General features: G+C 63.1%; 52 protein-coding genes and 1 pseudogene (2 of these 53 running past the window's edge). 25 read left to right on the top strand and 28 right to left on the bottom strand.

Annotated features, from left to right (window positions below; all coding sequences use genetic code 11):
- From ctaD to LOY22_RS00280, 3 genes and pseudogenes are all read left to right on the top strand, one after another.
- Window positions 1-586: the end of a cytochrome c oxidase subunit I gene (gene ctaD, locus LOY22_RS00270; protein WP_045200704.1), read on the top strand. The gene continues 1,004 nt to the left of window position 1, outside the view; 586 of the gene's 1,590 nt are visible here — the last part of the coding sequence; its start codon lies off the left edge, out of view; the stop codon is at window positions 584-586.
- A gap of 25 nt (window positions 587-611) precedes the next feature.
- A pseudogene (locus LOY22_RS00275) lies at window positions 612-1,180 on the top strand (cytochrome c oxidase assembly protein).
- Window positions 1,181-1,193: 13 nt separating this feature from the next.
- Complete coding sequence (locus LOY22_RS00280) at window positions 1,194-2,081, top strand: cytochrome c oxidase subunit 3 (protein ID WP_045200702.1); 888 nt, start codon at window positions 1,194-1,196, stop codon at window positions 2,079-2,081.
- A 6-nt stretch (window positions 2,082-2,087) separates the two neighbouring features.
- Here the strand turns inward: LOY22_RS00280 and LOY22_RS00285 are convergent, their stop codons facing one another.
- Window positions 2,088-2,291: a twin transmembrane helix small protein gene (locus LOY22_RS00285; protein WP_045200700.1), complete on the bottom strand. Its 204-nt coding sequence runs from the start codon at window positions 2,289-2,291 to the stop codon at window positions 2,088-2,090.
- Between the two features lie 63 nt (window positions 2,292-2,354).
- Between LOY22_RS00285 and LOY22_RS00290 the strand changes: the two genes are divergently transcribed.
- Genes LOY22_RS00290 through LOY22_RS00310 form a run of 5 tightly spaced genes read left to right on the top strand, consistent with a single transcriptional unit; the run spans window position 2,355 to window position 6,259 of the window.
- The gene (locus tag LOY22_RS00290) at window positions 2,355-3,095 is read left to right on the top strand and encodes an SURF1 family protein (RefSeq protein ID WP_093377631.1); all 741 of its coding nucleotides are present in this window, start codon (window positions 2,355-2,357) and stop codon (window positions 3,093-3,095) included.
- Window positions 3,061-3,654 carry a hypothetical protein gene (locus LOY22_RS00295; protein ID WP_093377627.1) on the top strand — a complete coding sequence of 198 codons (594 nt, stop codon included), beginning with the start codon at window positions 3,061-3,063 and terminating at the stop codon, window positions 3,652-3,654. Before LOY22_RS00290 ends, LOY22_RS00295 begins: the two co-directional genes overlap by 35 nt.
- A 9-nt stretch (window positions 3,655-3,663) precedes the next feature.
- A complete protein-coding gene (locus LOY22_RS00300; protein ID WP_045200695.1) occupies window positions 3,664-4,746 on the top strand; it encodes a heme A synthase in 1,083 nt (360 codons plus the stop codon).
- The gene (cyoE, locus tag LOY22_RS00305) at window positions 4,731-5,630 is read left to right on the top strand and encodes a heme o synthase (protein ID WP_195885379.1); all 900 of its coding nucleotides are present in this window, start codon (window positions 4,731-4,733) and stop codon (window positions 5,628-5,630) included. The genes LOY22_RS00300 and cyoE overlap by 16 nt, the downstream gene beginning before the upstream one ends.
- A complete protein-coding gene (locus LOY22_RS00310) occupies window positions 5,627-6,259 on the top strand; it encodes an SCO family protein (RefSeq protein WP_093377622.1) in 633 nt (210 codons plus the stop codon). Before cyoE ends, LOY22_RS00310 begins: the two co-directional genes overlap by 4 nt.
- A 79-nt stretch (window positions 6,260-6,338) precedes the next feature.
- Here the strand turns inward: LOY22_RS00310 and LOY22_RS00315 are convergent, their stop codons facing one another.
- The 3 genes from LOY22_RS00315 to LOY22_RS00325 form a co-directional block, all read right to left on the bottom strand.
- Window positions 6,339-7,109, bottom strand: a complete 771-nt coding sequence (locus LOY22_RS00315) for a MetQ/NlpA family ABC transporter substrate-binding protein (protein WP_258595694.1) — start codon at window positions 7,107-7,109, stop codon at window positions 6,339-6,341.
- A 62-nt stretch (window positions 7,110-7,171) separates the two neighbouring features.
- The gene (locus tag LOY22_RS00320) at window positions 7,172-7,843 is read right to left on the bottom strand and encodes a methionine ABC transporter permease (RefSeq protein ID WP_045200686.1); all 672 of its coding nucleotides are present in this window, start codon (window positions 7,841-7,843) and stop codon (window positions 7,172-7,174) included.
- Window positions 7,843-8,850: a methionine ABC transporter ATP-binding protein gene (locus LOY22_RS00325; RefSeq protein WP_045200684.1), complete on the bottom strand. Its 1,008-nt coding sequence runs from the start codon at window positions 8,848-8,850 to the stop codon at window positions 7,843-7,845. The genes LOY22_RS00320 and LOY22_RS00325 overlap by 1 nt, the downstream gene beginning before the upstream one ends.
- Before the next feature lie 231 nt (window positions 8,851-9,081).
- Between LOY22_RS00325 and katE the strand changes: the two genes are divergently transcribed.
- Entirely contained in the window at window positions 9,082-11,220 is a 2,139-nt protein-coding gene (gene katE, locus LOY22_RS00330; protein WP_258595696.1) for a catalase HPII, read from the top strand.
- Between the two features lie 37 nt (window positions 11,221-11,257).
- On the opposite strand, the gene LOY22_RS00335 is transcribed toward katE, so the two are convergent.
- From LOY22_RS00335 to zur, 4 genes are all read right to left on the bottom strand, one after another.
- Window positions 11,258-11,971, bottom strand: coding sequence for a PA5502 family lipoprotein (locus LOY22_RS00335; RefSeq protein WP_258595698.1), 714 nt, complete (start codon window positions 11,969-11,971; stop codon window positions 11,258-11,260).
- Between the two features lie 132 nt (window positions 11,972-12,103).
- Window positions 12,104-12,886, bottom strand: coding sequence for a zinc ABC transporter permease subunit ZnuB (gene znuB / locus LOY22_RS00340; protein WP_038997827.1), 783 nt, complete (start codon window positions 12,884-12,886; stop codon window positions 12,104-12,106).
- The gene (znuC, locus tag LOY22_RS00345; protein WP_045200677.1) at window positions 12,879-13,658 is read right to left on the bottom strand and encodes a zinc ABC transporter ATP-binding protein ZnuC; all 780 of its coding nucleotides are present in this window, start codon (window positions 13,656-13,658) and stop codon (window positions 12,879-12,881) included. Before znuC ends, znuB begins: the two co-directional genes overlap by 8 nt.
- The gene (gene zur / locus LOY22_RS00350; RefSeq protein ID WP_045200675.1) at window positions 13,658-14,140 is read right to left on the bottom strand and encodes a zinc uptake transcriptional repressor Zur; all 483 of its coding nucleotides are present in this window, start codon (window positions 14,138-14,140) and stop codon (window positions 13,658-13,660) included. Before zur ends, znuC begins: the two co-directional genes overlap by 1 nt.
- 66 nt (window positions 14,141-14,206) lie before the next feature.
- Here zur and LOY22_RS00355 point away from each other — a divergent pair, with 66 nt between their 5' ends.
- A complete protein-coding gene (locus LOY22_RS00355; protein WP_045200771.1) occupies window positions 14,207-15,124 on the top strand; it encodes a zinc ABC transporter substrate-binding protein in 918 nt (305 codons plus the stop codon).
- A gap of 64 nt (window positions 15,125-15,188) precedes the next feature.
- Here LOY22_RS00355 and LOY22_RS00360 read toward each other — a convergent pair whose 3' ends face one another.
- On the bottom strand, window positions 15,189-16,139 hold the full coding sequence (locus tag LOY22_RS00360; protein ID WP_045200673.1) for a homoserine kinase: 951 nt from the start codon (window positions 16,137-16,139) through the stop codon (window positions 15,189-15,191).
- Window positions 16,140-16,203: 64 nt separating this feature from the next.
- Window positions 16,204-16,494, bottom strand: a complete 291-nt coding sequence (locus tag LOY22_RS00365; protein ID WP_045200671.1) for a DUF2782 domain-containing protein — start codon at window positions 16,492-16,494, stop codon at window positions 16,204-16,206.
- Between the two features lie 74 nt (window positions 16,495-16,568).
- Between LOY22_RS00365 and polA the strand changes: the two genes are divergently transcribed.
- Window positions 16,569-19,331, top strand: coding sequence for a DNA polymerase I (gene polA / locus LOY22_RS00370; RefSeq protein WP_258595702.1), 2,763 nt, complete (start codon window positions 16,569-16,571; stop codon window positions 19,329-19,331).
- A 302-nt stretch (window positions 19,332-19,633) separates the two neighbouring features.
- Here polA and yihA read toward each other — a convergent pair whose 3' ends face one another.
- Window positions 19,634-20,266, bottom strand: a complete 633-nt coding sequence (gene yihA, locus LOY22_RS00375; protein ID WP_045200667.1) for a ribosome biogenesis GTP-binding protein YihA/YsxC — start codon at window positions 20,264-20,266, stop codon at window positions 19,634-19,636.
- A gap of 193 nt (window positions 20,267-20,459) precedes the next feature.
- On the opposite strand from yihA, the gene LOY22_RS00380 reads away from it, so the two are divergent.
- The 7 genes from LOY22_RS00380 to LOY22_RS00410 all read left to right on the top strand — a co-directional run bounded on the left by LOY22_RS00380 (window position 20,460) and on the right by LOY22_RS00410 (window position 27,637).
- Window positions 20,460-20,762 carry a cytochrome c5 family protein gene (locus LOY22_RS00380; RefSeq protein WP_045200664.1) on the top strand — a complete coding sequence of 101 codons (303 nt, stop codon included), beginning with the start codon at window positions 20,460-20,462 and terminating at the stop codon, window positions 20,760-20,762.
- A 33-nt stretch (window positions 20,763-20,795) separates the two neighbouring features.
- On the top strand, window positions 20,796-21,413 hold the full coding sequence (locus LOY22_RS00385; protein WP_045200661.1) for a cytochrome c: 618 nt from the start codon (window positions 20,796-20,798) through the stop codon (window positions 21,411-21,413).
- A gap of 167 nt (window positions 21,414-21,580) precedes the next feature.
- Window positions 21,581-22,210: a thiol:disulfide interchange protein DsbA gene (gene dsbA, locus LOY22_RS00390; protein WP_093377597.1), complete on the top strand. Its 630-nt coding sequence runs from the start codon at window positions 21,581-21,583 to the stop codon at window positions 22,208-22,210.
- Between the two features lie 12 nt (window positions 22,211-22,222).
- Window positions 22,223-23,077 (top strand): endonuclease/exonuclease/phosphatase family protein, encoded by an 855-nt coding sequence (locus tag LOY22_RS00395; RefSeq protein ID WP_045200657.1) that lies wholly within the window; start codon window positions 22,223-22,225, stop codon window positions 23,075-23,077.
- Between the two features lie 27 nt (window positions 23,078-23,104).
- Window positions 23,105-25,102 carry a diguanylate cyclase gene (locus LOY22_RS00400; RefSeq protein ID WP_258595712.1) on the top strand — a complete coding sequence of 666 codons (1,998 nt, stop codon included), beginning with the start codon at window positions 23,105-23,107 and terminating at the stop codon, window positions 25,100-25,102.
- A gap of 62 nt (window positions 25,103-25,164) precedes the next feature.
- On the top strand, window positions 25,165-25,941 hold the full coding sequence (locus tag LOY22_RS00405; protein WP_045200653.1) for an N-acetylmuramoyl-L-alanine amidase: 777 nt from the start codon (window positions 25,165-25,167) through the stop codon (window positions 25,939-25,941).
- 76 nt (window positions 25,942-26,017) lie between these two features.
- Entirely contained in the window at window positions 26,018-27,637 is a 1,620-nt protein-coding gene (locus LOY22_RS00410; RefSeq protein ID WP_045200651.1) for an EAL domain-containing protein, read from the top strand.
- A gap of 12 nt (window positions 27,638-27,649) precedes the next feature.
- Here LOY22_RS00410 and LOY22_RS00415 read toward each other — a convergent pair whose 3' ends face one another.
- Together LOY22_RS00415 and algB are read right to left on the bottom strand one after the other, a co-directional pair.
- The gene (locus LOY22_RS00415; protein ID WP_093377587.1) at window positions 27,650-29,437 is read right to left on the bottom strand and encodes a KinB sensor domain-containing domain; all 1,788 of its coding nucleotides are present in this window, start codon (window positions 29,435-29,437) and stop codon (window positions 27,650-27,652) included.
- Window positions 29,434-30,780: a sigma-54-dependent response regulator transcription factor AlgB gene (gene algB / locus LOY22_RS00420; protein ID WP_045200647.1), complete on the bottom strand. Its 1,347-nt coding sequence runs from the start codon at window positions 30,778-30,780 to the stop codon at window positions 29,434-29,436. The genes LOY22_RS00415 and algB overlap by 4 nt, the downstream gene beginning before the upstream one ends.
- Window positions 30,781-30,987: 207 nt before the next feature.
- Here algB and LOY22_RS00425 point away from each other — a divergent pair, with 207 nt between their 5' ends.
- From LOY22_RS00425 to LOY22_RS00450, 6 genes are all read left to right on the top strand, one after another.
- Window positions 30,988-31,824, top strand: a complete 837-nt coding sequence (locus tag LOY22_RS00425) for a BON domain-containing protein (RefSeq protein WP_045200645.1) — start codon at window positions 30,988-30,990, stop codon at window positions 31,822-31,824.
- A gap of 173 nt (window positions 31,825-31,997) precedes the next feature.
- A complete protein-coding gene (locus LOY22_RS00430) occupies window positions 31,998-32,282 on the top strand; it encodes a hypothetical protein (protein ID WP_093377582.1) in 285 nt (94 codons plus the stop codon).
- Between the two features lie 45 nt (window positions 32,283-32,327).
- Window positions 32,328-32,492 (top strand): DUF1328 domain-containing protein, encoded by a 165-nt coding sequence (locus LOY22_RS00435; RefSeq protein WP_010222609.1) that lies wholly within the window; start codon window positions 32,328-32,330, stop codon window positions 32,490-32,492.
- Window positions 32,493-32,494: 2 nt separating this feature from the next.
- Window positions 32,495-32,965: an inhibitor of vertebrate lysozyme family protein gene (locus tag LOY22_RS00440; protein WP_045200641.1), complete on the top strand. Its 471-nt coding sequence runs from the start codon at window positions 32,495-32,497 to the stop codon at window positions 32,963-32,965.
- A 748-nt stretch (window positions 32,966-33,713) separates the two neighbouring features.
- On the top strand, window positions 33,714-35,045 hold the full coding sequence (gltP, locus tag LOY22_RS00445) for a glutamate/aspartate:proton symporter GltP (protein WP_195885386.1): 1,332 nt from the start codon (window positions 33,714-33,716) through the stop codon (window positions 35,043-35,045).
- A 136-nt stretch (window positions 35,046-35,181) separates the two neighbouring features.
- Complete coding sequence (locus tag LOY22_RS00450; RefSeq protein WP_093377573.1) at window positions 35,182-36,411, top strand: nucleoside recognition domain-containing protein; 1,230 nt, start codon at window positions 35,182-35,184, stop codon at window positions 36,409-36,411.
- Here LOY22_RS00450 and LOY22_RS00455 read toward each other — a convergent pair.
- The 9 genes from LOY22_RS00455 to LOY22_RS00495 form a co-directional block, all read right to left on the bottom strand.
- Window positions 36,393-37,016 (bottom strand): ABC-type transport auxiliary lipoprotein family protein, encoded by a 624-nt coding sequence (locus tag LOY22_RS00455; protein ID WP_093377568.1) that lies wholly within the window; start codon window positions 37,014-37,016, stop codon window positions 36,393-36,395. The two genes, LOY22_RS00450 and LOY22_RS00455, sit on opposite strands and share 19 nt — an antisense overlap.
- The gene (locus tag LOY22_RS00460) at window positions 37,013-37,951 is read right to left on the bottom strand and encodes an MlaD family protein (protein ID WP_045200632.1); all 939 of its coding nucleotides are present in this window, start codon (window positions 37,949-37,951) and stop codon (window positions 37,013-37,015) included. The genes LOY22_RS00455 and LOY22_RS00460 overlap by 4 nt, the downstream gene beginning before the upstream one ends.
- Before the next feature lies 1 nt (window position 37,952).
- Window positions 37,953-38,747 (bottom strand): ABC transporter ATP-binding protein, encoded by a 795-nt coding sequence (locus LOY22_RS00465; RefSeq protein ID WP_258597853.1) that lies wholly within the window; start codon window positions 38,745-38,747, stop codon window positions 37,953-37,955.
- 5 nt (window positions 38,748-38,752) lie between these two features.
- Window positions 38,753-39,898, bottom strand: a complete 1,146-nt coding sequence (locus tag LOY22_RS00470; RefSeq protein ID WP_045200628.1) for an ABC transporter permease — start codon at window positions 39,896-39,898, stop codon at window positions 38,753-38,755.
- Between the two features lie 38 nt (window positions 39,899-39,936).
- On the bottom strand, window positions 39,937-40,956 hold the full coding sequence (locus LOY22_RS00475; RefSeq protein WP_045200627.1) for a DUF5924 family protein: 1,020 nt from the start codon (window positions 40,954-40,956) through the stop codon (window positions 39,937-39,939).
- Window positions 40,957-41,028: 72 nt separating this feature from the next.
- A complete protein-coding gene (locus LOY22_RS00480; protein ID WP_258595728.1) occupies window positions 41,029-42,405 on the bottom strand; it encodes a pitrilysin family protein in 1,377 nt (458 codons plus the stop codon).
- 37 nt (window positions 42,406-42,442) lie between these two features.
- Window positions 42,443-44,101, bottom strand: coding sequence for a Na/Pi cotransporter family protein (locus LOY22_RS00485; RefSeq protein ID WP_093377559.1), 1,659 nt, complete (start codon window positions 44,099-44,101; stop codon window positions 42,443-42,445).
- A gap of 217 nt (window positions 44,102-44,318) precedes the next feature.
- Entirely contained in the window at window positions 44,319-45,086 is a 768-nt protein-coding gene (locus LOY22_RS00490) for a TerC family protein (RefSeq protein WP_045200621.1), read from the bottom strand.
- Between the two features lie 75 nt (window positions 45,087-45,161).
- The gene (locus tag LOY22_RS00495; RefSeq protein ID WP_045200619.1) at window positions 45,162-46,469 is read right to left on the bottom strand and encodes a CitMHS family transporter; all 1,308 of its coding nucleotides are present in this window, start codon (window positions 46,467-46,469) and stop codon (window positions 45,162-45,164) included.
- Window positions 46,470-46,773: 304 nt separating this feature from the next.
- On the opposite strand from LOY22_RS00495, the gene LOY22_RS00500 reads away from it, so the two are divergent.
- The gene (locus LOY22_RS00500) at window positions 46,774-47,175 is read left to right on the top strand and encodes a GFA family protein (protein WP_093377550.1); all 402 of its coding nucleotides are present in this window, start codon (window positions 46,774-46,776) and stop codon (window positions 47,173-47,175) included.
- Between the two features lie 12 nt (window positions 47,176-47,187).
- Here LOY22_RS00500 and LOY22_RS00505 read toward each other — a convergent pair whose 3' ends face one another.
- The 6 genes from LOY22_RS00505 to LOY22_RS00530 form a co-directional block, all read right to left on the bottom strand.
- On the bottom strand, window positions 47,188-48,222 hold the full coding sequence (locus tag LOY22_RS00505) for a hypothetical protein (RefSeq protein WP_045200615.1): 1,035 nt from the start codon (window positions 48,220-48,222) through the stop codon (window positions 47,188-47,190).
- A 16-nt stretch (window positions 48,223-48,238) separates the two neighbouring features.
- Window positions 48,239-51,922 carry a tubulin-like doman-containing protein gene (locus tag LOY22_RS00510; protein WP_213602792.1) on the bottom strand — a complete coding sequence of 1,228 codons (3,684 nt, stop codon included), beginning with the start codon at window positions 51,920-51,922 and terminating at the stop codon, window positions 48,239-48,241.
- Between the two features lie 109 nt (window positions 51,923-52,031).
- The gene (locus tag LOY22_RS00515) at window positions 52,032-52,436 is read right to left on the bottom strand and encodes a hypothetical protein (protein ID WP_045200613.1); all 405 of its coding nucleotides are present in this window, start codon (window positions 52,434-52,436) and stop codon (window positions 52,032-52,034) included.
- A gap of 15 nt (window positions 52,437-52,451) precedes the next feature.
- Window positions 52,452-53,927: a hypothetical protein gene (locus LOY22_RS00520; RefSeq protein WP_195885392.1), complete on the bottom strand. Its 1,476-nt coding sequence runs from the start codon at window positions 53,925-53,927 to the stop codon at window positions 52,452-52,454.
- Window positions 53,915-55,366 carry a hypothetical protein gene (locus LOY22_RS00525; RefSeq protein WP_258595741.1) on the bottom strand — a complete coding sequence of 484 codons (1,452 nt, stop codon included), beginning with the start codon at window positions 55,364-55,366 and terminating at the stop codon, window positions 53,915-53,917. Before LOY22_RS00525 ends, LOY22_RS00520 begins: the two co-directional genes overlap by 13 nt.
- A 186-nt stretch (window positions 55,367-55,552) precedes the next feature.
- Window positions 55,553-56,284, bottom strand: the 3' portion of a protein-coding gene (locus LOY22_RS00530) for a DUF4105 domain-containing protein (RefSeq protein WP_408980933.1). It continues 1,218 nt past the right edge of the window; the window shows 732 of its 1,950 coding nt (coding positions 1,219-1,950); the start codon falls outside the window, past its right edge; it ends in the stop codon at window positions 55,553-55,555.

The raw sequence follows: 56,284 nt of genomic DNA on the forward strand, positions 1-56,284 counted from the left end.
GGTGTTCAACTGGGTGAGCACCATGTGGGAAGGCTCGCTGACCTTCGAGACCCCGATGCTGTTCGCCATCGCCTTCGTCATTCTCTTCACCATCGGCGGCTTCTCCGGATTGATGCTGGCGATTGCTCCGGCGGACTTCCAGTACCACGACACCTACTTCGTGGTGGCTCACTTCCACTACGTGCTGGTGCCCGGGGCGATCTTCGGCATCTTCGCCTCGGCCTACTACTGGCTGCCGAAGTGGACCGGGCACATGTACGACGAAACCCTGGGCAAGCTGCACTTCTGGTTGTCGTTCATCGGCATGAACATGGCCTTCTTCCCCATGCACTTCGTCGGCCTGGCCGGCATGCCGCGCAGGATCCCCGACTACAACCTGCAGTTCGCCGACTTCAACATGATCTCCTCGATTGGCGCCTTCACCTTCGGCGCCACGCAGATCTTCTTCCTGTTCATCGTCATCAAGTGCATTCGCGGCGGCGCTCCGGCGCCGGCCAAACCCTGGGATGGCGCCGAAGGGCTGGAATGGTCGGTGCCGTCACCGGCGCCTTACCACACCTTCCAGACTCCACCGGAAGTGAAATGAACCGCTTCGGCCTGAGGATGCAGCCATGAGTGAAGGGACCTCGCTCAAGCGCCTGGTGTGGCGGCTGATGCTGCTGACCGTGGTGATGTTCGCCTTCGGTTTTGCCCTGGTGCCGATCTACGACGTGATGTGCAAGGCGTTCGGCATCAACGGCAAGACCGGCGGCCAGTACGAAGGCACCCAGGTCAGCGACCTGAACCGCACGGTGAAGGTGCAGTTCATGTCGACCAACGCCAGCGACATGGTCTGGGATTTTTATTCCACCGCCGACCAGATCGACGTCAACCCGGGGGCGGTCAACCAGATGGTGTTCATCGCTCGCAACCCGACCGACAAACCCATGAGCGCCCAGGCCATCCCCAGCATTACCCCAGCCGAGGCGGCGGCGTATTTCCACAAGACCGAATGCTTCTGCTTTACCCAGCAGGTGCTGCAGCCGGGGAGCGCATCGAAATGCCGGTGCGTTTCATCGTCGACCGTGACCTGCCCAAGGATGTGAAACACCTGACGCTGGCTTACACGCTGTTCGATATCACCGCTCGCCACCCGCCGGTCGCACACCTGGCGGACCCGGTTGCACAGGGCGCCCGATAAGGAGAACACCACGATGGCTTCCCATGAGCACTATTACGTACCGGCGCAAAGCAAGTGGCCGATCATTGCCACGGTCGGCATGTTCATCACTGTGTTCGGCCTCGGCACCTGGTTCAACGACCTCAAGGCCGGGCGGCCGGAGTCCCACGGGCCGTGGATCTTTTTCTTCGGTGCCTTGTGCCTGGCCTACATGTTGTTCGGCTGGTTCGGCGCGGTGGTCAAGGAAAGCCGCGCCGGGCTCTACAGTCCGCAGTTGGACCGCTCGTTCCGCTGGGGCATGTCGTGGTTCATCTTTTCCGAGGTGATGTTTTTCATCGCCTTCTTTGGCGCGCTGTTCTACGTGCGCAACCTGGCCGGGCCCTGGCTTGGTGGTGACGGCGCCAAGGGCGTGGCGCACATGCTGTGGCCGAACTTCGAGTTCTCCTGGCCGCTACTGAACACGCCAGACCCGAAACTGTTTCCGCCGCCCAAAGACATCATCGACCCCTGGCACTTGCCGCTGATCAACACCATTTTGCTGGTCAGCTCCAGCGTCACCATCACCATCGCCCACCATGCCCTGCGCAAGAACCATCGCGGGCCACTCAAGGCCTGGCTGGCGCTGACCATCCTTCTTGGCTTGTCGTTCCTGGTGCTGCAGGCCTACGAGTATCACGAAGCCTATACCGAACTGGGGCTGACCCTGGGTTCGGGTATCTATGGCGCAACCTTCTTCATGCTCACCGGGTTCCACGGCGCCCACGTGACCATGGGCACCCTGATTCTGATCGTGATGCTGGTGCGCATCCTGCGCGGGCATTTCAACGCCGACAAACACTTCGGTTTCGAGGCGGCCAGCTGGTACTGGCACTTCGTCGATGTGGTCTGGGTGGGGCTGTTTATCTTCGTTTACGTGCTGTAGCCGGGTTCAGAACGGCGCGTGGGAAACCAACTGGCCGCTGTAGAAACCCCAGGTCACCAGGGCCAGGGTCAAGGCGGCCAGGGTGACACGAATAGTCAGGGCTTTGAGCAGGCGAGTCGACTGTCCGTCGTCCTTGACCAGAAAGAACAGGCCGCTGAACAGGCTGGCGATGGTCGCCAACAGCATCAGGACAATCGCGGCTTTGAGCATGGCGAAACTCCGGGGGGATGCAGTGATGAGTACAAGTATAGCGACTGACCTTTCGAGGGCCCGGTGAAGCGCTTTCGCCCCGGCATCGTGCCGACCCTGGTGGTGCTCCTGCTGCTGCCGGGATTGATCGCACTGGGCTGCTGGCAGCTGGCACGCGCCGAGCAGAAGCGCCAGCTGCTGCAGGTGTATGCCGAACGCAGTGCCGGCGACGCGGTGGGCAGCACGCAGTTGCTGCAGATCGCCGATCCGGCCTATCGCCGGGTGCACCTGTACGGCCAGTTCGATAGCCAGCACAGCTTGTTGCTGGATAACCGCATGCGCGATGGCCAGGTTGGCGTCGAGCTGCTGCAACCCTTTCTCGACCAGGCCAGCGGCCTGTGGCTGTTGATCAATCGCGGCTGGCTGCCGTGGCCGGACCGGCGCATCCCGGTGCAGTTCAGCACCCCTGGGCAAGCCTTGAGCCTGGACGCCTCGGTGTATGTCGCCCCGGGCACCACCTTCCAGCTACATGCCGACCCGCAAGGCGGCAGCTGGCCGCGGCTGATCACGGCGATTGACGCCGGTGCACTGTGGCCGCAACTGGGCCGCGAAGGTTTTGCCCATGAATTGCGCCTGGAACCGGGCCCGGCCAGCTACCGGCTGGACTGGCCGGTGGTCGCCTTGGGCCCGGAAAAACACCTGGGTTACGCCGTGCAGTGGTTTGCCCTGGCGTTGGCCCTGGTGCTGCTCTACCTCTACTTCGGCTGGCATAACAACAAGGAGAAACAGCATGGGAGCCGCCACAAGTCCACTCAACATGTCTGAGGGCAGGCAACCGCGCAATCGTGCGCGTGGGCGCCTGCAACTGCTGCTGATCCTGCTGGTGGTCCTCGGCCCGATGATCCTCGCCACCAGCATGTACAAACTCAAATTCTGGGTGCCCGACAGCCGCAGCTACCACGGCGAAATGATTGGCAACGGCCAGACCCTCGCCGACCTCGGCGTCAGCGCTGAGGAAGGACGCTGGCAACTGCTGGTGAGCACGCCCAAAGAGTGCGGGCTGGACTGCCAACAGTTGGTGTACCTGGCCCGGCAGATCCAGATCGGCCTGGGCCGCGATGCCAGCCGTGCCAGCCATGCCCTGGCCACCGCCCAGCCACTGACGGCGGACTACCAGGCCAAGCTCGAGCGCGAGTACCCGCAACTGCAACGCTACCCCCTGGACCTGTCGCGCTATGGCGCGCTCAGCCAGGGCAAACAGGATGCCCAGCTGTGGATCGTCGACCCGCACGGCAACCTGGTGCTGCGCTACGACGCCAGGGTCAAGGGCAAGGACTTGCTCAATGACCTGCGCCACCTGCTGAAGCTGTCCAATATCGGGTAGGACATTGCCATGGCCAGACCTGGATTTCGCCTCGCTGTCTTCGCCACCCTGCTGGCACTGGTTGTCGTGTTGCTCGGTGCCTACACCCGTCTGACCCATGCCGGCCTGGGCTGCCCTGACTGGCCCGGCTGCTATGGCTTTATCAGCGTGCCCAAGACTGAAGCACAGCTGGCCCACGCCGAGTTGCACTTTCCCGACACTCCGGTGGAAGCGCACAAAGGCCGCAACGAAATGGTCCATCGCTACTTTGCCGGCACCCTGGCCCTGGTGATCACCCTGCTCGCCCTGCAGGCCTGGCGCCGCCATGGCCGCGACGGCCAGCCCTATCGCCTGCCGCTGTTGTTGCTTGGCGTGGTGTTTGCCCAGGCGGCTTTCGGCATGTGGACGGTGACTCTCAAGCTGTGGCCGCAGGTGGTCACGGCACATCTATTGGGCGGCTTTGCCACCTTGAGCCTGTTGTTTTTGCTCAGCCTGCGCCTGTCACGGGCCTTTGCGCCGTTGCCCAAGCTGCCTTTGAGCGTGCGCCGGGTGGCGGCGCTGGGCTTGCTGGTGGTGATCGGCCAGATCGCCCTGGGCGGTTGGGTCAGCGCCAACTACGCGGCAGTGGCCTGCATCGACCTGCCGACCTGCCATGGCCAGTGGTGGCCGCAGGCAGACTTCGCCAACGGCTTTCACCTGACCCAGCATATCGGCCCCAATTACCTCGGTGGCCAGCTCGACAGTGACGCGCGCACGGCGATCCATATGAGTCACCGCCTGGGCGCTTTGCTGGTGACGGCGGTCATGCTGGTCTTGAGCTGGAAGCTGCACCGTCATGGTTTGAGCCGGCTGGCCGGGTTGGTATTGGCGGCGCTGGCGCTGCAGGTGAGCCTGGGCATCAGCAACGTGCTGTTCCATCTGCCGCTGGCCGTGGCCGTGGCCCATAACGCCGGTGGCGCGCTGCTGTTGCTGAGTATGGTGCTGGTCAATTACCGCATTCGACTGGTTGCCCAGGCAAAGGTCCGCCGGGTCAGCCAGGGCTGGCGCCTGACCCCGCTGGCGAGCGGCGGAGTCGTTCATTATCTGGGAGATAATTCATGGCGACGCTTCTGAGCGAGCGCAGGCTGCAGGCAGGCTGGCGCGATTACCTCGAGCTGACCAAACCCAAGGTGGTGGTGCTGATGCTGATCACCTCGCTGGTCGGCATGTTCCTCGCCACCCGTGCCGGGGTGCCGTGGACCATCCTGCTGTTCGGCAACCTGGGCATTGCCTGTTGCGCCGGTGGTGCGGCAGTGGTCAACCATGTGGTCGACCGGCGCATCGATGCCTTGATGGCGCGTACCCATAAACGCCCGATTGCCGAGGGCCGCGTGGCACCGGCGGCGGCGCTGACCTTTGCCCTGCTGCTGGCGACCCTGGGCATGGCATTGCTGCTGGTGTTCACCAACGCCCTGACCGCCTGGCTGACCCTGGCCTCGCTGCTCGGCTACGCGGTGATCTACACCGGCTTTCTCAAGCGCGCCACGCCGCAGAACATCGTTATCGGCGGCCTGGCCGGCGCTGCGCCGCCGTTGCTGGGCTGGGTGGCGATCAGCGGGCACATTAGCGCCGAGCCATTGCTGCTGGTGCTGATCATCTTCGCCTGGACCCCGCCGCACTTCTGGGCCCTGGCCATTCACCGCAAGCAAGAGTACGCCAAGGCTGATATTCCGATGCTGCCGGTGACCCACGGCGAGCACTACACCAAGGTGCATATCCTCCTGTACACCCTGGTGTTGCTGGCGGTCAGCCTGTTGCCCTACGCCATCCACATGAGCGGGCCGTTGTACCTGGCCTGTGCCCTGGCCCTGGGCGGGCGCTTCCTGCAGTGGGCCTGGGTGTTGTACCGTGGCAGTCGGCCGCACGCGGCGATCAAGACCTTCAAGTACTCTATCTGGTACCTGTTGCTGCTGTTCATCGCGCTGCTTGTTGACCACTACCTACTGTTGAACCTATGACTCGAACCCAGAAAACCGTCTTTATTCTCGTTGCCCTGGTCGCCGTGATCCTCGGGCTTACCGTCAACAAGGTGCTCAATGGCCGCAGCGAAGGCAACCCGACCGAGCTGATCGATGCCGGCATCATCCTGCTGCCGCAGAGCCGCACCGTGCCTGCCGTGCAAATGACCGACGAACAGGGCCAGCCTGTGGTGATGGACGAGCTCAAGGGCAAGTGGTCGCTGCTGTTCTTCGGCTACACCTTCTGCCCGGACATCTGCCCGACCACCCTCGCCCAGCTGCGCCAGGTTAAAAGCGAGCTGCCCAAAGAGGCTGTTGAGCGTTTGCAGGTGGTGTTGGTCAGCGTCGACCCGAACCGCGACACCCCGGCACAGCTGAAGCAGTACCTGGGTTATTTCGACAAGGATTTTCGCGGGGTGACCGGCTCGCTGGAAAACATCCAGAAGCTGGCCAATGCGGTGAGCATTCCGTTCATTCCGGCCGATACCAGCAAGCCGAACTACACGGTCGATCACAGCGGCAACCTGGCGTTGCTGGGGCCGGACGGCAAGCAGCGCGGGTTTATCCGCGCGCCGTTCAACAACCAGAAGCTGGTTGCGCAGTTGCCTGGGCTGGTTAAGCGCGACTAAAAGCATCGCGGGTCAAGCCCGCTCCCACAGAGATCACCTGACCTGTGAGAGTTGGCTTGACCCGCGATAGGTCTTTGAATCAGAACGCCGGCTTGACCGCGCCCTTGTACTTCTCTTCGATGAACTTCTTCACCTCAGGCGAGTGCAGCGCAGCCGCCAGCTTCTTCATGTCTTCCGAGTCCTTGTTGTCCGGGCGGGCAACAAGGATGTTCACGTAAGGCGAATCGCTGCCTTCGATGACCAGTGCGTCCGTCTCAGGGTTGAGCTTGGCTTCCAGCGCGTAGTTGGTGTTGATCAGCGCCAGGTCGACCTGGGTCAGCACGCGCGGGATGGTTGCCGCTTCCAGTTCACGGAACTTCAGGTTCTTCGGGTTCTCAACGATGTCTTTGACGCTCGAGAGGATGTTGCTGTTGTCTTTGAGCTTGATCACACCGGCCTTGTCCAGCAGCAGCAAGGCGCGACCGCCGTTGGTGGCGTCGTTGGGGATGACCACGGTAGCGGTCGATGGCAGCTCGTCGAGCTTCTTGTACTTGCTCGAGTAGGCGCCCAGCGGCTCCAGGTGCACGCCGGCAACGCTGACCAGATGGGTGCCCTTGGCCTTGTTGAACTCATCCAGGTACGGCTGGTGCTGGAAGAAGTTGGCGTCCAGGCGCTTCTCGGCCACTTGCACGTTCGGCTGGATGTAGTCGGTGAACACCTTCACCTTCAAGTCCACGCCTTCTTTGGCCAGGGCCGGTTTGACGAACTCGAGGATCTCGGCGTGCGGCACCGGGGTGGCGGCGACGGTCAGGGTCTCGGCCTGGGCCGAGAAGGCCGCGACGGCGGCGACAACAGCAAGCAGCTTTTTCATCAAATCACTCCTTGTGAGGGCCAGTCCGGCCCCCGGTGCGTCGGCAGTGCCGACCCATGGGGTTACTTACGGGAAAAATGCACAACCAGTTTGTCGCCCACGCTCTGCAGGACTTGAACCAGTACCAGCAGCAGGACCACGGTGACCACCATCACGTCGGTCTGGAAACGTTGGTAACCGAAGCGGATCGCCAGGTCACCGAGGCCGCCAGCGCCCACCACACCGGCCATCGCGGTGTACGACACCAGGGTAATGGCCGTGACGGTAATGGCCGCGAAGATGCCCGGACGGGCCTCGGGCAGCAAGGCATTGGTGATGATCTGGCGGGTGGTGGCGCCCATCGACTGGGTGGCTTCGATGATGCCGCGGTCGACTTCACGCAGCGCGGTTTCCACCAGGCGCGCGAAGAACGGCGTGGCTCCGACCACCAGGGGCGGAATGGCCCCGGCGACGCCCAGCGAGGTGCCGGTGATCAGCACGGTGAACGGAATCATCACGATCAGCAGGATGATGAACGGCAGCGAGCGCAGGACGTTTACCACCAGCGACAGCAGCGCGTACACGCCCTTCTGCTCGAACAGCTGGCGCGGGCCGCAAAGAAACAGCAACACGCCCAGCGGCAGGCCGAGCAGCACGGTGAAGAACAGCGAGCCGAACAGCATGATCATGGTGTCGATGGTAGCCAGCCAGATTTCGGCCCAGTCGACGTTGGCAAAGAAACTCAAGGCGTCCATCAACGCAGTACCTCCATATGAACATCAGCCGCAGTGAAGCGGGCGAACGCCGCTTCCATGTCGCCGCCAGTGACGGCCAGGGTCAGCTGCCCATACGGGGTGTCCTTGATGCGATCGATGCGGCCAGCGAGGATGCTGTAGTCCACACCGGTTTCCCGGGCGACGGTGCCCAGCAGCGGCGCGTAGGTCGAATCGCCCTGGAAGGTCAGGCGCACGATGCGTCCTGGCACATGGGCGAAGTCGTCGCGCTGTTCGTTTTCGTCGATCTGCTCGTCTTCCTGGACGAAGCGCTTGGTGGTCGGGTGCTGCGGGTGCAGGAATACATCGGCCACCGGGCCGTGCTCGACAATCTGCCCGGCATCCATCACCGCCACGCGGTCGCAGACCCGGCGGATCACGTCCATTTCGTGGGTGATCAGCACGATGGTCAGCTTCAGTTCGCGGTTGATCTCGGCCAGCAGTTGCAACACCGAGGCGGTGGTCTGCGGGTCGAGGGCGCTGGTGGCTTCGTCACACAGCAGGATCTTCGGCTTGGTGGCCAGGGCGCGGGCGATGCCGACGCGCTGCTTCTGGCCGCCGGAAAGCTGTGCCGGGTATTTTTTCGCGTGATCGGCCAGGCCGACGCGGGCCAGCAACTCGTTGACGCGGGTGTCGATTTCCTTGCGTGACAGCTCGCCGGCCAGGGTCAGCGGCAAGGCTACGTTATCGGCAACGGTCTTGGAGGCCAGCAGGTTGAAGTGCTGGAAGATCATCCCGACTTGCTGGCGGAATCGACGAAGATCGTTGGCGTTGAACCCAGTGACGTCTTCGCCGTCGACGATGATCTTGCCGCCGCTTGGCGCTTCAAGGCGGTTGATCAGGCGCAGCAGAGTACTTTTACCGGCGCCGGAATGGCCGATCAGCCCGAACACCTGGCCGTCTTCGACGCTCAGGTTGGTCGGGTGCAGTGCGGGGATATCCCTACCGGCTACGCGGTAGGTTTTATGAACATTTTGAAACTCGATCACGTAGCGAACCTTGTGGGGCGCATGGGAATGGGGTCAGCGGTTAGCCGGGCGCGCATTTTAGCCTGTTCGTATAGAGGTTCTTAGCATTTATTTCGCAATTGACCAATGCTACTGGAATAACGCGATCAGTGGTCAATCCGAAGGAACGCCTGCAGGGGCCATCAGTCACTACTGAATAGGGCCCGCCGTGGGGTCGAACCGTAGGACTGATTGAGTGAGGAGAGCACACTGATGCCCAGCAAGAAGAACCCACCCAAGGAAAGCCAACTCGCCGGTACCCAGACCCCGGACCGCGCCAATACCAACGCCAAGCTGCAAAGCTTGGAAACATTTCGCAGTGACGCCACCGGCCAGGCGCTGCGCACCAACCAGGGGGTCAAGGTTGCCGACAACCAGAACACACTGAAAGCCGGTGACCGTGGCCCGTCGCTGCTGGAAGACTTCATCATGCGTGAAAAGATCACGCATTTTGACCATGAGCGCATCCCCGAGCGCATCGTCCATGCCCGCGGTACCGGGGCCCATGGCTACTTCCAGGCCTATGAATCGCATGCCGCGCTGACCAAGGCCGGTTTTCTCCAGGACCCGGAGAAAATCACCCCGGTGTTCGTGCGTTTTTCCACCGTTCAGGGCCCGCGTGGCTCGGGTGATACCGTGCGCGATGTGCGCGGTTTTGCCGTGAAGTTCTTCACCGACGAAGGCAACTTCGACCTGGTCGGCAATAACATGCCAGTGTTTTTCATCCAGGATGCGATCAAGTTCCCCGACTTCGTCCATGCAGTAAAACCTGAGCCGCACAACGAAATGCCCACCGGCGGCTCGGCCCACGACACCTTCTGGGACTTCGTCTCGCTGGTGCCGGAGTCGGCGCACATGGTGATCTGGGCGATGTCCGACCGCGCCATTCCTAAAAGCCTGCGGACCATGCAGGGCTTCGGCGTGCATACCTTTCGCCTGATCAATGCCGAGGGCAAATCCAGCTTCGTCAAATTCCACTGGAAGCCCAAGGCCGGCGTGTGTTCGCTGTTGTGGGACGAAGCGCAGAAGCTGGCGGGCAAAGACACCGATTACCACCGCCGCGATCTGTGGGAAGCGATTGAAACCGGTAATTACCCGGAATGGGAGTTCGGCGTGCAGATCGTCGCCGAAGAAGACGAGCACAAGTTCGACTTCGACTTGCTCGACCCAACCAAGATCATCCCCGAAGAGCTGGTACCGGTGACGCCGCTGGGCAAGATGGTGCTTAACCGCAACCCGGACAATTTCTTTGCTGAAACCGAACAGGTTGCCTTCTGCCCTGGGCATATCGTCCCCGGCATCGACTTCTCCAACGACCCGCTGCTGCAGGGCCGGTTGTTTTCCTACACCGATACCCAAATCAGCCGGCTAGGCGGGCCGAACTTTCACGAGATCCCGATTAACCGTCCGCTAGCCCCTAACCACAACGGCCAGCGCGATGCGCAGCACCGCACCACGCTGGACAAGGGCCGTGCCTCTTACGGGCCCAACTCGATCGACGGTGGCTGGCCCAAGGAGACTGCGCCGGCAGCCAGCGATGGTGGTTTCGAGTCGTATCCGGAGCGCATCGAGGCGCACAAAGTGCGCCAGCGCAGCCCGTCGTTCGCCGACCATTTCTCCCAGGCGCGATTGTTCTTCCAGAGCATGAGCCCGACCGAGCAGGAGCACATCATCAGCGCCTACAGCTTCGAACTGGGCAAAGTTGAGCGGGAGTACATCCGCGCCCGTGAGGTCAATGAAATTCTTGCCAACATCGACCTCAAGCTGGCGGCGCGAGTGGCTGCCAATCTTGGCCTGCTGGCGCCGAAGAAAGGTACGGTGGATGTGCCCCAAACCAGCCTCAAGGAGTCACCGGCGCTGAGCCAGATGAACCTGCTCGGCGAAGGCATCAAGGGCCGCAAGGTTGCAGTGCTGGTGGCTGATGGCGTGGATGGCGACAGTGTCGATAGCCTGGTCAAGGCGCTGGAAGCCGAGAGCGCGCAGATCAAGATCCTTGGCCCGAGCTCGGCGCCGGTAAAAACCGCCCAGGGCAAGGCGCTGGCCGTGGATGCCTCGATGGAAGGCATGCCGTCGGTGATCTTCGATGCGGCCTGGGTGCCGGGCGGCAAGGCTTCGCTTCAGGCCCTGGCCGGTGACGGCGTGGCGCTGCACTTTCTGCTTGAAGCCTACAAGCACCTCAAGCCGATTGGCCTGGCCAGCGAGGCGCAAGCCGTGCTCGACAAGCTGGGGCTCAAGGCCGACAGCGGTTTGCTGCTGGGCAATGATGACAAAGCCTACAAGGCCTTCATCACGGCAATCAGCAAACATCGGGTGTGGGAGCGTGAGGCCGCGGCGAAAGCCATTCCGGCGTGATGCACAAACAGGGTGCCCATCAGGGCACCCTGTTTCGTCATGGGCGGCGTGGGATCAGCACCGCCTGGGCAGGTTGGTTGCGGTGAATCTCGTGGCTTTGCTGCAAGGCAAAATCACCGTCGAGTTTTTTAACGCGTTTGCCCAGCAAGGTTTGCAGCCAGGGTGCGTCCTGCTTGCGCGGCACCTGGAACACCACATCGCACTGGTAATTGATCACATCTCTGGCGATGTCATCGAGTTGCTTGCGCATTTCGCGAATATTGGTGGTTTTCAACGCAACCACGGTGCTTGGCGCGGTCGGGTCGATCAGCTTGGCGGCAGGGCGGGCTTCGGCGGCTTTCAGGGCGGCCTCGGCTTTGTCGAGCTCGGCCTTGCGCGCCTGGGCAATAGCACCGTTGACGCCGCCCGTCAGCGCCGGCGCCTTGGGCATCAGCGCACGGGCGCGGGCCAGGGCGGTGGCCGCCGCGTTCACATCGCCCTTTTGCAGGACGATCTGGCTGCGTTGCAGATAGGCTTCGGCCAATTGACGCTGGTACTGCTCGATCCGGCTGTCATTCGGCGCCTGGCTTTGCAGGGTGGCGAGTTGATCTTCGGCAGTGGCCAGCTCGCTGCTGGCGATGCTTTGCTCCAACTGCTGCCAGGCATCAGGCTGGGCAGGCACGGCAGCGTTGTCGGCCGGGGTGCTGGAGCACGCGGCGAGGATCAGTGAAAACGCGGCAAGGAGCAGATAACGGGAGGCGAACGGCTTCATTCCTGCGACTCTCTATTTGCGCAAAAAGCGAGCAAGTCTACACCCAGTCCGCAGACTCGAAAATAACTCTTCAGGACCCCGCGCGTTTTTAAATGTCGCAGGGTGCAACCGCTTTGGCTGCACCCCACGTCTTCAGCGCCGGGGCAGTGCCAGGCTCAGCAAGAATAGCACTGCGGCGCAGACCACGATGGACGGCCCGGCCGGCGTGTCCTTGAACCACGACAACGCCAGGCCGCCGCACACCGCGGTAACCCCCAGCAGGCTGGCGCCCAGGGCCATTTGTTCCGGCGAGCGGGCGTGACGTTGCGCCGCAGCGGCGGGAATAATCAATAGCGAGGTAATCAGCAGGACGCCGACGATCTTCATCGCCACGGCAATCACCACCGCGATCAGCAGCATCAGCGCCAGGCGCAGCGCGGCAACCGGCAAGCCTTCGACCATGGCCAGCTCTTCGTGCACGGTGACTGCCAATAGCGGGCGCCACAGCACCACCAGCAACAGCAGCACCGCAGCGCTGCCGCCGAGAATCCAGGCCAGATCCCCCGGGCTGATCGCCAGCAGGTCGCCGAACAGGTAGGCCATCAGGTCGATGCGCACATCGTGCATGAAGCTCAGCACCACCAGGCCAAGGGAAAGCGTGCTCGGTGCCAGAATCCCCAGCAGAGTGTCGGAGGCCAGCGGCTGGCGTTGTTGCAAGGTCACCAGCAAGATCGCCAGCAACAGGCAGCCGACAGTCACCGCCAGCGCCGGGCTGACATCCAGCACGAAACCCAGGGCGACGCCGAGCAACGCAGCGTGGGACAGGGTGTCGCCAAAATAGGCCATGCGCCGCCAGACCACGAAGGATCCCAGAGGGCCGGCGACCAGTGCCAGGGCCAAACCTGCGAGCAGGGCGTAAAGCAGAAAATCAGCCATGCTTGCAGTGATCTCCATGAACGTGGCCGCCTTTGGCCGGGGCAACCACCGAGCCGTGCAGGTCGTGGGCGTGGTCGTGATGGTGGTGATAGATCGCCAGGCTCGGCGCGTTGCTGCCGAACAGCTCGACGAACGCCGGGTCGCCGCTGACCTGCTCGGGGTGGCCGGAGCAGCAGACATGGCGGTTGAGGCAGACCACCTGGTCGGTGGTGCTCATGACCAGATGCAGGTCATGGGAAACCATCAGCACGCCGCAGCCATGGCGGTCGCGCAGACGGGTGATCAGGCTGTACAGCTCGGACTGGCCGGCGACGTCGACGCCCTGCACCGGCTCATCGAGCACCAGCAGCTCGGGCTCGCGCAGCAGTGCGCGGGCCAGCAGCACACGCTGCATCTCGCCGCCGGAAATCCCCTGGATCGGGCTATCGATGACCTTTTCGGCGCCGACTTCCATGAGTGCCGACAACGCTGCGGCGCGATCAACGCCGGGCACCAGGCGCAAGAAGCGCAGTACCGAAAGCGGCAAGGTGGCATCGACCTGAAGCTTTTGCGGCATGTAGCCGATGCGCAGCCGCGGCTTGCGCCAGACCGTACCGGTATGCGGCTTGAGCAGGCCGAGCACGGCGCGTACCAAGGTAGTCTTGCCGGCGCCGTTGGGGCCGATCAGGGTGACGATCTGCCCCGGTTCCACGGCCAGGTCGATGCTGTCGAGCACCGCTTGGCCGGCGAAGCTCACGCCCACCTGCTCGAGGCGAATCAGCGCATTGCTCATCAGGCGCTCCGGCAGTTGCTGCACAGGCCGACCACTTCGACCGTTTGTGCTTCGACGCTGAAGCCGACGTCTTTAGCGCTGGCGACGATGGCGTCGCTGATGCTGCGCTGCTCAAGCTCGATGGCCACGTGGCATTCGCGGCAAATCAGGAACTGGCCCTGGTGCGCGTGCTCGGGGTGGCTGCAGCCGATAAAGGCGTTGAGCGAGGCAATGCGGTGCACCAGGCTGTTTTCCAAGAGGAAATCCAGCGCCCGGTACACGGTCGGCGGCGCGGCCCGGCGACCGTCCTGCTCGCTCAGCACGGCGAGGATGTCGTAGGCGCCCAGCGGCTTGTGGCTCTGCCACACCAGCTCCAGCACGCGGCGGCGCAAAGCGGTCAGGCGCACACCCTGGCGTGCGCACAGCGCATCGGCCTCGGCCAGGGCGCTGTGTACGCAATGGGAGTGGTCGTGGGGGCGGTTGGCCAGCGGGGTTTTAGGCATGAGCGGCGACGGTTCTGATTGGAGACGTTATTATGTTACCTGTTTCAGCCCCTGTGAGTGGTCATCGTGTCCCGAATTTTTGCCCTTTTTGTCGCTTTTATCGCCACTCTGGTGATGGCCCAGGCACAGGCCGAAGTGCGTGTGCTGACCAGCATCAAGCCCCTGCAACAGATCGCTGCGGCGGTTCAGGACGGCGTCGGTACGCCTGAAGTGCTGCTGCCGCCAGGCGCCTCGCCGCACCATTACGCCCTGCGTCCTTCCGACGTACGGCGGGTGGCCGACGTCGACCTGCTGTACTGGATCGGCCCGGACATGGAGGGCTTTCTGCCGCGTGTGCTCAAAGGCCGCAGCAAGCCAAGCGTTGCCGTGCAGGAACTGCCCGGCCTGCACCTGCGCCATTTTGGCGAAGATAGCCACTCCCATGACGAAGATGGCGACGATCATGACCATGATCACCGCCCCGGCAGTCTCGATGCCCACCTCTGGCTGTCATCGGTCAACGCCCGGGTGATCGCCGCCAGGATCGCCGCAGACCTCAGCACTGCCGATCCGGCCAATGCCGCGCGCTACCAGAGCAACCTCAAGGCCTTCGGCGAGCGTCTGGATGCGCTGGACGGGCGCCTGAAAAAGCGCTTGAGCGGTGTCAGCGGCAAACCGTTCTTCGTTTTTCACGAGGCATTTGACTACTTCGAGTCGGCCTATGGTCTGAAACACACCGGGGTGTTCAGCGTGGCCGCCGAAGTGCAGCCGGGTGCCCAACACGTGGCGGCGATGCGCAAACGCCTGCAGGAAGTGGGCAAGACCTGTGTGTTCAGCGAGCCGCCACTGCGCCCACGTTTGGCTGAGACGCTGACGGCGGGGCTGCCGGTGACCCTGGCGGAGCTGGACGCGCTGGGTGGTACGGCGCCGGCCAGTGCCCAGGGCTACGAGCAGTTGCTGGAGACGCTGGGGAATGATCTGGCGGGGTGCCTGGAGAAGTTGTGACGCCCCGATCGCAGGGGCAAGCCCGCTCCAACCTATTGTAGGAGCGGGCTTGCCCCGCGATGTTTCACAGCGCGAACGGCAACGCTATCTCTACCTGCTGGCGCGCCGCCAGGCGTACTTCGAAGTCGGCCGGGTCGTGAATCAGCACGTCCATCCCGGCAAACGATTCGGCGGCAATCAGGCGCGACAGCCAGAAGCGCACGCAGGCAATGCGCAGCATCACCGGCCACAGGTTGGCCTCGGCCGAGGTGAACGGTCGCAGCGCTGCATAAGCGCCGAGCAACGCCCGCGCCCGTGGGCCGTCGATGATGCCGGCGTCGTCGCAGCACCAGTCGTTCAGGGTAATCGCCAGGTCGTAGAGCATCGGCCCCGAGCAGGCGTTGTAGAAGTCGATCAGGCCGGTCAGGTGGGTGCCTTCGAACAGCACGTTGTCGCGGAACAGGTCGGCATGCAGGTTGGCCCGCGGCAGGGCCATGATCTGCGCCTTGTGCTCGACAACTTCGTCCAGGCACGCCTGCAGCAACTGGCGTTGTTCGGCGTTCAGGCGCGGCATCAGTTCGGCGCCGGTTTCCAGCATCCAGTCCAGGCCGCGGTCGGTCTTGCGTTCCAGGACCTTGTCGCGGGTGGCCAGGTGCAGGTGCCCGAGCAGTTCGCCAACCTGTACGCAGTGCTGATTATTGGCGCTCTTGATGTGCTTGCCCGGCAGCCGTGGTTGCAGCAGCGCAGGTTTGCCGGCCAGTTCGCGCAGGGCTACGCCGTCGTTGCCACGCAAGGCGTAGGGCACCGGCAGGTCGGCCTCATGCAGTACGTCGAGCAGTTCGATGAAGAACGGCAGGTCCTGGATCGGCCCGCGTTCGACCAGCGTCAGCACGTACTCGCCCTGTTCCAGACTGACAAAGAAGTTGCTGTTCTCGGTACCGGCGGCAATGCCCTGGAAGTCCCGCAGGCGGCCCAGGCCGTACGGCGCCAGAAAGGTTTCCAGCTCAGGCCGGGTCAGGGGGGTGAAGACTGACATGATCAAAAATTGCCCATACGGGCACTTCAGCAGGGAAGTGCCAGGTTGATGTAAAGGGTACGGCCTACTTCCACTCGAAGATTTTCCACGACGGGATCAGCATGTCCGGCTGGTCGGAGCGGACGAAGTTGCCGTCCGAGCCATCGGCACGTACCAGGAAATAAGGTTTGCCGCCTTTGGGCGTCACCTTGATTGCATACAGGAAGCCATTTTGCCGGTATTCCTGGATGGTTTTGTCGCCTTCCGTGCGAATGGTTACCTCTGGATCAGCCGATGGCGCGTCATCCGCTGCCACGGCGACGACCGGAGTGACTGCCAACAGGCTGAGCAGCAACAGGCGATTTAGTGTACGCATGATAACCTTGTCCCTTTGTCGTCAATGTTCCGGACATTCTAGCGCCGGGCCCGTCGAAAAGGTTGATTCTGCACATGAGCCAAGCTCCCCTCGTCCTGGTGGACGGTTCCTCGTACCTGTACCGCGCCTTTCACGCGCTGCCACCACTGACTACCTCCAAGGGCCTGCCGACCGGCGCGGTCAAGGGCGTGCTGAACATGCTCAAGAGCCTGCGCAAGCAGTATCCGAACAGCCTGTTCGCGGTGGTCTTCGACGCCAAGGGCGGCACTTTCCGCGACGAAATGTTCGCCGAATACAAAGCCAACCGGCCGAGCATGCCCGACGACCTGCGCGTGCAGATCGAGCCGCTGCACGCCAGCGTACGCGCCCTGGGCTATCCGCTGCTGTGCGTCGAAGGCGTAGAAGCCGACGATGTGATCGGCACCCTGGCGCGCAGCAGCGCCGCGGCCGGGCGCCCGGTGATCATCTCCACCGGCGACAAGGACATGGCCCAGCTGGTCGACGGCCACATTACGCTGGTCAACACCATGACCGGTACCGTGCTCGACGTCGCTGGCGTGCACGAGAAATTCGGCGTCGGTCCTGAACACATCATCGACTTCCTCGCCCTGATGGGCGACAAGGTCGACAACATCCCAGGCGTGCCGGGCGTGGGTGAAAAGACCGCGGTGGGCCTGCTGACCGGTATCGGTGGCGGCCTGAGCGACCTGTACCAGAACCTCGACAAGGTGCCGACCCTGGCCATTCGCGGCGCCAAGACCCTGCCGGCCAAGCTGGAAGAACACCGCGACGCGGCGTTCCTGTCCTACGAGCTGGCCACCATCAAGATCGACGTGCCACTGGACGTCGAAGTCGATGCGCTGGTGTGCGGCGAGCCTGATCGTGACGCGCTGCTGGCGCTGTACACCGAGATGGAGTTCAAGAGCTGGGTCGACGAAGTTCAGCGCGACGCCAAGCGTGCCGGCCAGGAAGTGGTGGTCGAAGCGCCGCAGGAAGTGGTCGAGGCCCAGTACGAAACCATCCTCGACCAGGCCCGTTTCGATGCCTGGCTGGAGAAGCTGCGCCAGGCGCCGCTGTTTGCCTTCGACACCGAAACCACCGGCCTCGATGCCCAGCAGGCGCAACTGGTCGGTGTGTCGTTCGCGGTCCAGGCCCATGAAGGCGCTTATGTGCCGCTGACTCACTCCTACATGGGCGTGCCCGAGCAGCTTGACCGCGACAGCGTGCTGCTGGCGCTCAAGCCGCTGCTGGAAGACCCGGCCAAGGTCAAGGTGGCGCAGAACGCCAAGTACGACATGAACATCCTGGCCAACTGCGCCATCGGTGGCGACATTGCCAATGGCATCCAGATGCAGGGCGTGGCCTACGACACCATGCTCGAGTCCTACGTGCTTGACTCCACCGCCACCCGTCACGACATGGACAGCCTGGCGCTCAAGTACCTGAACCACACCACCATCGGCTTTACCGACATCGCCGGCAAAGGTGCCAAGCAACTGACCTTCGATCAGATCAGCCTGGAACAGGCCGGCCCCTATGCCGCCGAAGACGCCGACGTCACCCTGCGCCTGCATCAGACCCTGCAGCAGAAGCTGGCGAGCATTCCAAGCCTGCAGTCGGTACTGACCGACATCGAAATGCCGCTGGTGCCGGTGCTGGCCAAGATCGAGCGCCAGGGTGCGCTGGTCGATGCCAAGCTGCTGGGCGTGCAGAGCATCGAGCTGGGCGAGAAAATGGCCGAGCTGGAGCGCCAGGCCTTCGAAATCGCTGGCGAAGAATTCAACCTCGGTTCGCCCAAGCAGCTTGGTGTGATCCTCTACGACAAGCTCGGCATGCCGGTGCTCAACAAGACCGCCAAGGGCCAGGCTTCCACTGCCGAAGCGGTGCTGGCGGAACTGGCCGACATGGACTTCCCGCTGCCCAAGGTGCTGATGCAGTACCGCTCCCTGAGCAAGCTCAAGAGCACCTACACCGACCGCCTGCCGGAGCAGATCAACCCGCGCACCGGGCGTATCCACACCTCCTACCACCAGGCGGTGGCGGCCACCGGGCGCCTGTCGTCCAGCGACCCGAACCTGCAGAACATCCCGATCCGTACCGCTGAAGGCCGGCGTATTCGCCAGGCCTTCGTCGCTGCGCCGGGCTACAAACTGCTGGCGGCGGACTATTCGCAGATCGAACTGCGGATCATGGCCCACCTGGCCCAGGACGAAGGCCTGCTGCACGCGTTTCGCAACGACCTGGACGTGCACCGCGCCACCGCTGCCGAGGTTTTCGGCGTCGAGCTGGAGCAGGTCACTACTGATCAGCGCCGTAGCGCCAAGGCCATCAACTTCGGCCTGATCTACGGCATGAGCGCCTTTGGCCTGGCCAAGCAGATCGGCGTCGACCGCAAACAGTCCCAAGCCTACATCGATCGTTACTTCGCCCGTTACCCGGGCGTGCTGGCGTACATGGAACGCACCCGCGCCCAGGCTGCCGAGCAAGGCTATGTCGAAACCCTGTTTGGCCGGCGCCTGTACCTGCCGGAGATCAACGCCAAGAACCCGGCCCTGCGCAAAGGTGCCGAGCGCACGGCGATCAACGCGCCGATGCAGGGCACGGCAGCCGACATAATCAAGCGCGCGATGGTCGCTGTGGATAACTGGCTGAGCGATTCGGGGCTGGATGCCCGGGTGATCCTCCAGGTGCACGACGAATTGGTGCTAGAGGTGCGCGAAGACCTGATCGAGCAAGTGCGCGAGCAAATTCGTCCACACATGAGCGGTGCCGCGCAGTTGGACGTTCCGCTGCTGGTTGAGGTCGGTGTGGGGTCAAATTGGGACGAAGCACACTAAAAATGCGCTGAAATTCGGGGAAAAGCTGCGGCATATCGTCGCGGCTTTTTAGCTGGCCTGATGCCATTAGTGCCGGAAATTTCCCATCTATCGCAAATAGTTTTTAAACGTCAGGAACTAAACCGGTGAACTGCGACTCAGAGTAACTGAATGGCTGGTGAAGCCCTTCGATGCTCCTATGTTGTGTTAAGTGTTGGCAGATATCTGGACCCCGCCCTAGCGGTCCGGAACTTGGACCCCGAACTTCCCCCTCCCCATACGAAGTCCGGGGTTTTTTTTGCCCGGCGTTTGCCGGGCAGCCCTTATTCTGCGGGCTTGTCCGCCAGTTCCATCCAGCGTGCCAAAACGCCGTAAGCCTCTTCCAGGCCCTGGCGCTTGGGCGCCGAGAACAGCTGGATCGAGACGCTGTCGCCCCAGCCTTTGCGAATTTCCGCCTGCACCTTGAGCAGGGTGTTCTTGGCCGCGCCGAAGGTCAGTTTGTCGGCCTTGGTCAGCAGGATATGCATCGGCATGCCCGAAGCGCGCGACCAGTCGAGCATCATCATGTCGAAGTCGGTCATCGGATGGCGCACGTCCATCATCAAGATCAAGCCCTTCAAGGCCTCGCGGCTGCCCAGGTAGGCCTCCAGGTGGCGCTGCCAGTGCTGCTTGAGCGGGATCGGCACCTTGGCATAACCGTAGCCCGGCAAGTCGACCAAACGCCGTTCATCGTCCAGACTGAAGAAGTTCAACAGCTGGGTGCGCCCCGGGGTTTTCGAGGTGCGCGCCAGGCTGGCGTGGGTCAGGGTGTTCAGGGCACTGGACTTGCCAGCGTTGGAGCGGCCGGCAAAGGCCACTTCATAGCCCTGGTCGGGCGGACACTGGTCGACCTTGGCAGCACTGATGGCGAATTTGGCCTGTTGGCAGAGGCCGAGGATGGGGTTTTTGACTTGCATGGGATATCCGGTGTGGGCGTTGCCAGAGGCGGGCTCGGCAAGCGGTGTCGTTTCCGTTTCAGTAACGGGAGTATATAATGCCCCAGATTTTGTGTGCGCATTATCCCAGCGTAGGAGGATGTGCACGGGGGCATCGGATTCAAGCTTGCGCATTAGAACGCAGTGCAGCCCCCAACCCTGAAAGGTCGTTCGCATGACGAAATGGCTGCTTGTTGTCGGTGTCTTGATACCGTTATTCAGCGCTCAGGCTACACAGGATCCCGAGGCGTTGTACAACCGCACGTGTGCGGCTTGTCACGCCGGGCAGCTGCCACAGGCACCGAAAGCGGGTGATCGTGCGGCTTGGGAGCCAAGACTGGCGAAGGGTATGGAGATACTGGTGGTGCATGTCACCCAGGGTTTCAAGGCTATGCCAATGCGTGGATTGTGCATGGACTGCAGTGCCGAGGACTACCAGGCGATCATCCAGTGGATGAGCCGGAGTCCCGATACATAACTCTTTCACCCTTAGCCGTAGTTGGATTAGCTGATGAACAAACTACTCGTGAGTCTGCTGTTGACCTTGGGCATCACCGGTGCAGCCAATGCCGCAGAGCCTATCAAAGGGGATGCCGCTGCTGGTCAGGCCAAAACTGCTGTATGTGGCGCTTGTCACAATCCGGACGGCAATAGCCTGGCGCCGAACTTCCCGAAACTTGCAGGCCAGGGTGAGAAGTACCTGGAAAAACAATTGCACGACATCAAGTCGGGCAAGCGCACCGTGCTGGAAATGACCGGCATGCTGGCCGCCTTCAGCGACCAGGACCTGGCCGACATCGCCGCCTACTTCTCCAGCCAGAAAGGCAGCGTTGGCGCGGCTGATCCGAAGCTGGTCGAGCGAGGTCGCGCGCTGTTCAATGGCGGCGACGTCGAAAAAGGCCTGCCGGCCTGCACCGGCTGCCATTCGCCTAATGGCGCAGGCATCGCCCTGGCCGGTTTCCCGCACCTGGGTGGACAGCACTCCAGCTACGTAGCCAAGCAGCTGACCGACTTCCGCGAAGGCAACCGCACCAACGATGGCGATGCCACGACCATGCGCACCATTGCCGCCAAGCTGAGCAACAAGGACATCGAAGCACTGTCCAGCTACATCCAGGGTCTGCATTGATCCGTGCTTTAACGCTGGGTTAATACTGCGGCGCAAAGATGAAAAGGGTGGCTTCGGCCGCCCTTTTTTGTGCCCGCTGCCGTTACACTAACGAACTCGGGCCAGCCTCGGCCTGTCCTACGACCGGTCGCGCCAAGGCGACTCAATAGACTGCTCAGGAGTAAAGCATGCGTAATCTGATTCTCGGCGCCGCGCTGGTCACCGCCAGCCTCTTCGGCATGACTGCCCAGGCCGCCGAACCGGTAGCCTTCGACCAGTATACCGAGCTGAGCAACCCGGTTCCGGTGTCGGTCCCTGGCAAAATCGAGGTGGTCGAGCTGTTCTGGTATGGCTGCCCGCACTGCTACAGCTTCGAGCCGGTAATCAATCCGTGGGTCGAGAAGCTGCCGAAAGACGTCAACTTCAAGCGCATTCCGGCCATGTTCGGCGGCCCTTGGGATGCCCACGGGAAGATGTTCCTGACTCTCGAAGCCATGGGCGTTGAACACAAGGTTCACGCTGCCGTGTTCGAAGCGATTCAGAAGCAGCGCAAGCAACTGACCAAGTTGGACGACATGGCTGATTTCCTCGCCACTCAAGGCGTGGATCCTGACAAGTTTCGCGCGACCTTCAACTCCTTCGCCATCAATGGCCAGGCCACCAAGGCCAAAGAACTGGCCAAGAAGTACGGGATCACCGGCGTACCGAGCATGGTCGTCAACGGCAAGTACCGCTTTGACCTGGGCACCGCCAAAGGTCCGCAGGGCGTGCTGAATGTCGCTGACTACCTGATCGCCAAGGAGCGCGCCGCTAAGTAAGCGGCGCCAGCCATGCGCCGCTGGAGAACCGAGCGAGGCGTTGGCCTGTGTGATCCGCAGGTCAATGAACATCACCTGCAGGCTAACGGCCTGCCAGAGGACGGCCGGCTGCGGCTGCTCAGTTTCAACATCCAGGTCGGCATCAGCACCGAGCGTTACCGCCATTACCTGACCCGTGGCTGGCAGCATCTGCTGCCGCACACCGGGCGGGCCGGCAACCTGCAGAAAATCGGCGACCTGCTCGCCGACTTCGACCTGGTTGCCCTGCAAGAGGCCGATGGCGGCAGCCTGCGCTCAGGCTACGTCAATCAGGTCGAGCACCTGGCCCAGCTCGGCGCCTTCCCTTACTGGTACCAGCAGCTCAACCGCAACCTCGGACGCCTGGCCCAGCACAGCAACGGTGTGCTCAGCCGCCTGAAGCCGCAACTGCTTGAAGACCACCCGCTACCCGGCCCGGCTGGCCGCGGGGCGATCCTGGTGCGTTTCGGCGAGGGTGAAGACGCCCTGGTGGTGGTAATGATGCACCTGGCCCTGGGTTCCAAGACCCGCGCCCGGCAGCTTGCCTACATTCGCGAACTGATCGGCGGCTACCGCCATCAGGTTTTGATGGGCGACATGAACACCCATGCCACCGACCTGCTAGAGCACTCGCCGCTGCGCGACCTGGGCCTGATCGCGCCCCAGGTTCAAGCCACCTTCCCCAGTTGGCGGCCGCAACGCTGCCTTGATCATATTCTGCTCAGCCCGAGTCTGACCCTGGAGCGGGTCGAGGTTCTGGCCCAGCCTATTTCCGATCATCTACCGGTCGCGGTTGAGATTCGTTTGCCTGATGCCCTTGCTGTGGATACGCTGCCCGCTTTGAGCTAATTGCCATTACCCTCTGCGGACCCAGGCATGACCGACGAAGCCCAGCGCTGGAAAGAAAAATACCTCAAGAGTATCGAACAGCAAGAGAAGCTGGAGCGCCGTTGGGAGGCTCGTCTCGACCTGTTGCGCCGTGGTCTGGTGCGCAGCACGCTGGCCGCCGAAGGCAGTGACCGCGCGGTGGACCAGTGCATGAAGGAAATGCGCGAGGTGATCCGCACCGACAACATGGACGCCGCCCTCGCAGGCTTGATCCCGCGCCTGGAAAAGGCCGTGCTCGATTCCGAGCAGCGCCGGGAAACCCGAATCGCCCAGGTCACCACCGCCCTCACCTCACTGGTCAGCCAACTGCAAACCCTGCCCTTGCCCAGCGACGTCAGCCGGCCGCTGAAAAAGTTCGCCAAGCAGGTCGAGGCCCGCGCCAGCCAGTCGCGCGAGATGCCCCTGCTGCTGGGAGAGTTGAGCGGCTTGCAGGGCCAGGCGCTGTCGGCGCTGGAGCGGCCTGAAGAAGCGCAACGCCCGGGTTTGTTGCAGCGCCTGTTCGGTAATCGCGACGGCGAGCCGGAAGAAGCCCTGCAACCGGCTCTCGCCGTTGCGGTACCGGCGGCAACTGAGGTCAGAGAACAGCCCGTGGCCGTGGCGCCCGAACCCGCCGCTGTCGATGTTGATGAGCTGCAGCCCTTGCCGGTTGCTGCAGAGGTCGTTGCCGAGGCGTATGAGTCTGCAGCCGTGGAGCCCCAAGCCAGCGCGCAGCCGCAGTTTGAAGGTACATCCGAGCCTGAGCCGGTTGCCGAGCTGCCAATCGAGCCAGCAGCTGAAGCTGAACTGCCAGCGCTAGCCGAGCCGGTCACACTGGACTCCGAGCAGGATGTACTGGCCTTGCTCGAGCACAGCCCGGACGAGCCGCAGGCTGACCTGGCAGAAGCAGAGCCGGTAGATGACGAAGAGGCCCAGTTCGCCCTGCCCGACGGCACCGAGCCCACCTATAGCTCGGTCGCGGCGCATATCGAAGACACCCTGCTCGGCCTGCTCGACGACCTGACCCTGCCCGAACGCCACAAGGCCCAGGCGCAGTCGATGCGCGAGCGCCTGGAGCACGGCCTGAACTGGTACGAGCTGCTGCCGGTGCTGGATGACCTGGCGGTGCTGATGCTGGCAATCAACGACAGCGGCCAGCACGAGTTCGAAGCCTACCTGCAGCAACTCAACGAGCGCCTGGAGTCGTTCCAGAGCCACCTGCACGAAGCCAGCGCAGGCCACGCCGACAACACCTCGGCAGCCCGCGACCTCGACAGCCAGCTGCGCGAGCAGGTCGATGGCCTGCAAAGCAGTGTGCAGGGCGCGGCCGACCTGGGCAGCCTCAAGCACATCCTGGAAAGCCGCCTCGAAGGTTTGCTCGGCACCATGGACGAGCACCAGCAGCAGCGTGACCAGCGCGAGCAGGACATGGCCAGCCGTCTGCAAGGCCTGGCCGAGCGGGTGGCGAGCATGGAGCAGGAAGCCCTGGGCTACCGCGAGCACCTTGAAGAGCAGCGCCAGAAAGCCCTGATTGATCCGCTCACCGGGCTGCCCAACCGCGCCGCCTGGTCGGAGCGGGTTGATCAGGAAGTGCTGCAATGGCAGGAAAGCGGCGGCCATCTGTTGATGGCGATCCTCGACCTCGACCATTTCAAGCGTATCAACGACAGCTATGGCCACCTGGCCGGTGACAAGGTTTTGAAAATAGTCGCCAGCGTGCTGCGCAAGCGCCTGCGCAGCCAGGATTTCATCGCCCGCTTTGGTGGTGAGGAGTTTGTTTTGCTGATCCCGCAAACCTCGCTGCCAGCTGGCTGTCAGCTGGCGGAAGCTCTGCGGGCAGCCATCGAAGCCTGCCCGTTCCACTTCAAGGGCGAGCGGGTGACCATTACCCTGTCCATAGGCATCAGCGCGTTTCGCAGCGGTGAGCGCAGCGAGGTGGTGCTCAAGCGGGCAGACGAAGCGCTGTACCGGGCGAAACATCTTGGTCGAAATCGCGTCGAACAGGGCTGAGTGGCAAGGGCGAGGATACGTTAAGCTTACGCTTTGCAGACTCTCATCACAGTGCCCTCTTCATGAAAGCGTTTTTCACCGCCCTCCTGCTGCTGACGCTGGCAGGTTGCACCAGCGGTTTGCGGATCGACCGCAGCCATACTTCGGTCAACCAGGACGAACGCATCCAGTTCGTCGTCCTGCATTACACCAATGCTTCGCTGGAGCGTTCGCTGAACTTGCTCACCCACGGCGAAGTCAGCAGCCACTACCTGATCGGCGACTCGCCGGCCACTGTTTACCAACTGGTGGACGAGAGCCGTCGTGCCTGGCACGCCGGTGACAGCCAGTGGGATGGCCGCACCTGGCTCAACTCCACCTCGATCGGCATCGAGATCGTCAACCCCGGCTATACCGACACGCCGACCGGGCGGGTCTGGCACCCCTACACCGAGGCGCAGGTCCAGGCGCTGATCGTCCTGCTCAAGGACATCGTCAAGCGCAACAACATCAAGCCGCGCTACATCATCGGCCACAGCGACATCGCCCCGCTGCGCAAGCTCGACCCGGGCCCGATGTTCCCCTGGAAGCGCCTGGCGGACGCAGGCCTTGGGGTCTGGCCGAATGCCCAGGCCGTGGCCCAGCAGCAGGCGTACTTCAGCGTCAATCCACCGAGCATCAGCTGGTATCAGCAGCAGTTGAAGCGCTTCGGCTACGCCATCGAGCAAACCGGCGAGAATGATGTCAGCACCAAGCACGTGCTGGCAGCCTTCCAGATGCGCTTTCGCCCGCAGCGTTTCGATGGCGTGCCGGATGCCCAGACGGCGGCCATGTTGCAGGTGCTCAACAGCCGTCGTTGAGCCCCCACCGCCCAACGGGCAGGCTGACTTGACTGGCAGTTGCTATACCTCTTGGTATTCAACTGGATAATTATTGATGTCAGCTGCCCTCTCGGTGTTGCGCCATTTGCTCTATCGTCCCTGGTTACTGGCCACACTCGCGGCTACGGCCAGCGCGATCCTGCTGCTCATGGCCAGCGTCGGTGTGGCCATGCACCAGATGCAGCAAAGCGAAATCGAGCAGATGAACGCCAAGGGCGAGCGCTTTCTGGTGCGCCTGGAGCAGATCTTCGGTCAGCTGCGCGAAGGCGTCGATCAACTGCAGTCGCAACCCGTGCGCGGGTGCGATGCCAGCATGCTGACGGCTTTGCAGCAGGTCGCCTTCAATTATCGTTTCGTCTACGAAGCCGCTTACGTCGATGGTAATGTTGCCTGTTCCAACCGGGTTGGCGAGCGCACCATCAACCCGCTGCGGCCTGCGGATATCCAGGGCCCGACCTATAGCTACTGGCTTAACACTACCACCGAGCCGGATGACAACCTGGCGGCGCTGATGCTGGGCCGGGGCAAGTTCCTGGTCGCCACCTCACGCGGGCACATCACCGACGTGGTTGACCTGCCGCCCGAAGGCAGCCTGCTGGTGGTGCTCGACAACGGCACACGGGCGGTACCGGTGCTGGGCCCGCCGCAGGTCTGGCCGCCGTCCGCCGATTGGCCGCCGGCCTCAAGTGGTTCGCTGCTGGAGCTCCCGGATCGGCTGATCTACCGCATGCCGACCAAGTCACCGGACTATCAACTGGTGCTGATCGCGCCCAGGGCCAGCATGCCGCTGAAGATGAACGGCATTCTCTGGCTGTTGTTCCCCGGTAGCCTGGTACTGGCCTGGTGCATTGGCTGGCTGGTGTTACAGCTGATTCGCCAACGTCGCTCGATGAGTTCGGAGCTGCAGGGCGCGCTGCGCCGGGGCGAATTGCAGGTGCTTTACCAGCCTATTTTCGAGCTCAACAGCCGCCGCTGTGTCGGAGCCGAAGCACTGGTGCGCTGGCGTCGCTCGGATGGCACGCTAACCAGCCCGGACCTGTTCATCCCGTTGGCGGAGAACACCGGGCAGATCCGCCAGATCACCGATTTCGTCCTGCAGCGGGTGCTCGAGCAACTCGGCCAGTTGCTGCGCGCCAACCGCCAGCTGTACATCTCGGTCAACCTTGCCGCTTGCGATGTGATGGTGCCGAGAATCGGCCGGGTGGCGGCACGCCTGCTGGCCATGCACCACGTGGCGGCCAGCCAGATTGCCTTCGAGGTTACCGAGCGTGGGTTGATCGATGTGGTGGTGGCCCGGGACAACCTGCAAGCCTTGCGCGCGGTCGGGCACCAGGTGTTGATCGATGATTTTGGTACTGGCTACTGCAGCCTGGCCTACCTGCAAACCTTGCCGGTCGACTGCCTGAAGATCGACAAGGCCTTTATCGATGCCCTGGGCCATGACGCAGCCAGCAGCGGCGTGGCCCCGCACATCATCCGCATGGCCCATGCCCTGCAGCTACGGGTGATTGCCGAAGGCATCGAGTACGAAGACCAGGCCCTGCTGCTCAATAGCGAAGGGGTCAATTATGGCCAGGGCTGGTTGTTCGCCCATCCGCTCAATGCACGCCAGTTCATCGAGCTGATCACCCGCGGCCGGCGGCTCGGGCCCCGGCGCATCGACGACGAAGCCTGAGCCGCAGGCGATTCAGACTGGCAAGGCCATATAGAACTGAGTGCCTTGCCCGGGCCGCGAGTACACACCCATGCGCCCGCCGTGCAACTGGACAATCTCCTTGCACAGCGCCAGGCCCAGGCCGGCACCGCCCTTTTTGCGCCCGACCTGGACGAAAGGTTCGAAGATTCTGCCCTGCTGGCCGTAGGCAATGCCCTCGCCGTTGTCTTCGATGCTGATAATCACCCGCTCGGCGTGGCGGCGTGCATGCAAGCGGATGCGCCCGGCGGTTGGCGTATGGCGCACGGCGTTGTCGAGCAGGTTGTCCATGACCCGGTCCAATTGCGCCGGATCGGCCTGGATACGCGGTAGCGGCGCAGTCAGCTCGACCTGCAGCTCGATCTGTTTGTCGTTGGCCGCGGCGGCAAAGCGTTCGCAGGCCCGGCCGAGCAGTTCGTCGATGGCGCAGGGGGTCAGTTCGAGTTTTTGCAGGCCGCTCTGGTAACGGGAGAAGTTCAGCAGGTCGTTGATCAGCTGGTTCAGGCGCTGCATTTCTTCGCCGATGGTGTCGGACAGGTCCGCTTCCCGCGAGCCGGGGGCAAACTTCAGGCGTTCGCGCAGCAGGCCGAAGGCCATGTGCATGCCGGTCACTGGCGTGCGCAGTTCATGAGACGCGCGCAGGACGAACTCGCTGCGTACCCGTTCGAAGGCACGTTGCTCGGTGACATCGTGCAGCACCATCACCGCGCCGAGGATTTGCCCTTGTGGGTGGCATACCGGCGTCAGGCTGTAGGAAAGCAGCCGGGTTTCTTCATCTATTTCCAGGCTGAGGTCGTCAGGCACGCGGTCGAGGGTGCCGCCGCGCAGTACCAGGCGCAGTTGCTCGTCCAGCTCCGGGCGTTGCAGGGCATCGCCAAGGCCTGTGCCCAGACGCGCATCTTCCCAGCCCAGTTGGCGCTGGGCGACCGGGTTGAGATGCTCCAGATGACCCTGGCGATCGATGATCAGCAGGCCGTCGTCGATACTGTCGAGCACCGCCTGCAAGCGCTGCTGGCCGGCCAGCACTTCGTCGATGTTGGTTGCCTGATGCTTGCGCAAAGCCTCGGCCATCAGGCCAAAGCGGCGGGTCAGCTGGTTCAGCTCCAGGGCGTGGGACACCGGCAGGGTGACCTCGAAGTTGCCTTGGCCGATCTGGTCGGCCGCCTTGGCCAATGCTTCGATCGGCTGGCCGACCCGGCGGGCGATACCATGGGCGGTGACAAAACCGAGAATCAATACTGTCAGGCCCACCAGGCCGAGCAAACCGCCAATCAGCAGGGCGCGGTCATGGGCTTTCTGCTCGCTTTCATTAATGTGCTGCAAGGCGCGCTTGTGCGATTCGACCAGGTCGCTGCGCAACAGGTTGAAGGCATGGCCCAGGGGCTGGTCGGCGCCCAGGCTTTTCGAGGTTTCAGCGCTGTTGCGGTAAGCCTGCAAAAAGGCCTGGTAGTCGAGGTTGGCCTTGGCAAAACCCTGGTCGCCCGGGCTTTCGTCGTCATGGTTGATGCCTTCGTCCAGTAGTTGCTGGAACTGGCGTTGCAAGGTTTCGAGGGCTGGCCTGTCCGGGGCGTCATCCAGCAGCAGGGTCAACTGCTCGCCCAGGTTCTGCCGCAGCTTCAGGCCCAGGTCGAGGGTTACCGAGTTTTCCCGCACCAGCGCCTGTTGCGCGCTGGCCATCTGCAGCACGCTGACCAGGCCCAGCAGCAAGCCGAACAGGGCGACGGTGATCAGCGCCGAAATGCTGAGGAAAAGCCGCGTGCGCAGCTTCATCGCCAGTTTCATAAGTTGTACTGCTTGCGCTTGCGGTACAGGGTCGAGGCGTCGATTCCAAGGGTCTTGGCGGCCTGGTCGAGGGTTTCGCTGGTGGCCAGCACCGCACCGATGTGGGCGCGTTCCAGCTCATCCAGGCTCAGCGCCGCGCCAATGCGCGGGGCATTGCTGGCCGGTTGTTCGGCCATGCCCAGGTGGCTGATCTCGACGCGCTCCTGGGCACAGATGATGCTCGCCCGCTCGACCACGTTGCGCAGTTCGCGGATGTTGCCCGGCCAGCGGTAGTTGAGCAGCGCGGCGCGGGCCTCCTCGCTGAAGGCGCGGGCCGGGCGCGAGTATTCCTTGACGAAGCGGGCAAGGAAGCGATCGGCCAGGGTGAGGATATCTTCACTGCGCTCGCGCAGGGGCGGCAGGTGCAGGGTGATGACGTTCAGGCGGTACAGCAGGTCTTCGCGAAAGCGCCCTTCGCGGACCATGTCCTCGAGGTTGAGGTTGGTCGCGGCCAGAATCCGCACATCGGCGCGGCGGGTCACCGGGTCGCCGACGCGCTCGTATTCTTTGTCCTGGATAAAACGCAGCAGCTTGGGCTGCAGGGTCAGCGGGAAATCGCCGATTTCATCGAGGAACAAGGTCCCGCCGTCAGCCTGGTTGACCCGCCCCAGGGTGCTTTCGCTGGCACCGGTAAAGGCCCCGCGGCTGTGGCCGAACAGCTCGCTTTCCATCAGCTCGGCAGTCAGCGACGGGCAGTTGATGGTCACGCAGGCTTTGCGCGCGCGTTTGCTCCAGCCGTGAATGGCGCGGGCCAGTTCGCCCTTACCGGTGCCGGACTCACCGAGAATGAGGATGTTGGCGTCGGTGGTGGCGACCTGGCGGGCGGTTTCCAGCACCACCATCATGGCCGGGCTGTGTGAGTCGAGGCCGTCCTTGGGCTTACGCACTTCGCCTTCCAGCGCTTCGAGGCGCGCCGACAGCTGACGGACTTCCAGTTGCTTGGCCGTGGCCAGGCGCAACTGGTCCGGGCTGCAGGGCTTGACCAGGTAATCGGCGGCGCCGGCCTGGATCGCATCCACCGCCGTGTCGACCGCCGAATGCGCGGTGACGATCACCACGCGCATCCATGGCGCCTGGATACGCATCTGCGCCAGAACATCCAGGCCGTTGTCTTCGCCCAGGCGCAGGTCGAGGAAACACAAGTCGAAGACTTGCCGTTGCAGCAGGGTTTCGGCCTGCGCCGCGCTGTTGGCGGTTGCAACGCTGTAGCCTTCATCTTCAAGACAGTAACGAAAGGTTCGCAGGATGGCGGACTCATCGTCGACCAGCAGAATACGGCCTTGATGTTCCTGGGCTGACTCCATTTCCTACGCTCCTTTGAGAATGATCTAGGTTAGTGTCGGAAAAATCGGGCAAGTTGCATGGTTCATTCTGATTCATTCCGTTGCCTGCATGGTAGCCGTTCGCCCAACACTTATCTAACTCACTGAAAAATCAGCGGTTGTTTATCCGAAAGGAACTGGCACGAGTACTGCGAAGACAAAAGACTCTGAGCCCTCGGAGGTTTTCTCATGTTCGCGCCCTATCCGTTGGCAGTCGCCACTGCCCTGTTCCTGCTGCTGCCGATGGCCAGCAGCGCCGCCGAATCACCGGCTTCCAGCGTGCAGCAGGCGCGCCAGGAAGGCGCCTTGCAAACCGCCCTGGCGCTCAACCGCTTGCTCAACCCATACAAGATCGAGGTCAGGGTCGAGGGCAGTACGGCGCATTTGCGCGGCGAGGTCGAAAACCAGGTCGAGCGCCAGCTGGCCGAAGCCGTTGCTCTGGCCACCCGCGGCATCGAAGCGGTGCAGAACGACCTCAAGGTCAATGCCGAACTGGTCGAGCAACCTTTGGAGCGGCGCGCCTATGCCCAGCGCCTGGAAGACGCGACCCTCGCCTCGATCATTCGCGCGCGTCTGCTGTGGAGCACCCACACCCAGGCAGCACCTATAGAAGTCGACAGCCGTGAGGGCGTGGTGACCCTGCGCGGCCAGGTCAGTAGCGCCGAAGCCAAAGAGCTGGCGGGGGTACTGGCCAGCTCCACCGAGGGCGTTTACCTGGTCAACAACCTCATCAGCCTGAGTGCGGCCGATCTGGCCAGGCAGCGTGAAGAGCGCCAGCAACAGGTGACCGAACCGCAGCTCAGCGACGCCTGGATCAATGCCAAGGTGCAGACCAGCTTCATGTACAGCCGCAACCTCGATGGCCCGAACATCAAAGTGGCGACCCAGGATGGCGTGGTGCGGTTGTCCGGCGAGGTGGTCAGCAGCGAACAGAAGACCATCGCCATCGAGGTCGCCCGGCAGATTCGCGGCGTGCGCGGGGTGGATGCCGACATGCTCAAGGTAGCAACCAAGGTGCAGGGCTGATCATGCAAAACGCACGAACGCTTGAGCCCGATCGTGCAGGATACGTTTTAGGCTGAACCGATGTATGTACATAAGTTGTTGATTTATAAGGATAAAAAATAGTTTCAAAGGCTGGCATGCAGGCTGCAATGACTACATCAAGTCAACAATAAAAGCAGCAGGAGGAGCACGGCATGAACCGCCAAACCGCCACCCTAGTGCAGGTTTCTTCGCTTCAGCTGCGCCAGGGTCTGTTTTTCAGCCTGGCGCTGCTGCTGACCCTGATTGCCGGCCAGCTCTACAACAGCTGGGAAACCGCGCGCAGTGCCGAGCAGCTGGCTGCCCAGGCCGCGCTGGTGGCGCAGGTTCAGGCACAACGCCCGGTAGCTGCGCTGCAGGCCAGGGTCGCACTGTCTACGCCGGTGACCACTCCTGCCGTTGTCGACACTGCTGCACCACGTGATCGCTGGGTGTTTTAACCGAGCACCCAAGGACCTCTTCCAAAAACGGTAAGGAGAATCACCATGTTGAGTTGGGCCATCACCTTCCTGATTATCGCCATTGTCGCTGCCGTGCTGGGCTTCGGTGGTATCGCCGGCGCCGCTACCGGTATCGCGAAGATTCTGTTCATTATCTTCCTGGTGCTGTTCGTGGTGTCCTTCTTCTTTGGTCGCCGCGGTAGGGGCTGAGTATGAGCACAACGCTAGGCAGAGCCCTGGTTGCCGCCCTGATCATGGGCGGCAGCGCAGCGGCAATGGCGGCCAATGACGGCCAGGTCCGGGCCAACCAGATTCTTGGCTCGGACCCCGAATACCGGGAAACCTGGCAGGACGTGGTCAAAAACGAAGAACGCTTGCCCGAATGGGTCCTCAACCTGAGTGGTACTTCCGAGCAACAGATGTCGGCGGTTGAGGAAGATGGCGACAAGTATCTGGTCGGACCGTTGTGCGAATCCGAGCAGAAGTGCCTGAACAAGCGTCTGATTGTCGCCTTCAGTTGGGACAAAGACGAAGCCTACGGAATGCTGGTAGAAGTGCCCGAAGGCCTGCCGTCCGACAAGTCGCCCACACGCCACGCCGACTACCGTTGGCTGGGCAAGCCGGACGAAGGCATGCAGGCCCTGCTCAAGGAGCAGCTCAAGCGTGATCCGAACTGGTACTGAGGTGTTGCTCACACTTCTGTACATATATAGAAGCTGAACCTTTTTTCATTTCAGGCTTCTATGCTGCGCCGCCCGAGGAAGGCAGGCGCATGACCAGGGGGCCGGGCTGCTCTGATTGTTTCAGGATCGGAGGGGCCTAGGGGTACAGGGAGTACCTCCGATGAGGGCCGGGTCAGGTGAAGCGGTAGCGGAAGTTGCGGGTCGGACAACTGCCTTCAGGCAGAGGTGTCCGACCGGACTTCCGTAGCGCTCTTTACGGCGATCGCTTTTTCCCCCGCAACAAATTCGTTTTTCCTACCGAAGCTGTCGACGCATATTTTTGCCCGACCGTACATCGATATTTTTTCGCCCCGCCGTCCTGGCAAAGTCGCTGCGATTTCACCCATTCGGATTGTCGAACAAAGCCCTTTGTCACTCGGGCGCATACCTCTATATCGGCCGGATTATGGCGCTTTGGCCATCGTCGGATTTCCGAACGGTAGGCGAATAACCCATTGTGACGTACGTTTTGGCCGATAAACCTCATGCCGATTCGGCATGGGGTAGTCGTTTACGGCATTAGACGGAGCCCCCCCACGTGGGAATAGTTGCGCCTTTTTTCGCTGGCCTGAGCGTTCCTACGCTCGCTTGCGGTGACCTTTTACGGTGCCATCGGTAGATAACAAGAAACGATACGGATTGCTGGCAACAGCTCTGGGTCGCGGTTATCAGCCTGGTGGCCGTTTCCACTTGAAGAAAAGGTAACGACATGAAGAAGGCAAAGCTAAGCCTCGCCTGGCAGATCCTCATCGGTCTGGTACTGGGGATTGCAATCGGCGCTTTACTGAACCATTTCAGTGCAGAAAAGGCATGGTGGATCAGTAACGTCCTGCAACCTGCCGGTGACATCTTCATTCGCCTGATCAAGATGATCGTCATCCCGATCGTGATTTCGTCGCTGATCGTGGGTATCGCCGGGGTTGGCGATGCGAAAAAACTCGGCAGTATCGGCCTCAAGACCATTATCTACTTCGAGGTGGTGACTACCATCGCCATCGTCGTCGGCCTGGTCCTGGCCAACCTGTTCCACCCGGGCGCCGGCATCGACATGAGTACCCTGGGTACCGTCGATATCTCCAAGTACCAGGCCACGGCGGCCGAGGTTCAGCATGAGCATGCGTTCATCGAAACCATCCTCAACCTGATCCCGTCGAACATCTTCGCAGCGCTGATGCGCGGTGAGATGCTGCCGATCATCTTCTTCTCGGTGCTGTTCGGCCTGGGCCTGTCGAGCCTGCAGGCAGACATCCGCGACCCGCTGGTGAAAACCTTCCAGGGCGTCTCCGAAGCCATGTTCAAGGTCACTCACATGATCATGAACTACGCGCCAATCGGTGTGTTCGCGCTGATCGCGGTGACCGTCGCCAACTTCGGCTTCGCCTCGCTGCTGCCGCTGGCCAAGCTGGTGCTGCTGGTGTACTTCGCCATCGCCTTCTTCGCCTTCATGGTCCTTGGCCTGATCGCCCGCCTGTTCGGCTTCTCGGTGATCAAGCTGATGCGCATCTTCAAGGACGAACTGGTCCTGGCCTACTCCACCGCCAGCTCCGAGACCGTGCTGCCGCGCGTGATCGAGAAGATGGAAGCCTACGGTGCGCCGAAAGCCATCTGCAGCTTCGTGGTACCGACCGGCTACTCGTTCAACCTTGACGGTTCGACCCTGTACCAGAGCATCGCGGCGATCTTCATCGCCCAGCTGTACGGCATCGACCTGTCGCTGAGCCAGCAGCTGCTGCTGGTGCTGACCCTGATGGTTACCTCCAAAGGCATCGCCGGTGTACCGGGCGTGTCCTTCGTGGTCCTGCTGGCCACCCTGGGCAGCGTCGGTATCCCGCTGGAAGGCCTGGCCTTCATCGCCGGTGTCGACCGCATCATGGACATGGCCCGTACTGCCCTGAACGTAATCGGCAACGCCCTCGCGGTTCTGGTTATCGCTCGTTGGGAAGGCATGTACGACGATGCCAAAGGCCAGCGCTACTGGAACTCGCTGCCGCACTGGCGCAGCAAGGAAGCCGTACCGGCTGGCAAAACTGCCAGCAAGTAAGCGCTAACCTGGCTGTACGAAAAGCCCCGACCTGGTCGGGGCTTTTTTGTTGGCTACATCGGGAGTAACTCGACGTTTATGGCGCGAAGCCAACCCGGCCCGCTATCATTTGCGCCATCTTTGGGGGGAACAACGGATGCTCAACGGCCTTTGGCTTGGTTTTTTCATTGTCGCGGCCATTTCGGCCATGGCCCAATGGCTGGTGGGCGGTAACGCCGGGATCTTCGCGGCAATGGTCGAAAGCATCTTTGCCATGGCCAAGCTTTCGGTCGAGGTCATGGTCCTGCTGTTCGGCACCCTGACCCTGTGGCTGGGCTTTTTGAAGATTGCCGAAAAAGCCGGCATCGTCGAATGGCTGGCCAAGGTCCTCGGCCCGCTGTTTGCCCGGTTGATGCCGGAAGTCCCGCCCGGCCACCCGGCCCTGGGCCTGATCACCCTCAACTTCGCCGCCAACGGCCTGGGCCTGGACAACGCCGCCACGCCCATCGGCCTCAAGGCCATGCGCGCGCTGCAGGAGCTCAACCCCAGCTCGACCACGGCCAGCAACGCGCAGATCCTCTTTCTGGTGCTCAACGCCTCGTCGCTGACCCTGCTGCCGGTGACCATCTTCATGTACCGCGCCCAGCAGGGGGCGATGGACCCGACCCTGGTGTTCCTGCCGATCCTGCTCGCCACCAGCGCCTCGACCCTGGTCGGCCTGCTGTCGGTGGCGGTAATGCAGCGCCTGCGCCTGTGGGACCCGGTGGTGCTGGCGTACCTGATTCCCGGTGCGTTGCTGCTGGGCGGTTTCATGGCGTTTCTCGGCACCCTGTCGGCTACCGCGCTGGCGGGGCTGTCGTCGATTCTCGGCAACCTGACCCTGTTCGGCCTGATCATCCTGTTTTTGGTGGTCGGCGCGCTGAAGCGGGTGAAGGTCTATGAAACCTTCGTGGAAGGCGCCAAGGAGGGCTTTGACGTCGCCAAAAGCCTGTTGCCCTACCTGGTTGCCATGCTCTGCGCCGTCGGCGTGCTGCGCGCCTCAGGGGCGCTGGAGCTGGCTCTGGATGGTATCCGTCATGCAGTCGCGTGGCTGGGCTGGGACACGCGCTTTGTCGAGGGCCTGCCCACCGCGCTGGTCAAGCCGTTCTCCGGCAGTGCGGCGCGAGCAATGCTGATCGAAACCATGCAGACCCACGGCGTCGACAGCTTCGCGGCCCTGGTGGCAGCGACCATCCAGGGCAGCACCGAAACCACTTTCTATGTGCTGGCGGTGTATTTCGGCGCCGTCGGCATCCAGCGCGCCCGCCATGCGGTGGGTTGTGCGCTGCTGGCCGAGCTGTCCGGGGTGATCGCGGCGATCTTCGTCTGCTACTGGTTCTTCGCCTGAAGCTGATCGGCCTGGTTTACCGTCCAGTCGACCAGTTGCTTCATCAACTGGTCGCTGGCTGAGCCGAAGCCGCTGACTACCGCGGCTACCTGCTTGTCGCTCAACGGCTGGCGTACTTCGAAGCGCTGGCTGGCAAGGATGCGCTGGCTACGGCCCTGCACCAGGCGGGCGTCGTAGCGGATCACCACAGCCAGGCCGTCGGCGCTGTACTCGCTCTGGAAGGCCTGCAGTTCGCCGGCAATTTCATAATCGCTTTGCAGGTTGCTGTCGTCGGCGCTCAGGCGCTGCACGCGGCCGTCACGCTGGAAGGCATCGAGCATGCGGTTGCGCAGCAGGGTCGGTGCCGGGTCGCTCCAGCGCGCGCCCTTGTAGCTGCTGATCAGGTTGCCCTGCGGCACCACGGCGATGCGCGGGCTGTTCAAGGCATCACTGGCGATTGGCTTATTGATCCGCAGCGACCACGGCGCGCTCTGTGTCAGCGAGCGGGTGCTTTGCGCCGAAGGCAGGCGATAAACATCGGCAGGCTCGGCCTGCGGCAGGATCGAGCAGGCGCTGCCCAGGCTCAGTGCAGTGGCCAGGGCCAGGTAGCGACAGGTACGGCTCATGGCTCGAACTCCTTGTTTTTGTCACGGCCCAGCAGGTAGCCGCTGGGGTTGGCTTCCAGGCGCTGGGAAATGCCCTTGAGCGAGGTCAGAGTGTCGCGCAGCTCGCGGATGGCCGGCGCCAGCTGGTTGAAGCCCTGGGCGCCGCCATCGATGGCTTCGCGGTTGTCATTGAGCAGCTTGTTGATGGTTTCGGTGCTTTGCGCCAGCGACTGCATGGCTTGTTCGGCACTGCCGAACATCTGCTTGCCCTGGCTGCTGAGCAGGCCATTGGCGTTGCGCATCAGTTCGCTGGTCTGTTCGAGCATGGCGCCAGCCTGCTTGCCGACCTGGGCCAGTTGCTGGATACCCTCGCGGATGTCACCACGCTGGTCGTTGAAGGCGCCGGTGGTCTGTTCAAGGTTGCTCAGGGTGTTGCTCAGGCGGGTGACGTTGTCTTCGGAGAACAGCTGGTTGGCGTTGTGCACCAGGGCGTTGATGTTGGTCATCAGGTCGCTGCTGTCGTCCAGCAGGCGGGCAATCGGCGACGGTGAGGCGACGATCACTGGCAACTTGCCGTCCTTGCCCTTGAGCTCCGGGCTTTGCGGCGTGCCGCCACTGAGCTGGATGAACGAGGTGCCGGTGATGCCGGTCAGGGTCAGCTTGGCCAGGGTGTCTTCCTTGACCGGCGTATCGGCGCTCAGGCGCACCTGGGCCAGGACCCGGCGCGGGTCGTTGGGGTCCAGGCGCAGGCTGGTGACGTCGCCAACCTTGATACCGCTGTACTGCACCGAGCTGCCCCGGGACAAACCGGACACGGCCTCGTTGAACACTACTTGGTAGTCCTTGAAGGTGCTGTCGACACTCGACTTGGTCAGCCACAGGCCGAACAGCATGGCGCCGGCCACCACCAGCACGGTGACCAGGCCGATCAGGACATGATGTGCACGGGTTTCCATCTCAGAGCTCCTTGGGCGCTGTAGCGGCCTGATACGCCGCGCGGCCACGCGGGCCATGAAAATAATCGTGAATCCAGGCTTCGTCGGTGTCTTCGACCTCGGCGATAGGCCCGGCCACCAGCACCTTCTTCTGCGACAGCACGGCGACGCGGTCGGTGATGGTGTAAAGGGTGTCCAGGTCGTGGGTGATCAGGAACACGCTCAAGCCCAGGGCGTCGCGCAGGGTCAGGATCAACTGGTCGAAGGCCGCTGCGCCAATCGGGTCGAGGCCGGCGGTGGGTTCGTCGAGGAACAGGATGTCCGGATCCAGCGCCAGCGCCCGGGCCAGGGCCGCGCGCTTGATCATGCCGCCGGACAGCGACGAGGGGTATTTGTCTGCCGCCGAAATCGGCAAGCCGGCCAGCGCCAGCTTGACCCCGGCCAGGTGCTCGGCATCGGCGCGGCTCAGGCCTGCGTGTTCGATCAGCGGCAAGGCGACGTTCTCGGTGACAGTCAGCGACGAGAACAACGCGCCCTTCTGGAACAGCACGCCGAAACGCCGCTCGACCAGCGAGCGTTGCTCGTCGCTGGCGCTGCTCAAGTCCTGGCCGTACACTCGCACCTGGCCTTCGTTGGGTCGGCGCAGGCCGACGATGCTGCGCAGCAACACCGACTTGCCGCTGCCCGAGCCACCGACCACGGCGAGGATCTCGCCGCGGTAAAGGTCCAGGTCGAGCTGCTCGTGCACGCTCTGGGTACCGAAGCGGTTGCAGATGCCGCGGGCCTCGATCACCGCTTCACGTGGCTTTGTGTGGATCTCGCTCACCAGCCCATCTCCATGAAGAACAGCGCCGCCACGGCATCTAGGACTATGACCACGAAGATCGACTGGACCACGCTGGAGGTGGTGTGGGCGCCGACCGATTCGGCGCTGCCACTGACCTTGAAGCCCTCAAGGCAGCCGATGGCGGCGATCAGGAAGGCGAAGAACGGGGCTTTGACCAGGCCGACCAGAAAGTGCTGCACGCCGATATCGCTTTGCAGCAGCGACAGGAACATCGCCGGCGAGATACCCAGTGACAGCGCGCAGACCACCGCGCCGCCGATAATGCCGCAGAGCATGGCGACAAAGGTCAGCAACGGCAGTGCGATCAGCAGTGCAAGCACCCGCGGCACCACCAGCAATTCAACCGGGTCGAGGCCCAGGGTGCGGATGGCGTCGATCTCTTCGTTGGCCTTCATCGAGCCAATTTGCGCGGTGAAGGCACTGGCGGTGCGCCCGGCCATCAGGATGGCGGTCAGCAGCACGCCGAATTCCCGCAGGAACGAGAATGCCACCAGATCGACGGTAAAGATGCTCGCGCCAAAGCTGGCCAGCACCGTGGCGCCAAGAAAGGCCACCACCGCCCCCACCAGAAAGGTCAGCAAGGCAACAATGGGCGCGGCGTCCAGGCCAGTCTGCTCGATATGCGCAACCACCGAGGTGACCCGCCAGCGCTTGGGCTGGAACAGGCGCAGGAACAGGGTTTGCAGGATCAGGCCGACGAAGCCGAGGATCTGCAGGGTGTCTTGCCACAGGGTGTCAACTGCGCGGCCGATGCGGGTGAGCAGCTGGATCAGTACCGAGCGCTCGGGTTGTTTTTCCGGGATGCAGAAGTCTTGCACCGAGCAATACACGGTCTTGAGCAGCGCCTGGCTGGCGGCGGGCAAGTGCGTGGCGGTTTCGGTCAGCCGCGCCAGGCGTTCGGCGCCCAGCAGCTCGACCAGCAACGCCGCACCGGCGGTGTCGAGCTTGCCGAGCTGGTCGAGGTCGACCTCGGTAGAGGCGTCGTACTGGCCGGCCAGGCTGTCGCTGCTGCGCTTGAGGCTGGTGTAGTTGGCCAGGGTCCAGTCACCGACGATCCGCAGCCGTGGCGGGCTGCTTGCAGTGTCCAGGGTGGCGCTGGCGTGTGTAGTCATAGGCTCCATGCAGTCCGACCAACGGTTCGCAGCCTCAGAGCATAGCGTTACTCGGCCGCGGGTGCTTGACCATCGTCAACCACCTTGAAGCGCAGTACACCGATGACCTGGCCGTCTTCGGTGAGCACCCGCACCTGCCAGCGCCCCACCGGGTTGCCGGGGAAGTTCTGCTTGTGGGTCCAGGCGCGGTAGCCTTCCTTGCGCCCGCCATGGATGTCCAGGGCAATGCGGTCAACCTCTTTGCCCTCGAATTGCCAGACGTGGTAAATCCGCTCGTTCAGCCCGCGTGGGGCGTTGATCGCGGTGAAGGCATAGAGGCCTGCGCGTATTTCACTGGCTTTGATCTGCTCCAGGCTCTTGCCCGGGGTGCGGTTCTCGACCTGGGTGCTGACTGCCACTTCGGTCATCCACAGGGTTGCCGGCGGCACCCAGGAACGCAGCATCCAGCCGCCGGCGCCGACGGCCAGGGTCATCACCACCAGCATGATCCCCCGGCGCCAGTGGCTGATCGGGAAGCTGCTGGCAAGGCTTGGGAACGACAGCAGCATGGCGATGCCCAGGGCCAGCTTGAAGCTCTGCGAGGTGGTCAGGTGGAGGATGATCGGCAGCGCGGTGAGCAACGCGGCAAACAGCGTCAGGGTATGCAGCGCCAGGTACAGCCAGCGCCGCGGCGCCAGCCACTTGTAGTACAGCGGGTCGATGATCGAGATCAGCCCGGCGGCGGCGAGAATGCCGGTGAACACCAGTTGGCCGCTGTTCCAGGTGGTGGTGACGAAGAAAAACGGCAGGACGAAGAACAGGCTTTCCTGGTGAATCATCTGCGTCGCGTAGCGCAGCAGTGGCTGGGGGATTTCGCGTTTGAAGACCTTGGCGAAAACCTTGGTGAAGGTGTTCTCGAGCATCAGCCAGATCCAGCTGATGAGCATGACGATGGCAATCCAGCTGGCCAGGCTTTCCTGGCGATCGACCAGGATGAAGCTGCCGACACCGGAGATGAAACCGCCGAGGGCGATGACCCCGGGGTAGCGCTTGATCAGCTCGATCAAGCGCTGGAGGTAAAGAGGCATGAAGGTGTTCGCAAGGTCAGGTAAAAACCTGCACAGGATACTCTGTAGGAGCGGGCTTGCCCCGCGATGATTTCAGCGCGAACGCCGCCGCCCCCAGATAAGCACCCCGGCCAACAACACCCCCACCGCCAGCGCCACCCAGCCATATAGCTCGTCGTAGCTGAGCAGAGGCTTCTCGATCCGCACATAGCCGGGCTCGGCCAGCAACTGCTGCAGGGCCTGGTTGGCATCTTCCAGGCTGATCCGGCGCAAGGCCCGCGCCGGATCGGCAAAGCGCCCTTCGTCAAAGTCGTTCAAGGCGCCCCAGTAGTAATCGGCCAGGGCGCTGTTGCCCTGGGTCGACCAGGCTTCGCGGTCGATGGCAGCCTGCTTGATGCGCTGGAAGGTCGCCGGGTCCAGGCCGTTTTTGCGCAGGCGCTCGAGCATGGCCGCCAGGGCTTGCTCGGCGGCATCGATATCGGCGCGGTCGAGGTCGGCGTTGAGTACCATCAGCCCGGTATCGCCGAAGCTCTCGCGTTGGCTGAACGGGCCGTAGGAAAACCCGTGCTTGAGCCGCAATTCGTCGTACAGCGCCCAATCCAGGTAGCGCTGCAGCAGGTCCCAGGTCTGGCTGTGGTCGTTGTTCAGCACCGGTTCGAGAAACAGCCAGTGCAGGCGGGCGCTGTCGCCCAGCCAGCCGCGAATCAACTCCCGGCGTGCCTCGGCTTTGTGGGTGACGCCGTCCAGTACCCGGCGCTCGCCTGGTTCGACCGCTGGCAGCTCGCCATAGGTGCGTTCCAGATAAGCCGGCAGCAGGCGGTCGAGGCCGCCAACCACGATCAGGGTCATGTTGTTGGCCGCGTACCAGTGCTGGCGCAGGTCGTTGACCTGCTCCAGGGTCATGTCCTCGATCGACGAACGTTCGGCGCATTTGAGCCCCAACTCCACGGCCAGCTGGTCGCTGGCGCGATGGCCGAGGTCCTGGCGATCGAGCCAGCGCTGCAGGTGCGAGTAATGGCCGCCGTCTTCGCGCTCGACGATGCGCTTGGACAGCTGCAGGGCTTTTTCATCGATCTGGGTGTCGTTGATCACCGCCAGCAGCAGGTCGAGCACTTTGCGCTGGTTGCGTGCCGGCGCCTCGATGACGAAGGTGGTATCGGCGCTGCTGGTATAGGCGTTCCACTCCCCGCCCAGGGCTTGCATGCGCTCTTCCAGGCCGCCCTCACCGCCCTCGTCGATACCGCTGAACAACAGGTGTTCGAGCAGGTGTGGCAGCTCCTGGCGCTCGCAGGGAAAATCATCGAAGCCAACGCCGACCACCAGGCGAATCGACACATGGTTGCGTTCGTAACCTGACTTGAGCACCACCTGCAGACCGTTGGGCAGCAGGTAGCCCTCGACCTGGGAGCGGTCGAGGGCAAAGCCGGGCGCGCAGCCCAGCAGCAGGCAAATGAACATCAGGCAACGCATGGCGAGCTTCCTTGCGGGAGTTCTTGGGGTGTCGCGATCACGGTGAATGAGCGTCGTCCGGCACGCTGTCGAGCAGCAGGCCGCCAGTATCGGCGCCGCCCAATACCACATAGGCACTGCTGCAGAACAAGGAGTTCAATCGTTTCATGTCGGCGATCAGCTCCAGGTGCAACGAACTGGTCTCGATACTTTGCACCACTTTACGTTGCAACCGGCTGACATGGGCATGGGCCAGGCGCCGCTCCTGGGCGCGGAAGCGGCGTTTTTCCCGCAGCAGCTGGCGGGCGCTTTCCGGGTCGGCGCTGAGAAACACCGACAGGCCCAGGCGCAGATTGGCCAGCAACTGGCTGTGCAGGCCGGTCAGTTCTTCCAGGCCCACCTCGGAAAACTCGCGGCGCTGCGAAGTCTTCTGCTGCTGGACCTTGCGCAGCATGCGCTCGATGAGGTCGGCAGCCAGCTTGAGGTTGATCGCCAGCTCAATGATCTCGGCCCAGCGCCGGCTGTCCTGCTCGCTGAGGTCTTCGCGGGGCATTTGCGCCAGGTACAGCTTGATGGCGTTGTACAGCGCCTCGACGTCCTCGCCCAGGCCGCGCATCTGCTGGGTCATGGCGGTCTGGGTACCGCGCAGCACGTTGAGCATGGCATCGAGCATGCTGTCGACCAGGTCGCCCATGCGCAGGGTTTCGCGCACCGCGTTGGCCAGGGCCAGGCTTGGCGTGGTCAGTGCGGTCGCGTCGAGGTGACGCGGACGGGCGCGGCCGTTGGCTTCTTCGCGCTCGGGCAGCAACCATCTGCACAGGCGGCCCATGGGCGTCACCGTCGGCAACAGGATCAGGCAGCGCAGGGTGTTGTAGAGCAGGTGAAAGCCGATCACCAGCTCCTGGGGGCTGAAACTCAGGCTGTCCATCCACGCCACCAGCGGATGCAGCACGGGAATGATCAGCACCAGGCCGATCAGCTTGTACAGCAAGCTGCCCAGTGCCACCTGGCGCCCGGCGGCGTTTTGCATGCTGGTGCTGAGAAAGGCCAGCAGGCCGCTGCCGATGTTGGCGCCAATGACCAGGCCGATGGCCACCGGCAGGCTGATCAGCTCGGCGCCGGCCAGGGTGGCGGTGAGCAGCACGGCGGCAAGGCTGGAGTAGGAAATCAATGCGAACAGGGCGCCGACCAGGGCATCGAGGAGGATATCGCCGGTCAGCGAGGCGAACAGTACCTTCACCCCCTGGGCATGGGTGATCGGCGCCGCCGCTTCGACGATCAGCTGCAGGGCGAGGATGATCAGGCCCAGGCCGATACCGACGCGGCCCAGTTGCCCGGCGCGGGTTTGCTTGCGGGAAAGAAAGAAGATTACCCCGAGAAAGATCAGCAGCGGCGACAGCCATGACAGGTCAAAGGTCAGCACCCGCGCCATCAGCGCGGTACCGACATCGGCGCCGAGCATGATCGCCAGCGCCGGGGTCAGGCCCATCAGGCTCTGGCCGACGAACGAGGTCACCAGCATCGCCGTGGCGTTGCTGCTTTGCACCATCGCCGTCACCAGGATGCCGGCGATAAACGCAAGCGGGCGCTTGGACATGTTCTGGCTCAGTACCCGGCGCAGGTTCGAGCCGTACACCCGCAGGATACCGGTACGCACGATGTGCGTGCCCCAGATCAGCAACGCCACGGCGGAAAGCAGATTGAGCAGGGTCAGCATTGAAAAGGCCCCCTGTTGTGCGCCCCAGCGGGGCAAATGGATGATGCCGTGAGCCTGTCCTGCTGCCAGGCGGTTTTTCCCAGTGCTCACTTAAGCTGTAGTCGGCCAATGGCCGTGGCGCCAGCATCGCATAGCCACGCCAGCCTTTGAAACAAAACTGTCATGACGCAAGATGAAAAAAGGGCCCTGCGCAGGGCCCTTTTCACCAGCACCGGGATTACTGACCCGGGATGTCCTTGCGAAGTTTCACCGGATCGCTCTGTTGCTTCTTCTTGGCCATGGCTGTGCGCATCTTGATGTTGATCGCCTCGACCGCCAGCGAGAACGCCATGGCGAAGTAGACGTAGCCTTTGGGTACGTGAACGTCGAAGGATTCGGCAATCAGCACGGTCCCGACCACGATCAGGAACGACAGGGCGAGCATCTTCAGCGACGGGTGCTTGTCGATGAAGTTACTGATGGCGCCGGCGCAGAGCATCATCACCAGCACGGCGACGACGATCGCGGCGATCATCACCGGTACGTGGGAAACCATGCCCACCGCGGTAATCACCGAGTCCAGGGAGAAGACGATGTCGATGATGGCGATCTGGATGATGGTGTAGAAGAACTTGCCGCCGGCGCCGCTTGGCTCGTCGCTGGTTTCGTCTTCACCTTCCAGGCCGTGGTAGATCTCCTGGGAGCTTTTCCACAACAGGAACAGGCCGCCGAAGAACAGGATCAGGTCGCGCCCGGAAATACCCTGGCCGAACACCACGAACAGGTCGGCGGTCAGGCGCATGACCCAGGTGATCGACAGCAGCAGGAGGATGCGGGTGACCATGGCCAGCGCCAGGCCGAAGATCCGGGTGCGCTGCTGCATGTGCTTGGGCATGCGGCTGACCAGGATCGAGATCATGATGATGTTGTCGATACCGAGAACGATCTCAAGCGCCGTCAGAGTAAAAAAGGCAACCCAGATCTCTGGGCTGGTCAGCCATTCCATGTGTATTCCTTCGAACGATGTAAGCACAACGCCCCAGGCGATGGGGCGCGGCAGCGGTTAGGTGATTCTGTTGTCTTATAGGCTACTGAACAGGGGGAAAATTCCCATGAGCAGCGCGGCGAGCATTATGCACAGGCAGATCAGCACTGCCCACTTCAGGGTGAAGCGCTGATGATCGCCGAACTCGATGCCGGCCAGGGCCACCAACAGGTAGGTAGAGGGTACCAGCGGGCTGAGCAGATGCACGGGTTGGCCGACGATCGACGCGCGGGCCATTTCCACCGGCGAGATGCCATAGTGGCTGGCCGCTTCCGACAATACCGGCAACACCCCGTAGTAGAAGGCGTCGTTGGACATGAAGAAGGTGAACGGCATGCTTACGACTGCGGTAATCACCGCCAGGTAAGGCCCCAGCGCATCCGGAATGACCGCCAGCAGGCTCTTGGACATGGCGTCGACCATGCCGGTGCCGGAGAGGATGCCGGTGAAGATACCGGCGGCAAAAATCAGCCCGGTCACCGCCAGCACGCTGCCCGAATGGGCGGCGATACGGTCTTTCTGCTGCTGCAGGCACGGATAGTTGACGATCATGGCGATACTGAAGGCGATCATGAACAGCACCGGCAGCGGCAGCAGACCCATGATCAGCGAGACCATCAGCACGGCGGTCAGCGCGCCGTTGAACCACAACAGTTTCGGGCGACGGGCGTCGGGGAACTGCGAAACGCTGATTTCGCTGTGATCGATCTCATCACCAGGCAGGTGCAGTTCACCCAGGCGCGCGCGTTCCCGCTTGCCGTAGGCGTAGGCAATCGCCAACAGGGCGACGACACCAGCGAGCATCGCCGGAATCATCGGTACGAAGATGTCCGAGGGGTCGACATGCAGGGCGCTGGCGGCGCGCGCGGTCGGGCCACCCCAGGGGGTCATGTTCATGATGCCGCCGGCAAGGATGATCAGGCCGGCCATGATCCGTGGGCTCATGCCCAGGCGGCTGTACAGCGGCAGCATGGCGGCCACGCAGATCATGTAAGTGGTGGCGCCGTCGCCATCCAGCGACACCACCAGGGCCAGCACGGCAGTGCCGACCGAGACTTTCAGCGGGTCGCCCTTGACCAGCTTGAGGATCTTGCGCACGGCCGGGTCAAACAGGCCGGAGTCGATCATCAGGGCGAAATACAGGATCGCGAACATCAGCATGACCCCGGTCGGCGCCAGTTTGCTGATGCCTTCGAGCATCATCGGGCCGATCTTGGCGGAAAAACCACCGAACAGGGCGAACAGGATCGGTACCAGGATCAGCGCGATCAAGGCCGACAGGCGCTTGGTCATGATCAGGTACATGAAGGTGATGACCATGGCAAAGCCGAGGAAGGTCAGCATGGGAGTACTCCAGGCGTAGCGCGGCGAAGGAAGAACGATTCGGGCGGATCAGCGCACAGGGCGCAGCGCGTGGAATAACGGAGGGATTGCTGCAGGGAGGCGGGCGTAGGAAAGCATCAGTATCACCATTGTTGTTGTTAATTGGGCCGGGCGCCGCATGCAACGAACGGGGCCCTGGCTGACCGGTCTTGTGCCGGTAGTGGTGGCAATCCTAAGGTGGGAAGCTTTCAGCCAGCTTTCGCTGGCCCAAAGCCGACGAGAGGTGCATTGTTGGTTATCAGCCTGTAGGCAACAGGAGGGAGCGATGAGTGATACGTACGAAGGCGGCTGCCATTGCGGCGCCCTGCGCTACCGGATTCAAGGTCCGTTGACGGATGTTGCCCACTGCCATTGCTCGGTGTGCCGACGGGTCAGTGGTGGTTTGCTGATCACCTGGCTGACGGTGAGTTGCGAGGATTTCCAATGGTTGAGCGGTACGCCGCAGCGCTACGACTCGTCTGCCAGTTGCGTGCGCTATTTCTGCAGCCGGTGCGGGGCGCATGTGGCGCTGACCACCGATCTGAGCCCGCAGAGCATCGATGTTACCGTGACCACTCTCGACCAGCCGCAGCTGGCGGCACCGAACCGACATATCTGGATCGATAGCCGCCTACCCTGGTTGCACCTGGACGAGCATCTGCCCGGCGAGCCCGGGGAGACGCTCTAGGCTTTCAGCGGCTTACTCGATGATCACCCCGCCCAGGCCCTTGGGAGTGTTGAACGACTGACCGCGCAGCTGTTCGGCCTGGCGCAGGATGATCTGCGCCTGACGGTTGCCCGGATCCTGGCTGAGCACCCGGTTGGCCAGTGAGCGCGCGGTGGCGCCGTCGCGGCGGGCCAGGGCACTACGCGCCTGGCTCAGCTGCTGGCCCACCAACCCGGCGTTGGCTGCCGGCGCCACCGGTCGTTGCACCGGCCGGGCAACAGGTGCCACCCGCGGCTGTACTGGCGGTGCCGAGCGCGCCTGCTGCTCCAGTTGTTGCTGGCGTTTGGCAAGCTGGGTCTGTTCGTCATGAAGCTGTTGCTCCTTGGCCGCCAGCTCACGGGCTTGCTGCTCGCGCTGCGCCTGTTCGGCTGCTGCCTTGCGCGTTGCTGCAGCGCTTGCGGCAGCGGCGGCGGCCTGGGCTTGGGCCTGCTGATCGCGTTGCTGACCCTCTAGCCCGGCCTGTGCGCGTTGCAGCAAGCTGATGGCGCGCGGGTCCTTGCTTTCGATGCGCAGGGCGCTTTCGGCCTTTTCCAGTGCGCAGTTGTACTGGTTCAGGCGCAGGCAGCCCTGCCCTGCGGCCAGTTCTGCCTCGAACTGCTGCAAGGCCTTGCGAGCGTTCATCTGATAGGCCGCATAACCACCCACCGCAACCAGCACGGCGATGGCCAGCGCGGCCTGGCGCGCGACATTGCGTGGTTTGCTCACCTGGGCCACGACCGGCGCTTGCGGCGGCGCGGTGGCTGCCACGGCGCGCTCGATCTCGGCGCTGGAGATGGTCACCTGCCGTGGCGGCTCGGGCGCTTTGGCCACCGGTGCTGGGGCTGTCGGCGTTTCGCTCGCGACAACGGCCGCTGCCACGGCTGCCGGAGCGGCAACCGGTGCGCTGGTCACCACCTGGCTGCTGGCACCGCAATATGGACAGAACAGCACCGGGCCACACAGGGCCTTGCCACACTCGCCATTGGCGCAGTTGAGGGGGAAGGCCGGTTTTTTCGCAGATGCGGACATAGGGCTCAGGCCTTCCTCAGTTCACAGGCGGTGGCGCCATCGGCGCGACGGGCGGTGGCGTGCCTACCGGCGGCGCCGCAGCAGGGGCCGGGGCAAACAGATGGGCAAGTTCGAGGATCTGCCCGGCGCTCAGCCAGGCGGCCATGCCTTCGCGCCACAGCAGGCTGTCGCGGGTGATCTGGCCGGTTTGCACATACTGTTGCAGCTGGCTGCTGGTGTACGGGCCGTAGTTGCTGCCAGCCACGCTCAGGTGATAGCTGAACTGCGGCGTAGCCACCGGTGGCGGCGCGATACCGGCAACACCTGGCGGTGGCGCAGCCATGCCCGGCATCGGTGCCGGTGCGGCGCTGGCGGCCGGCTGGAACAGCGCGTCGAGCCAGCCGCTGCTGAAGCACTCCTTGCGCAGGGTGCGTTTTTCGCTGTGCTCGTCATGCACTTCGTCGCGATAGACGTCGGCGCGTGAGCCGTTGACCGGTTCGGCGAATTGCTCCAGCAGCGCTCGCGCCTGCTCTACCAGGCGTTCTGCGGTATCCGGGGCCTGGCGCTTGAGGCGGTTGTCGTACTCGTTCTTCAGCAGCTCAGCGATCTTGTACGGGAAGGTCTGGTACAGCGACGACACCCCAAGCTCGTTCTGGCGCATCTGCGGCTTGTAGGCGCCGCGGCGCAGGTCTTCGAACAGCGCGACCATGGCCGCCAGCTGCTGCGGGCTGCGCAGTTGCTCGTAACGCTGGCGCAACTGGTCCTCGATGTCTTTGCGTTGCACCTGGTTCAGACCGTTCTGACGGATCGCGAACTCGTCACCGATGCTGAAGTAGTCCTGGTCGATCATCAGCTCGTAACGTTCCGACGGGTTGCGCCGCAACACCCCAACGGCCACCGCGTGCAGGTACAGCTTGAAGTCTTCGGCGAACTGGCGGTACTGCTCCTGGGTGAACTGGATCGGCTGTACGAACTGGCTGATACGCTTGTGGCTGTGCAGCGGAATCGTCGTGCTTTCCTTGCGGTAGCTGGCCAGGTAGGTCGGCAGCGGGGTCAGGGCCGGCAGCGGGAAGCCGCTCAGCTCAGTGAAGCAGATCAGCTTGCCCGGGGTGCCGGACTCGACGAACTGGATCTGCCCGGCAGTCATGCCGGTGCCCTGCGGCAGGCACTGGGCGAGCATGGCGCCGTAGGTGCGCTTGAATTCGTTGGCATCCTGCACGCCCACCAGGCAGGTGTAGCGGTCCTTGACGATGCCGAAGCCGCCGGTGAGGTTCAGCGGCGCCCAAGGCATGGCCCGTTGCAGTAGCTGGCGGAATTTTTCCCGCTGTTCGTCCGGGGTCAGCGCGGCCAGGGCGCTGAGCAGCGGGTCGATGCCCTGGTTTTGCTTGGGCAACTGCTGCACGGCCTTGCTGCGCAGTTTGCCCAGCAATTCTTCCTGGCCCTCTTCGTCCTGCAGTTTGCCGAACAGCACCTTGGAGCCGCCAAAGTCCTTGAAAGCGTCTTTGGCCCACTCGCGCACCTGGGCGCCATCGACGACCTGTTCCTCGCTGCTTTGCACCAGCGCCAGCGGGATCAGGGTGGCGTGTTTTTCCTTGATGCTGGCGTCGATCTTGCTGATATCGGTTTCGATCCGGCGCAACAGCTGGTCAACCGCATTGCGTCCGTCCTGCAGGCGGCCAACGAAGCCATTCCATACTGCACGGCCGCTGTGGTCGACCGACTCCTTGCGGCCCAGCCACTCGGACAGCTCGCGCAGCAGTTGCGCCGCTTCACGGGCAGCGACATGGCGCACGTAGAACAGCAGGCTGTCGCGCAAGGTGTCCTTGACCTGGGTGAGTACGGTCTCGGCCTGTTTGTCCTTGCCGCTCAGGCGGGCCATCAGGCCGCCGCCGGTGGTTTCCTTGAGGCGTTCGAACTCGCGGGCCAGCTCCGAGGACTCCAGCTTCTCGGCCAGTTCCTTGAAGCGCGCGGCGTTCTTTTCCAGCGCCGGGATGATCCCGCTGCCTTCGTTTTCGAGGCGGTCCTTGAGCATCTCGACCAGCGCCAGGGTGTAATCCAGGCCGCCACGCTCATCGTCGTCCAGGCGCCGGAAGAGTTTTTCCGGCAGGGCGTCTTCGCGTACCAGTTCGGCCAGGCGGCGCTGGCGGTTTTCCTTGATGCGCACTTCGTGGTTGCGCTCGGCGCTGTCGATGTTGCTGCCCTTGGTGTCGCGCTCCAGCTGCTGCTGGATTTCACGCACGTGGGTCAGCCACTGGTCCTTGTCGGCGCCGCCATTTTGCAGGCGCTCGAAGAGCATCTCGACCTTTTGCTCGATCTGCGCGGTGACGCTGTTGTCGCCCTCGACCAGCAGCAGGTCGTCAGCCACCTGATAGTGGGTGAACTCACCGGTGGCCAGGGTCAGCTCGACCTTGGAAAGGAAGTCCGGCAGCTCGGTGAAGGTGCGCGCAGTGACGTTCAGTTGCTCGCGCAAAAAGTCATCGCGCTCGCGGTCGGTTGGCCGGTTGTCGTTGGCGGCGGCGTTGGCGATGCCGAAGAAGGCCTTGAGCATCTGCTGCACCTGACGGCTCAGGCGCACGTTCTGCCGTGCATCGATCTGGGTGTCGAGCACCGCCTGGCCCAGCGCGGAGTACGAGCACGGGAAGCGCAGCTCGGTATCGTCGCCGTAGTCCTGCGGCAGGCGCACGGTGTAGGAGCGGATCTTGTGCTGGTTCTGGTTGACCGCGATCGAGCGCTTCTTGTTGGCGAAGTCCTGGGAGGTGAAGTCGGTGAACAGCACGTCCGACAGCATCTCGTAGATGTCTTCCTGGTCACTGGTCTTGGCCTGGGCGACGTTGCTGTTGTCGACGATGTAGACGTCGTCGTACGGACGGCTGTCGATGAACAGGTTGTCGGTTGCGTCCCAGTGCTTGACCAGGCGGTTGCCGCGCATGCTGGTTTCCAGCTCCATCAGTGCTGCGTAGCCGTTGGCCTGCACGCGCTCGGTGTTGAAGGCATGGAAGCCGCCGGGGAGGACGAAGAACAGGTCGACCTTGCCGGCAATGTTGTTCTCCTTGAGGATCGCCTTGGCCAGGTAACCCATGTCGAGGAACGAGCCGGAACCGGTGCCGCCGGCGGCCGAACCGCTGATGACGATGCGGATCTTGCCCGGGTCGATTTCCAGGCCGAGCTTTTTCAGCTTGTCGGCATGGCCACCGATGTTGGCCAGCAGGCGGTTGACCTTGTCGCGCAGCTTGTCGCGGATCACCGGGTACTTGTCGTAGAAGTACAGGCGCGACAGCGCGCGGATCTGCCCGGCACCCTTGGACGGGTCGATACCCAGGGCGCGAATCTTGTCCGGGGTCAGCGGGAACCACTCGGCCACTTCCCGGTGGCGGTTGAGCTCGTCCATCGAGTGGGTGTATTTGCTCAGGTTGAGCGGCTCGATGATCTTTTCTTCGGAAGTGAAGGCGACCTGCTCGGCGAGCACGTCGGTCTTGATCGACTTGCCGTCCTGAGTGACTTCGCCGGCATCCAGGTCGAAGTTGACGAACTGTACCAGGGGGAAATCGGCAATCTGCTGAACCTGGTTGTTGCCGCCCCAGATCGCATTGAGAATGCGCCGGCGCAGGCGGATGTTCACCTTCATGCCGGTACCGCCCAGGGCGATGAACAGCGTCGGGTGGATCTTCTCGCTGACCGCGTTCAGCGCCGCCGGGCCGGAAGGTTGTGCATTCTCGTTCATCTTCAAACTCCATGAGCCCTGGCTGGGCTGGCCGAGTCAGCTCGGCGTACTAAATCCATCATCGGTTGAAGCGTCAGGCCTGGCCTGACGCGGGCGCAGCAAGCCTGGCTCAGCGTTTGGCCGAGAAGGTCATCAGCCAGGCCACCAGCGAAATGCCGGCCACGCCAGCCAGTGGCGCCAGGTACAGCGGGGTGAGGAACTGCCCGGAGTTGATCACCGCCAGCACCGCCATGGCCGAAACCAGCAGCAGGCCGAGGAACAGGAACCAGCCAGAGGCGTTGGCACGGCTTGGCGCCACGCGCTCACGCACGCGCCAGTTGGCGTAGGCGTTCTTGATCACGAAGAAGATCAACGCCAGCACCACCAACACGGCCACGCCGACCAGGGCATCGCGGCTGTCGACTTTTTTCGGGCCCAGGTCCAGCACTGGCGTCGGCACGCTCAGGGTGGAGGTGCTGGTGGCCGGAGCGGCTTCGTTTTCTACTGGGGCTGGCAGGGAGCTGGTTTGGGTCATGACAGGGTCCTAAGGTTATTTGAGGCGCACGGCGACGTCGGCGGCGAGCTTTTCAAGGGTGGCGCCGAACAGGCCGCGCTTTACCGTCGCGACTTTGTTCTGCCGGGCGTCGTAGACGCTGGCGCTGCTGAACGGCTTGAGCGGGTACTGCTGGGCCACGCCTTCGACCATGACCGTGACCGGCTTCTTGCCGCCGACCAGGCTCTTGGCCAGCAGCAGGCCGAACAAGGCGAACACGAACAGGGCCAGCAACAGCAGCACCGGGCCCAGCGGGTAGCTGATCTGCAACACGATCGGCAGGCGGGTAGCCGAGGCGCTGGCCTCGCTGGAGGGCAGGAACACGTCCGGCAAGGCATCGTTGGGGAACAGTTCGTTCATGCGCTCGATGAACTGCTGGGAAATCTGCAACTGCTGTTCGCTCAGGCGCACTTCGATGGCGCCGGCACGCTGGTAGCCGCTGGACAGCAGCACTTCGCTGGACCACTGCGAAGGCAGCGGTGGCAATTGCAGGCTGATCGACAGCTCTTCGGAGCGGGCGCCTGGCTCGAGGTTTTCGATGCGGTCCAGGGAGATCGACGACTGCAGGGCTTCGCCCGGCATATCGAGGCTCATCGCGACCTTGGCTGAGTGGATCTGGTAGGGGTTGAACTGGTTCTCGAAGCGGCCTAGCAGCACCGCGGTTTTCGGCGAGCCGTCGACATCGATGTTGAGCACCACGGTTTGCTGGTCGGGTGCGAGCTCGGCGCTGACGTCCGGGGTGTCTTTTACCCCGGTCGGAATAAAGCGCACGGCCGCCTGGGTCAGTGGCTTGAGGCGCACCCCGGCGTCTTTGAGCAGTGTTGCCAGGGCCGGCTGGGCCAGCACCTGCTCGAGCGCGGCACCGGCGTTGGCGCCATAGGCCAGGGCGTAGATCATCAGGCCGTTAGCCTCGAAATTGCTGCTTTTGACCGGCATCTTCTGCGGGAAGGCGGCGATGCGGCTGATCACTGCTTCCTTGTGCAGCAGGTCGTAGAACTCGCGGTTCTTGAGCTGGGTTTCGTTGCTGTTGTTGGGGCTGTTCTTGTTGTTGGTGACGATCCAGATGATGCCTTCGCGCCCTTCCAGGCCGGTGTTGATCGCCGCCAGCAAGGCTTCCTTGAAATCGGTATCGGCATAGGCGCCGCTGGCCTTGCGGGCCAGGCTCAGGGCATTGACGCTGTCGGCGAGCTTGGCGTGGGTGCCTGGCCCGCGGTAGGTCCATTGCGGCGAGGGGTGGCTGCTGTCGGCCTGGTTGAAGGCACCAATTACCACTTCGCCGCTGCCGGCGGCGCTGGCCGCCAGTTGCGTGACCAGCGGTTTGAAGCCCGAGGCCGGGTCGAGGTAGAACGGCTCCATCCAGCCGGAGTTCTGTACCAGCAACACCTGGCGCAGTGGCGCCGCATGGGCGCTTATGCAGACCAGGCTCAGGACGAGCAGCAGGCTGTGGCGTAGCAGGCGGTTCAGGCGTTCCATCGGTAAAGCGCTCCAGTCGAATCGATGTACAGCCACAGGGCGTTGTCGTAGCAGAACCACTGCGCGTTCCACGGTTGCGCCACCTTCAGCAGCAGGCTCAAGGCCGGCTGGCCGATGCGCTCAAGGCAGTACTCGGTCTCGACGGGCTGCTCATTGCCGAAGAACTGCTGCAGGCTCGAGGGCCAGCGCACCCGGCTCGACAGCAGGTGCGGGTTGTCGCTGAACTCGATGAACGGGTACACCACTTCGCGGTCGGCGGGGTTGTTGTCGACGTCGTGTTCACCCCACGGGGCGTCCAGGCGCACGTTGAACATGTAGTTCAGCTGCCCGGTGCTCAGGCGCGAGCCTTTGACTTCCTTGCGCTCGTCGGAGTCCAGGCGCAGGCAGTACTGCTCGCTGCCTTCGAACAGTTGCTGCCAGATGCCGTAGCCATTGACGAACGGCGGGCCATATTCGGGGCGCGCCTGGGCGCCGGGCGGCCAGCTCAGCCATTGGGCTTCGAGGCTTTCACCGAGCTTGACGCTCAAGTAGCCGTGGGCGCCGATCCACAGCAGGCGCCGCGAGGCCGGGTCGCGCAGCGGCGCCGAGAGATTGTGCAGGTGTTGCGGATTGGCCAGGGCAATCGGGTGTGCGAGCCACTGATCATTCTGGCGGGCGACCACGCAGAAGCTGCCATCGGGCATCTGCTGGGGAATCAGCACCTGCTCTTCAAGTTCGCCGGGGGCGGCGATAGCGCGGCCAGGGCAGCGCTCCAGGTGGTAGCGGCCAGCGAGCGGATCGACGCGCACTTCGGTGGCGCCTTCATCACAGGCTAGCAGCAGGCATTGCTGGCTGCCCTGCTCGCGCAGGCTCACGCCCCAGGCCCAGCTTTGCAGGCTGCAGCGACCGATCGGGGTGCTGTGCGGCAGCACTCCGACCCATTCTTCGGCCTTGCGCTGCCAGCGGAACAGGCTGCCATCGCGCGCCAGCGCAAACAGCGCTTCGCGATGGCCGCCGAGGTTGGCGACGAGGAAATTCAAACCGTTGCTGCGCGGCAACTGGTCGAACTTGCGCGCGGCATTGAGGTTGCGCGGGCTGGCGCGATCAAGGCGCTGGTACACGGCGGCGACAGTCTGCTCGGCAGCATCGAGCTTGCAACTGCCCTCCACCACCCGCCGGCCGCTACCGTTGCCATAAGGTGGCAACCAGCGCTGCTGGGGAGCGTAACGAACAGGTTCAAGGGGCGCGCCGGTCTGCGGGCAATGGCGGAAGCTGGCCGGCAGCCAGGACTGCCCGTCAGGCGCCTGCTGCGCCCCGACGAGGAAATCCAGGTCAGGCTGATCGCCTTCCAGCGCCTTGCCAGCGACGTGGGTCAGGGAGAACCTGCCGTGGGCATCCTGCAACCAGCGTTGCCCATCCAGCGACCACTCGTACTCGCGGTCGTCTCCGACTACGTCCATATAATCCCACCATGCCAACGGTCGTTCGTGCGCAGCCCTGCCCTTCACAGCCAGGCTGTCACGTCGATAGAAAGAGATTTTGCGAGAGGCCCCGAAGCGAGGCCTTCATCTAGCAAAATGGCATCAAAACGCCATTTTTATAGCGGCGAAATAGTGGCACAGACAGTTACAAAGTCAACCACCGGCTCAGGGCAATTGCAGCCCGCCTGCGGCTTTGTGCAATGCGCGCAGGTGCTCGCCGACCTGCTTGATGTTGGCCTCGACCGCTTTGATTTGCGCGGCGCGGTCCGGGCCGAGCAAGGCCCGCACCTCTTTGTCGAGGTCGGCACTGAGGGTTTGCAGCTGTTTTTGCCGCTGGCGGGTTTCGCTCAGCAGTTTCTCGCGCTCGCTGGCCTGGGGCAGACCGTAGCCGCTGCTGCCCAGCAGTTCGGCCGGGCGGCTGAGAAAGCCGCTGTTGGCGAGAATCTGCTGCAGGGTGTTGTTGGCCTTGCCGACGCTGGCGTCGTTGCGCTCGCGCCCGCTCAGGTAGCGCTGCTTGACCTCGTCCTGGGCCAGCAGCAATTGGCGGCGCAGGCTGGCTTGTTCAAGCAGCAGCAAGGCTGCGCTGGTACGCAGGTCGGCCTGGGCAAACCACTGCTGGCGCTGCTCGGCCGATTGCTCGAGCCAGGCTTCGACGCTGTCCTGCTTGATCGGCAGTTGCTTTTTCAGCACCAGGAACATGGCCTGGTAGCGGTCGCGGTAGGAGTCGAAGCGATAACCCAGGCGCAGTGCCTCGCGTGGGTCGTCGAGCACGCTGACATCTGCCAGGCCGCGGCCTTCGAGCACTTCGAGCAAGCCATTGGGGACGATGCTGTCCAGGTCGTTCAGGCGCGGGTTGGCAGTACCGCTGCGCAACAGCTTGAGGGTTTCGACCGCACA

This window comes from Pseudomonas sp. B21-035 (genome assembly GCF_024748945.1).
Taxonomy (GTDB): Bacteria; Pseudomonadota; Gammaproteobacteria; order Pseudomonadales; family Pseudomonadaceae; genus Aquipseudomonas.

Bases quoted from the DNA above. Each gene is read 5' to 3' on its own strand.
- LOY22_RS00400 (WP_258595712.1), top strand. From the start codon at position 23,105: ATGACCGACGAAGCCCAGCGCTGGAAAGAAAAATACCTCAAGAGTATC.
- LOY22_RS00460 (WP_045200632.1), bottom strand. From the start codon at position 37,951: ATGGAAACCCGTGCACATCATGTCCTGATCGGCCTGGTCACCGTGCTG.
- LOY22_RS00310 (WP_093377622.1), top strand. From the start codon at position 5,627: ATGACTCGAACCCAGAAAACCGTCTTTATTCTCGTTGCCCTGGTCGCC.
- LOY22_RS00490 (WP_045200621.1), bottom strand. From the start codon at position 45,086: ATGGAATGGCTGACCAGCCCAGAGATCTGGGTTGCCTTTTTTACTCTG.
- LOY22_RS00505 (WP_045200615.1), bottom strand. From the start codon at position 48,222: ATGTCCGCATCTGCGAAAAAACCGGCCTTCCCCCTCAACTGCGCCAAT.
- LOY22_RS00480 (WP_258595728.1), bottom strand. From the start codon at position 42,405: ATGCGTTGCCTGATGTTCATTTGCCTGCTGCTGGGCTGCGCGCCCGGC.
- LOY22_RS00440 (WP_045200641.1), top strand. From the start codon at position 32,495: ATGAGCACAACGCTAGGCAGAGCCCTGGTTGCCGCCCTGATCATGGGC.
- LOY22_RS00395 (WP_045200657.1), top strand. From the start codon at position 22,223: ATGCGCCGCTGGAGAACCGAGCGAGGCGTTGGCCTGTGTGATCCGCAG.
- LOY22_RS00450 (WP_093377573.1), top strand. From the start codon at position 35,182: ATGCTCAACGGCCTTTGGCTTGGTTTTTTCATTGTCGCGGCCATTTCG.
- LOY22_RS00415 (WP_093377587.1), bottom strand. From the start codon at position 29,437: ATGAAACTGGCGATGAAGCTGCGCACGCGGCTTTTCCTCAGCATTTCG.
- LOY22_RS00525 (WP_258595741.1), bottom strand. From the start codon at position 55,366: ATGGACGTAGTCGGAGACGACCGCGAGTACGAGTGGTCGCTGGATGGG.
- LOY22_RS00500 (WP_093377550.1), top strand. From the start codon at position 46,774: ATGAGTGATACGTACGAAGGCGGCTGCCATTGCGGCGCCCTGCGCTAC.
- LOY22_RS00435 (WP_010222609.1), top strand. From the start codon at position 32,328: ATGTTGAGTTGGGCCATCACCTTCCTGATTATCGCCATTGTCGCTGCC.
- LOY22_RS00430 (WP_093377582.1), top strand. From the start codon at position 31,998: ATGAACCGCCAAACCGCCACCCTAGTGCAGGTTTCTTCGCTTCAGCTG.
- LOY22_RS00410 (WP_045200651.1), top strand. From the start codon at position 26,018: ATGTCAGCTGCCCTCTCGGTGTTGCGCCATTTGCTCTATCGTCCCTGG.
- LOY22_RS00380 (WP_045200664.1), top strand. From the start codon at position 20,460: ATGACGAAATGGCTGCTTGTTGTCGGTGTCTTGATACCGTTATTCAGC.
- LOY22_RS00365 (WP_045200671.1), bottom strand. From the start codon at position 16,494: ATGCGTACACTAAATCGCCTGTTGCTGCTCAGCCTGTTGGCAGTCACT.
- LOY22_RS00425 (WP_045200645.1), top strand. From the start codon at position 30,988: ATGTTCGCGCCCTATCCGTTGGCAGTCGCCACTGCCCTGTTCCTGCTG.
- LOY22_RS00295 (WP_093377627.1), top strand. From the start codon at position 3,061: ATGGGAGCCGCCACAAGTCCACTCAACATGTCTGAGGGCAGGCAACCG.
- LOY22_RS00510 (WP_213602792.1), bottom strand. From the start codon at position 51,922: ATGAACGAGAATGCACAACCTTCCGGCCCGGCGGCGCTGAACGCGGTC.
- LOY22_RS00405 (WP_045200653.1), top strand. From the start codon at position 25,165: ATGAAAGCGTTTTTCACCGCCCTCCTGCTGCTGACGCTGGCAGGTTGC.
- yihA (WP_045200667.1), bottom strand. From the start codon at position 20,266: ATGCAAGTCAAAAACCCCATCCTCGGCCTCTGCCAACAGGCCAAATTC.
- znuC (WP_045200677.1), bottom strand. From the start codon at position 13,658: ATGAGCAATGCGCTGATTCGCCTCGAGCAGGTGGGCGTGAGCTTCGCC.
- LOY22_RS00335 (WP_258595698.1), bottom strand. From the start codon at position 11,971: ATGAAGCCGTTCGCCTCCCGTTATCTGCTCCTTGCCGCGTTTTCACTG.
- LOY22_RS00320 (WP_045200686.1), bottom strand. From the start codon at position 7,843: ATGGACGCCTTGAGTTTCTTTGCCAACGTCGACTGGGCCGAAATCTGG.
- algB (WP_045200647.1), bottom strand. From the start codon at position 30,780: ATGGAGTCAGCCCAGGAACATCAAGGCCGTATTCTGCTGGTCGACGAT.
- LOY22_RS00300 (WP_045200695.1), top strand. From the start codon at position 3,664: ATGGCCAGACCTGGATTTCGCCTCGCTGTCTTCGCCACCCTGCTGGCA.
- LOY22_RS00315 (WP_258595694.1), bottom strand. From the start codon at position 7,109: ATGAAAAAGCTGCTTGCTGTTGTCGCCGCCGTCGCGGCCTTCTCGGCC.
- polA (WP_258595702.1), top strand. From the start codon at position 16,569: ATGAGCCAAGCTCCCCTCGTCCTGGTGGACGGTTCCTCGTACCTGTAC.
- LOY22_RS00470 (WP_045200628.1), bottom strand. From the start codon at position 39,898: ATGGAGCCTATGACTACACACGCCAGCGCCACCCTGGACACTGCAAGC.
- LOY22_RS00455 (WP_093377568.1), bottom strand. From the start codon at position 37,016: ATGAGCCGTACCTGTCGCTACCTGGCCCTGGCCACTGCACTGAGCCTG.
- LOY22_RS00515 (WP_045200613.1), bottom strand. From the start codon at position 52,436: ATGACCCAAACCAGCTCCCTGCCAGCCCCAGTAGAAAACGAAGCCGCT.
- dsbA (WP_093377597.1), top strand. From the start codon at position 21,581: ATGCGTAATCTGATTCTCGGCGCCGCGCTGGTCACCGCCAGCCTCTTC.
- LOY22_RS00280 (WP_045200702.1), top strand. From the start codon at position 1,194: ATGGCTTCCCATGAGCACTATTACGTACCGGCGCAAAGCAAGTGGCCG.
- LOY22_RS00495 (WP_045200619.1), bottom strand. From the start codon at position 46,469: ATGCTGACCTTCCTCGGCTTTGCCATGGTCATCACCTTCATGTACCTG.
- LOY22_RS00485 (WP_093377559.1), bottom strand. From the start codon at position 44,101: ATGCTGACCCTGCTCAATCTGCTTTCCGCCGTGGCGTTGCTGATCTGG.
- LOY22_RS00360 (WP_045200673.1), bottom strand. From the start codon at position 16,139: ATGTCAGTCTTCACCCCCCTGACCCGGCCTGAGCTGGAAACCTTTCTG.
- LOY22_RS00475 (WP_045200627.1), bottom strand. From the start codon at position 40,956: ATGCCTCTTTACCTCCAGCGCTTGATCGAGCTGATCAAGCGCTACCCC.
- LOY22_RS00285 (WP_045200700.1), bottom strand. From the start codon at position 2,291: ATGCTCAAAGCCGCGATTGTCCTGATGCTGTTGGCGACCATCGCCAGC.
- znuB (WP_038997827.1), bottom strand. From the start codon at position 12,886: ATGGCTGATTTTCTGCTTTACGCCCTGCTCGCAGGTTTGGCCCTGGCA.
- LOY22_RS00385 (WP_045200661.1), top strand. From the start codon at position 20,796: ATGAACAAACTACTCGTGAGTCTGCTGTTGACCTTGGGCATCACCGGT.
- LOY22_RS00520 (WP_195885392.1), bottom strand. From the start codon at position 53,927: ATGGAACGCCTGAACCGCCTGCTACGCCACAGCCTGCTGCTCGTCCTG.
- cyoE (WP_195885379.1), top strand. From the start codon at position 4,731: ATGGCGACGCTTCTGAGCGAGCGCAGGCTGCAGGCAGGCTGGCGCGAT.
- katE (WP_258595696.1), top strand. From the start codon at position 9,082: ATGCCCAGCAAGAAGAACCCACCCAAGGAAAGCCAACTCGCCGGTACC.
- zur (WP_045200675.1), bottom strand. From the start codon at position 14,140: ATGCCTAAAACCCCGCTGGCCAACCGCCCCCACGACCACTCCCATTGC.
- gltP (WP_195885386.1), top strand. From the start codon at position 33,714: ATGAAGAAGGCAAAGCTAAGCCTCGCCTGGCAGATCCTCATCGGTCTG.